The sequence below is a fragment of the Nostoc sp. genome (assembly GCF_041747015.1).
Taxonomy (GTDB): domain Bacteria; phylum Cyanobacteriota; class Cyanobacteriia; order Cyanobacteriales; family Nostocaceae; genus Nostoc.
In genome coordinates this window covers 1-57,671 of the sequence record NZ_JBGTFY010000188.1, presented here as the reverse complement: position 1 = coordinate 57,671, position 57,671 = coordinate 1, and the positions used below count along the sequence as shown (strand labels likewise).

At 41.5% G+C, this 57,671-nt stretch carries 54 protein-coding genes and 3 pseudogenes; 31 read left to right on the top strand and 26 right to left on the bottom strand.

Features of this window, described 5'->3' with window-relative positions; all coding sequences use genetic code 11:
* Positions 1-43 precede the first annotated feature (43 nt).
* The 7 genes from ACEW80_RS15975 (at position 44) to ACEW80_RS15945 (ending at position 6,306) form a co-directional block, all read left to right on the top strand.
* Positions 44-499, top strand: a complete 456-nt coding sequence (locus tag ACEW80_RS15975) for a phage tail protein (protein WP_373527533.1) — start codon at positions 44-46, stop codon at positions 497-499.
* A 22-nt stretch (positions 500-521) separates the two neighbouring features.
* A complete protein-coding gene (locus ACEW80_RS15970; RefSeq protein ID WP_373527532.1) occupies positions 522-1,016 on the top strand; it encodes a phage tail protein in 495 nt (164 codons plus the stop codon).
* 11 nt (positions 1,017-1,027) lie between these two features.
* Positions 1,028-1,375, top strand: a complete 348-nt coding sequence (locus tag ACEW80_RS15965) for a hypothetical protein (protein ID WP_373527531.1) — start codon at positions 1,028-1,030, stop codon at positions 1,373-1,375.
* Between the two features lie 166 nt (positions 1,376-1,541).
* Positions 1,542-1,925: a phage tail assembly protein gene (locus tag ACEW80_RS15960; protein WP_373527530.1), complete on the top strand. Its 384-nt coding sequence runs from the start codon at positions 1,542-1,544 to the stop codon at positions 1,923-1,925.
* The gene (locus ACEW80_RS15955; protein WP_373527565.1) at positions 1,889-2,071 is read left to right on the top strand and encodes a DUF6760 family protein; all 183 of its coding nucleotides are present in this window, start codon (positions 1,889-1,891) and stop codon (positions 2,069-2,071) included. Before ACEW80_RS15960 ends, ACEW80_RS15955 begins: the two co-directional genes overlap by 37 nt.
* Positions 2,068-3,969 carry an FHA domain-containing protein gene (locus tag ACEW80_RS15950; protein WP_373527529.1) on the top strand — a complete coding sequence of 634 codons (1,902 nt, stop codon included), beginning with the start codon at positions 2,068-2,070 and terminating at the stop codon, positions 3,967-3,969. Before ACEW80_RS15955 ends, ACEW80_RS15950 begins: the two co-directional genes overlap by 4 nt.
* A gap of 156 nt (positions 3,970-4,125) precedes the next feature.
* Positions 4,126-6,306 (top strand): CHASE2 domain-containing protein, encoded by a 2,181-nt coding sequence (locus ACEW80_RS15945; RefSeq protein WP_373527528.1) that lies wholly within the window; start codon positions 4,126-4,128, stop codon positions 6,304-6,306.
* Between the two features lie 334 nt (positions 6,307-6,640).
* On the opposite strand, the gene ACEW80_RS15940 is transcribed toward ACEW80_RS15945, so the two are convergent.
* Positions 6,641-7,795: a glycosyltransferase family 4 protein gene (locus ACEW80_RS15940; protein ID WP_373527527.1), complete on the bottom strand. Its 1,155-nt coding sequence runs from the start codon at positions 7,793-7,795 to the stop codon at positions 6,641-6,643.
* 66 nt (positions 7,796-7,861) lie between these two features.
* On the bottom strand, positions 7,862-9,034 hold the full coding sequence (locus ACEW80_RS15935; RefSeq protein WP_373527526.1) for a glycosyltransferase family 4 protein: 1,173 nt from the start codon (positions 9,032-9,034) through the stop codon (positions 7,862-7,864).
* A 605-nt stretch (positions 9,035-9,639) separates the two neighbouring features.
* Here ACEW80_RS15935 and ACEW80_RS15930 point away from each other — a divergent pair.
* Together ACEW80_RS15930 and ACEW80_RS15925 are read left to right on the top strand one after the other, a co-directional pair.
* Positions 9,640-11,853, top strand: a complete 2,214-nt coding sequence (locus tag ACEW80_RS15930; protein WP_373527525.1) for a hypothetical protein — start codon at positions 9,640-9,642, stop codon at positions 11,851-11,853.
* A gap of 14 nt (positions 11,854-11,867) precedes the next feature.
* Positions 11,868-12,230 (top strand): annotated as a pseudogene (locus ACEW80_RS15925) (Uma2 family endonuclease); the annotation flags it as partial.
* On the opposite strand, the pseudogene ACEW80_RS15920 reads toward ACEW80_RS15925, so the two are convergent.
* From ACEW80_RS15920 to ACEW80_RS15905, 4 genes and pseudogenes are all read right to left on the bottom strand, one after another.
* Positions 12,219-12,323 (bottom strand): annotated as a pseudogene (locus ACEW80_RS15920) (tetratricopeptide repeat protein); the annotation flags it as partial. The pseudogenes ACEW80_RS15925 and ACEW80_RS15920 overlap by 12 nt on opposite strands.
* A 12-nt stretch (positions 12,324-12,335) precedes the next feature.
* Complete coding sequence (locus ACEW80_RS15915) at positions 12,336-12,575, bottom strand: tetratricopeptide repeat protein (protein ID WP_373527564.1); 240 nt, start codon at positions 12,573-12,575, stop codon at positions 12,336-12,338.
* Positions 12,576-12,671: 96 nt separating this feature from the next.
* Positions 12,672-13,115: a retroviral-like aspartic protease family protein gene (locus tag ACEW80_RS15910; protein WP_373527524.1), complete on the bottom strand. Its 444-nt coding sequence runs from the start codon at positions 13,113-13,115 to the stop codon at positions 12,672-12,674.
* A gap of 495 nt (positions 13,116-13,610) precedes the next feature.
* Positions 13,611-13,973, bottom strand: coding sequence for a hypothetical protein (locus ACEW80_RS15905; RefSeq protein WP_373527523.1), 363 nt, complete (start codon positions 13,971-13,973; stop codon positions 13,611-13,613).
* 856 nt (positions 13,974-14,829) lie between these two features.
* Here ACEW80_RS15905 and ACEW80_RS15900 point away from each other — a divergent pair.
* Both ACEW80_RS15900 and ACEW80_RS15895 read left to right on the top strand, forming a co-directional pair.
* Positions 14,830-15,684, top strand: coding sequence for a DUF72 domain-containing protein (locus tag ACEW80_RS15900; protein ID WP_373527522.1), 855 nt, complete (start codon positions 14,830-14,832; stop codon positions 15,682-15,684).
* Between the two features lie 892 nt (positions 15,685-16,576).
* The gene (locus ACEW80_RS15895) at positions 16,577-17,623 is read left to right on the top strand and encodes an SGNH/GDSL hydrolase family protein (RefSeq protein ID WP_373527521.1); all 1,047 of its coding nucleotides are present in this window, start codon (positions 16,577-16,579) and stop codon (positions 17,621-17,623) included.
* A gap of 290 nt (positions 17,624-17,913) precedes the next feature.
* Here ACEW80_RS15895 and larE read toward each other — a convergent pair whose 3' ends face one another.
* Together larE and hrmK are read right to left on the bottom strand one after the other, a co-directional pair.
* Entirely contained in the window at positions 17,914-18,741 is an 828-nt protein-coding gene (gene larE, locus ACEW80_RS15890) for an ATP-dependent sacrificial sulfur transferase LarE (RefSeq protein ID WP_373527563.1), read from the bottom strand.
* A 78-nt stretch (positions 18,742-18,819) separates the two neighbouring features.
* On the bottom strand, positions 18,820-20,652 hold the full coding sequence (gene hrmK, locus ACEW80_RS15885; protein WP_373527520.1) for a hybrid histidine kinase/response regulator HrmK: 1,833 nt from the start codon (positions 20,650-20,652) through the stop codon (positions 18,820-18,822).
* A 204-nt stretch (positions 20,653-20,856) separates the two neighbouring features.
* On the opposite strand from hrmK, the gene ACEW80_RS15880 reads away from it, so the two are divergent.
* The gene (locus ACEW80_RS15880; RefSeq protein ID WP_373527519.1) at positions 20,857-21,723 is read left to right on the top strand and encodes a branched-chain amino acid ABC transporter permease; all 867 of its coding nucleotides are present in this window, start codon (positions 20,857-20,859) and stop codon (positions 21,721-21,723) included.
* A 24-nt stretch (positions 21,724-21,747) separates the two neighbouring features.
* Here the strand turns inward: ACEW80_RS15880 and ACEW80_RS15875 are convergent, their stop codons facing one another.
* Entirely contained in the window at positions 21,748-21,885 is a 138-nt protein-coding gene (locus ACEW80_RS15875; RefSeq protein WP_373527518.1) for a photosystem I protein PsaX, read from the bottom strand.
* 143 nt (positions 21,886-22,028) lie between these two features.
* Positions 22,029-22,949, bottom strand: coding sequence for a lipoyl synthase (lipA, locus tag ACEW80_RS15870; RefSeq protein WP_373527562.1), 921 nt, complete (start codon positions 22,947-22,949; stop codon positions 22,029-22,031).
* Between the two features lie 343 nt (positions 22,950-23,292).
* Here lipA and ACEW80_RS15865 point away from each other — a divergent pair, with 343 nt between their 5' ends.
* The gene (locus ACEW80_RS15865) at positions 23,293-24,015 is read left to right on the top strand and encodes a PleD family two-component system response regulator (protein ID WP_373527517.1); all 723 of its coding nucleotides are present in this window, start codon (positions 23,293-23,295) and stop codon (positions 24,013-24,015) included.
* Between the two features lie 489 nt (positions 24,016-24,504).
* On the opposite strand, the gene ACEW80_RS15860 is transcribed toward ACEW80_RS15865, so the two are convergent.
* Positions 24,505-26,109 carry an NAD(P)H-quinone oxidoreductase subunit N gene (locus tag ACEW80_RS15860; protein WP_373527516.1) on the bottom strand — a complete coding sequence of 535 codons (1,605 nt, stop codon included), beginning with the start codon at positions 26,107-26,109 and terminating at the stop codon, positions 24,505-24,507.
* Between the two features lie 276 nt (positions 26,110-26,385).
* Between ACEW80_RS15860 and ACEW80_RS15855 the strand changes: the two are divergent.
* Positions 26,386-26,736 (top strand): annotated as a pseudogene (locus tag ACEW80_RS15855) (hypothetical protein); the annotation flags it as partial.
* Positions 26,737-26,787: 51 nt separating this feature from the next.
* On the opposite strand, the gene miaA reads toward ACEW80_RS15855, so the two are convergent.
* Positions 26,788-27,693 (bottom strand): tRNA (adenosine(37)-N6)-dimethylallyltransferase MiaA, encoded by a 906-nt coding sequence (gene miaA / locus ACEW80_RS15850; RefSeq protein ID WP_373527515.1) that lies wholly within the window; start codon positions 27,691-27,693, stop codon positions 26,788-26,790.
* A 252-nt stretch (positions 27,694-27,945) separates the two neighbouring features.
* Between miaA and gyrB the strand changes: the two genes are divergently transcribed.
* Positions 27,946-29,883 carry a DNA topoisomerase (ATP-hydrolyzing) subunit B gene (gene gyrB / locus ACEW80_RS15845; protein WP_373527514.1) on the top strand — a complete coding sequence of 646 codons (1,938 nt, stop codon included), beginning with the start codon at positions 27,946-27,948 and terminating at the stop codon, positions 29,881-29,883.
* Positions 29,884-31,652: 1,769 nt separating this feature from the next.
* Complete coding sequence (gene rpoD / locus ACEW80_RS15840) at positions 31,653-32,822, top strand: RNA polymerase sigma factor RpoD (protein ID WP_373527513.1); 1,170 nt, start codon at positions 31,653-31,655, stop codon at positions 32,820-32,822.
* 139 nt (positions 32,823-32,961) lie between these two features.
* Here rpoD and ACEW80_RS15835 read toward each other — a convergent pair whose 3' ends face one another.
* Both ACEW80_RS15835 and gyrA read right to left on the bottom strand, forming a co-directional pair.
* Entirely contained in the window at positions 32,962-33,147 is a 186-nt protein-coding gene (locus tag ACEW80_RS15835) for a chlorophyll a/b-binding protein (RefSeq protein WP_373527512.1), read from the bottom strand.
* 271 nt (positions 33,148-33,418) lie between these two features.
* The gene (gene gyrA, locus ACEW80_RS15830; protein ID WP_373527511.1) at positions 33,419-35,986 is read right to left on the bottom strand and encodes a DNA topoisomerase (ATP-hydrolyzing) subunit A; all 2,568 of its coding nucleotides are present in this window, start codon (positions 35,984-35,986) and stop codon (positions 33,419-33,421) included.
* A 284-nt stretch (positions 35,987-36,270) separates the two neighbouring features.
* Between gyrA and ACEW80_RS15825 the strand changes: the two genes are divergently transcribed.
* A complete protein-coding gene (locus ACEW80_RS15825) occupies positions 36,271-36,675 on the top strand; it encodes a response regulator (RefSeq protein WP_373527510.1) in 405 nt (134 codons plus the stop codon).
* A 266-nt stretch (positions 36,676-36,941) separates the two neighbouring features.
* On the opposite strand, the gene ACEW80_RS15820 is transcribed toward ACEW80_RS15825, so the two are convergent.
* Positions 36,942-37,817 carry a tetratricopeptide repeat protein gene (locus tag ACEW80_RS15820; protein ID WP_373527509.1) on the bottom strand — a complete coding sequence of 292 codons (876 nt, stop codon included), beginning with the start codon at positions 37,815-37,817 and terminating at the stop codon, positions 36,942-36,944.
* A gap of 336 nt (positions 37,818-38,153) precedes the next feature.
* On the opposite strand from ACEW80_RS15820, the gene ACEW80_RS15815 reads away from it, so the two are divergent.
* The 5 genes from ACEW80_RS15815 to ACEW80_RS15795 all read left to right on the top strand — a co-directional run bounded on the left by ACEW80_RS15815 (position 38,154) and on the right by ACEW80_RS15795 (position 42,924).
* A complete protein-coding gene (locus ACEW80_RS15815; protein WP_373527508.1) occupies positions 38,154-38,624 on the top strand; it encodes a hypothetical protein in 471 nt (156 codons plus the stop codon).
* Positions 38,625-38,725: 101 nt separating this feature from the next.
* Complete coding sequence (locus ACEW80_RS15810; protein ID WP_373527507.1) at positions 38,726-40,291, top strand: efflux RND transporter periplasmic adaptor subunit; 1,566 nt, start codon at positions 38,726-38,728, stop codon at positions 40,289-40,291.
* A 24-nt stretch (positions 40,292-40,315) separates the two neighbouring features.
* A complete protein-coding gene (locus ACEW80_RS15805) occupies positions 40,316-41,596 on the top strand; it encodes an ABC transporter permease (protein ID WP_373527506.1) in 1,281 nt (426 codons plus the stop codon).
* Between the two features lie 97 nt (positions 41,597-41,693).
* Complete coding sequence (locus tag ACEW80_RS15800) at positions 41,694-42,092, top strand: four helix bundle protein (RefSeq protein WP_373527505.1); 399 nt, start codon at positions 41,694-41,696, stop codon at positions 42,090-42,092.
* A 160-nt stretch (positions 42,093-42,252) separates the two neighbouring features.
* Complete coding sequence (locus ACEW80_RS15795) at positions 42,253-42,924, top strand: ABC transporter ATP-binding protein (protein WP_373527504.1); 672 nt, start codon at positions 42,253-42,255, stop codon at positions 42,922-42,924.
* 11 nt (positions 42,925-42,935) lie between these two features.
* Here the strand turns inward: ACEW80_RS15795 and ACEW80_RS15790 are convergent, their stop codons facing one another.
* On the bottom strand, positions 42,936-44,282 hold the full coding sequence (locus ACEW80_RS15790) for an ABC transporter substrate-binding protein (protein ID WP_373527503.1): 1,347 nt from the start codon (positions 44,280-44,282) through the stop codon (positions 42,936-42,938).
* Between the two features lie 148 nt (positions 44,283-44,430).
* Between ACEW80_RS15790 and ACEW80_RS15785 the strand changes: the two genes are divergently transcribed.
* The 5 genes from ACEW80_RS15785 to ACEW80_RS15765 all read left to right on the top strand — a co-directional run bounded on the left by ACEW80_RS15785 (position 44,431) and on the right by ACEW80_RS15765 (position 46,624).
* Positions 44,431-45,189, top strand: a complete 759-nt coding sequence (locus ACEW80_RS15785; protein WP_373527502.1) for a YebC/PmpR family DNA-binding transcriptional regulator — start codon at positions 44,431-44,433, stop codon at positions 45,187-45,189.
* 63 nt (positions 45,190-45,252) lie between these two features.
* On the top strand, positions 45,253-45,459 hold the full coding sequence (locus ACEW80_RS15780; RefSeq protein WP_373527501.1) for a type II toxin-antitoxin system HicB family antitoxin: 207 nt from the start codon (positions 45,253-45,255) through the stop codon (positions 45,457-45,459).
* A 432-nt stretch (positions 45,460-45,891) separates the two neighbouring features.
* Positions 45,892-46,068 carry a hypothetical protein gene (locus ACEW80_RS15775; RefSeq protein ID WP_373527500.1) on the top strand — a complete coding sequence of 59 codons (177 nt, stop codon included), beginning with the start codon at positions 45,892-45,894 and terminating at the stop codon, positions 46,066-46,068.
* A gap of 12 nt (positions 46,069-46,080) precedes the next feature.
* The gene (locus tag ACEW80_RS15770) at positions 46,081-46,413 is read left to right on the top strand and encodes a DUF4258 domain-containing protein (RefSeq protein WP_373527499.1); all 333 of its coding nucleotides are present in this window, start codon (positions 46,081-46,083) and stop codon (positions 46,411-46,413) included.
* Complete coding sequence (locus ACEW80_RS15765; RefSeq protein ID WP_373527498.1) at positions 46,400-46,624, top strand: hypothetical protein; 225 nt, start codon at positions 46,400-46,402, stop codon at positions 46,622-46,624. Before ACEW80_RS15770 ends, ACEW80_RS15765 begins: the two co-directional genes overlap by 14 nt.
* Before the next feature lie 129 nt (positions 46,625-46,753).
* On the opposite strand, the gene ACEW80_RS15760 is transcribed toward ACEW80_RS15765, so the two are convergent.
* The 5 genes from ACEW80_RS15760 to uvrB all read right to left on the bottom strand — a co-directional run bounded on the left by ACEW80_RS15760 (position 46,754) and on the right by uvrB (position 50,725).
* Complete coding sequence (locus ACEW80_RS15760) at positions 46,754-47,374, bottom strand: hypothetical protein (protein ID WP_373527497.1); 621 nt, start codon at positions 47,372-47,374, stop codon at positions 46,754-46,756.
* 58 nt (positions 47,375-47,432) lie between these two features.
* Positions 47,433-47,588, bottom strand: a complete 156-nt coding sequence (locus ACEW80_RS15755; RefSeq protein WP_373527496.1) for a hypothetical protein — start codon at positions 47,586-47,588, stop codon at positions 47,433-47,435.
* Positions 47,589-47,893: 305 nt separating this feature from the next.
* The gene (locus tag ACEW80_RS15750) at positions 47,894-48,289 is read right to left on the bottom strand and encodes an ACP S-malonyltransferase (RefSeq protein ID WP_373527495.1); all 396 of its coding nucleotides are present in this window, start codon (positions 48,287-48,289) and stop codon (positions 47,894-47,896) included.
* Positions 48,286-48,660, bottom strand: a complete 375-nt coding sequence (locus ACEW80_RS15745; protein WP_373527494.1) for a DUF433 domain-containing protein — start codon at positions 48,658-48,660, stop codon at positions 48,286-48,288. Before ACEW80_RS15745 ends, ACEW80_RS15750 begins: the two co-directional genes overlap by 4 nt.
* A 67-nt stretch (positions 48,661-48,727) precedes the next feature.
* Positions 48,728-50,725 carry an excinuclease ABC subunit UvrB gene (uvrB, locus tag ACEW80_RS15740; RefSeq protein WP_373527493.1) on the bottom strand — a complete coding sequence of 666 codons (1,998 nt, stop codon included), beginning with the start codon at positions 50,723-50,725 and terminating at the stop codon, positions 48,728-48,730.
* Positions 50,726-50,978: 253 nt separating this feature from the next.
* Here uvrB and ACEW80_RS15735 point away from each other — a divergent pair, with 253 nt between their 5' ends.
* From ACEW80_RS15735 to ACEW80_RS15725, 3 genes are all read left to right on the top strand, one after another.
* Complete coding sequence (locus ACEW80_RS15735; protein WP_373527492.1) at positions 50,979-51,446, top strand: hypothetical protein; 468 nt, start codon at positions 50,979-50,981, stop codon at positions 51,444-51,446.
* A 431-nt stretch (positions 51,447-51,877) separates the two neighbouring features.
* Positions 51,878-52,060: a CsbD family protein gene (locus ACEW80_RS15730; RefSeq protein WP_373527561.1), complete on the top strand. Its 183-nt coding sequence runs from the start codon at positions 51,878-51,880 to the stop codon at positions 52,058-52,060.
* 419 nt (positions 52,061-52,479) lie between these two features.
* Positions 52,480-53,118, top strand: a complete 639-nt coding sequence (locus tag ACEW80_RS15725; protein ID WP_373527491.1) for a histidine phosphatase family protein — start codon at positions 52,480-52,482, stop codon at positions 53,116-53,118.
* A gap of 81 nt (positions 53,119-53,199) precedes the next feature.
* On the opposite strand, the gene ACEW80_RS15720 is transcribed toward ACEW80_RS15725, so the two are convergent.
* Genes ACEW80_RS15720 through ACEW80_RS15710 form a run of 3 tightly spaced genes read right to left on the bottom strand, consistent with a single transcriptional unit; the run spans position 53,200 to position 54,232 of the window.
* Entirely contained in the window at positions 53,200-53,619 is a 420-nt protein-coding gene (locus ACEW80_RS15720) for a type II toxin-antitoxin system VapC family toxin (RefSeq protein ID WP_373527490.1), read from the bottom strand.
* Positions 53,616-53,900, bottom strand: a complete 285-nt coding sequence (locus ACEW80_RS15715) for a hypothetical protein (protein WP_373527489.1) — start codon at positions 53,898-53,900, stop codon at positions 53,616-53,618. The genes ACEW80_RS15720 and ACEW80_RS15715 overlap by 4 nt, the downstream gene beginning before the upstream one ends.
* Positions 53,901-53,947: 47 nt before the next feature.
* Positions 53,948-54,232: a hypothetical protein gene (locus ACEW80_RS15710; RefSeq protein ID WP_373527488.1), complete on the bottom strand. Its 285-nt coding sequence runs from the start codon at positions 54,230-54,232 to the stop codon at positions 53,948-53,950.
* Between the two features lie 312 nt (positions 54,233-54,544).
* Here ACEW80_RS15710 and ACEW80_RS15705 point away from each other — a divergent pair, with 312 nt between their 5' ends.
* The gene (locus ACEW80_RS15705; RefSeq protein ID WP_373527487.1) at positions 54,545-55,672 is read left to right on the top strand and encodes a succinylglutamate desuccinylase/aspartoacylase family protein; all 1,128 of its coding nucleotides are present in this window, start codon (positions 54,545-54,547) and stop codon (positions 55,670-55,672) included.
* Positions 55,673-55,969: 297 nt separating this feature from the next.
* On the opposite strand, the gene ACEW80_RS15700 is transcribed toward ACEW80_RS15705, so the two are convergent.
* Together ACEW80_RS15700 and ACEW80_RS15695 are read right to left on the bottom strand one after the other, a co-directional pair.
* Positions 55,970-56,842 (bottom strand): MBL fold metallo-hydrolase, encoded by an 873-nt coding sequence (locus ACEW80_RS15700; protein ID WP_373527486.1) that lies wholly within the window; start codon positions 56,840-56,842, stop codon positions 55,970-55,972.
* 141 nt (positions 56,843-56,983) lie between these two features.
* Positions 56,984-57,664: a phosphatase PAP2 family protein gene (locus tag ACEW80_RS15695; RefSeq protein WP_373527485.1), complete on the bottom strand. Its 681-nt coding sequence runs from the start codon at positions 57,662-57,664 to the stop codon at positions 56,984-56,986.
* Positions 57,665-57,671: the final 7 nt, after the last annotated feature.

Below are 57,671 nucleotides of genomic sequence, written 5' to 3'. Positions count from 1 at the left end.
TATTCCCCAAATTAATCACACACAAACAAAGGAGTCTAAAAGTATGGCAGGCGAATATTTAACCTCTTGTAAATTCTACTTTGAGGCTGATGGAATTACGGATAAATTCATCAAAGAAATTAGTGGATTAGGCGTTGAGAATACCCCAGCGCAAGAAGTCCACGGCTCATCTAAAGGCGCTAAAATAATGCGCCAAGCTACACCAACTGTTGTTAAATTTACCAACATCACAGTAAAAGTAATCGCCACTGATGATATAGACCTTTATACTTGGTATCAAAAGTGTAACGAAGACATGGGTGATCCTCGTCAGTGGGCACAGAATCGTAAGACTGGTTCGGTGGTTGCTTATAACCAACAAAACATTGAAACAGCACGGTGGAACATTGTCAATTGTTATCCATGTAAATACACTGGCCCTACCTTAACTGCTTCTGGTGGTGATATGGCAAATGAAACAGTTGAGTTGGTTCACGAAGGAATTAAACGGATCAAATAATTAGCATTTGTAGTAATCAACAGTGGTACAATCCGCAAGCACAATTCCAGAAGTTCTTACAGCCCATCGGTTCTATTTGGAACTGACACTAGAAGGTCAAAACGATGCCAATTGTTTCTTTTTGGAGTGTCAAGGTTTCAAAAGAACACAAGAGGTAATTGAAATTTCTGAAGTCACTTCTCAAACCTGGGGTATAAAAGGGCAGTCAAAAGGTCAGGTGGTGAGAACTAAGCTTCCTAGCAATGCCAAGAGTGGTAATCTCATTCTGCGTAGAGGTACTACCAAATCGATGGATTTTTGGAAGTGGTTTGAAAAAGTCCAACAGGGTAATTGGTCTGAGCAACGTAGACTTGTTGCTTTGTCTATTTATAATCAAGCAAGTCAAGAAGTAGCTAGATTTGAATTAGCTGGTGCTTGGCCTGCAAGTTATAAAATTTCTGATGTTAATGCCCGCAGCCATGATATTGAAATTGAGGAGGTGGAGGTTGCTTTTGAGGAATTTAAACGTGTGAAATAATCAGGAGAAATATGTTTCCAACAGAGTTTGAATTTATACTGCCAAAGGGCTATCTAGACTCTGAAGGCAATCTCCACCGCAAGGGTGTAATGCGGTTGTCAACAGCAATAGACGAGATTGCACCCTTGCGTGACCCACGCGTTAAAGCTAATCCGGTTTATGCCACAATTATTATCTTGGCGCGAGTGATTACCCATTTAGGTGCTTTATCTGAAATAAATCCGGCAATAGTGGAAAACTTTTTTTCCCAAGATTTAAATTATCTCCAAGATTTTTACCGTCGAATCAATGGATTGGAAGGCGAAACTTCCATAAAAGAAGAGACAGTAAATTCTCCCGAAGCACTGCTTCATAATTGAACTGGGCATGGGGCATGGGGCATTGGGCATGGGGGAGCAGGAGAGTAGAAAAAAACTCATTAATGGAGTTCAAAGATTCATTAACGAGTTTTAAAGACTCATCCCCTATTCTCAATTCTCAATTCTCAATGCCCAATGCCCAATGCCCAATGCCCAAATTTAACCTATGCGACGTAAAAAGGATGCTCTCTGCACAGAATTTGCCTTCACTCTTCCTAGAGGATTGAGTGATGGTGAACACCGAGTACATCGTCATGGGGTGATGCGTTTAGCCACCGCCAAAGATGAAATTTTGGTGCAACAAGAGCGCAGAGTTCAGCAAAATCAGGCTTACGGCGTTTTAGTAATGCTTGCACACGTCATTACTCGCTTGGGCAGTTTCAACTCTGTTAGCCCTGACTTACTCGAAGGACTGCTCCTACATGACATTGCTTATCTGCGAGAATTTTATAATCGAATCAACCAGCTAGGCAATGTCCACATTCCGACACAATGCCCCCACTGCAATACTGAATTTTCAGTGGAGCTAGAACTCGCGGGGGAGTCGTAAGCTACCCCTCCAATACTTTATATGAGGAGGTAGCTTTTATTGCTTATCATTTCCATTGGTCACAAGATGATATTTTAAATTTAGAACACACTACCCGTCAGCGCTGGGTAGCCGAAATTAATAAAATTAACCAAAAATTAATATGAAAGTAAAAGTTAGCTACTCACCAACTTTAAGTGAAGTCAATGAAGTTGACCTTACCACAGAAACTACAACTAGAGGAGAATGGGTAATAGGTCGTTCTCCTGATTCTGATTTAATCTTAGAAAGTCCTGATATCAGTCGGATACACGCTAAGTTTTTTGTTAAAGGTGGAAATTACTACTTCTGTGATCTTGGTAGTAGAAATGGCTCAATATTTAATGGGAAACAGGCTGAAAAAGATCGACAATATGCTTTGAGCGATGGAGACGTTATTCGGATTGCAGATTACGTTTTGATATTGGAAGGAGTTGCTGCCGCCTATGAGCAAGCAGAGACTGTCTTTAGGATTATAGATCCTTCACTGTTTTCTCGATCGCGATCGCCTGAAAATGTCAGCCCTGCCAATGTTGCTAATCCAGCCCCAGAAGTAGTTAACGAAGTAGAAACACCTGAAATTAATGCTGCTTCCCTAGAAATCAGCGAAATATCAGCAGTTGCTTCTACTCAAACTGATGATGTCATCCCGGTTGTTGAGGTAATCGTCTCTGAAAATATAATTCAGCCACTAGAAGCAGTCAACGAAGTTCCAGTCGCTATTAGTGATGAAGTTACAGATTTGGATATACCAGTTGCAGCAGAAGTCAACACAGATGTTGAGGAAGTAGAAGTTCCAGAAATCACTGAATCCTCAGAAGTTTATTTCGCTGAGGTTGACGATGCGATGCCTACGCCGGCAAGCAACGCAATACCTGAAAATATAATTGACACTCCTGAAGAAGAAAGTGTTCTTCTAGAAACCACTCACGATCCGGTTGGAGACTTAGAAGCAGAAGATACCTTCGTACAGCAGCGTGATACACAGAGTGCCATTATAGAAGTTACCTACGATGAAGATGCAGAGTTGGAGGCAGCACTGATAGCAGAAGTCACCTTTGTACAGCCGCGTGATATATTCAACGAACTTCCTACACAGGAGAGCGCTGTTCCAGAAGCTACCCACGATGAAGTTGTCAATTTGGATATAGTAATTGTCGAAAAAAGCAGTGTAGATACTGATGAGCTTTTCAGTGATGTTACCCCAGAAGTTAGCGAAGTTGCTGAAGACGCATTAAACCAAGTTCCACAGGATGTTAGTGATAAAGTTGTAGATTTGGATACATCATTGACAACAGAAGATAGCGCAAATGTTGAGGAAGTGGAACCTGTGGAGGTTGTAAATTCTGCTGCTGCTTCGGAAGCATTGACTGCACCTAATGATGGCGTTTCGCAAGTTTTCAATAATGAATACATTGATTTGAATGACACAAATGCAGAAGAAGTTACTGTAGATGTTGATGATATTTCTGCACAAGTAGGTGAAATTTCTGACTCAGCGAATATTCAATCTTTGGAAACAACAGAAAGTGAAGCTCCTGAAATCATTAGTCAACCGATTGAAGAAATTTCGGAAGCAGAAGTAATTAAATCTGATACAATCCCCGAAGAAACAAATGTAAGTGAGCCTCCGCAAATTATCGTTGAAAGAAACATAGTACTCATTGCTCACGAAAGCAAGAAATCAGAACTTGCTGAATTTGTTTCTCAACATCAGGAGTTTTTCTCACAAAGCTTTACAATTACGTGGCCATCTGTTAGCGAAGCCTTACATCAACAGGCAGGGATAACTATTAGTCAACAAACCCCCGCACCAACTTCTGGAGGATATCAAACAATTGCTTCATTAGTTGGAGCCGGAGAAATTTCAGCAGTTATTTTCCTGAGAGATTTGCTGCAACCTCAGCCTGGCCAAGCAAATGAAGAAGCACTGCTGAGGTTATGCAATATTAATCAAGTTTTACTTGCAACTAATTTACCAACAGCAAAGGCGATCGTCTATTATCTTAAAGCGAGAGGAGAGTAGCACTAAATTATTCGTGAACAACAAGATCCCCGACTTCTTAAAGAAGTCGGGGATCTGCGTATTTCGAGAAAAATTGCAAATTGCATAGAATAATTGCAATATTAAAAATTAATCTAAAAATATATGTATATTTTAAAGCAAAACTTATTTAAAGAAATGTTTGCAAACTTAAAAACTTTATTTAGACAGCCAGTTATTTTTTCAAGTGCGATCGCTACAATTTTGTTAGTAGGCATTCAAAAAATTGGGGTTTTCGAGCCTCTAGAAATGAAGGTTTACGACCAGATGACGCAATTACGTGGCGATCCCAGCCCAGACAATCGTCTATTGATTGTTGCTTTAACTGAAAAAGATATCCAAAAATTGAATTGGCCTCTATCTGGTGAACTTCTAGAGCAACTATTAGGCAAACTTGAAGAATATGAACCGCGAGCTATTGGTCTAGATATTTTTCGTGATTTACCAGTACAACCCGGCCATGACAAGCTACTGCAACGCATACAACAGAGCGATATCATCATTCCTATTTGCAAACATTCTGGTTCTAACAATCCGGGAATAGCACCTCCAGAAGGCGTTGAAGCAGAGCGAGTCGGATTTAATGATGTTGTAGAAGATACTGATGCCACAATTCGCCGCAACCTATTATTCGTAAGTGCAGAGGAGTCTGATTCTTGTCAAAGTACCTATTCCTTTGGCTTACAACTAGCACTCAAATACTTAGAAGTTGGAGGCATCCAACCAGAATTTACCCCAAAAAAGGAACTACGACTTCGAGATACTGTATTCAAACCCCTGCAAAGTAACGCTGGCGGTTATCAGAAAGCAGATACAAATGGCTACCAAATCCTGCTTAACTACCGTTCTGGTTATCAGGTAGCCCAGATAGTAACTATTACGGAGGTACTTTCAGGTCAAGTTAAAGCAGACTTGGTGAAAGACCGCATCGTTTTAATTGGTTCAACAGCCAATAGTTTAAATGATATTTTTAATACGCCATTTGCTACTGGTAAGTCAGATAATTCTGGCAAAATGGCAGGAATTGAAATTCATGCCCACAGCGTTAGTCAAATTCTCAGTGCTGTTCTCAACAAACAGCCTCTATTTTGGTTTTTGCCTGAGTGGGGTAAAGTCTTTTGGATATGGGGATGGACTGTAGTTGGTGGGTTGCTAGTATGGCGCATTCAGCACCCGCTAGGCTTAGGATTAGCAGTAGCAACAGCCCTTACAGCGTTATTTGGAGCCAATTTTGTCATTTTTACCCAAGCTGGATGGTTTCCAGTCATACCTCCAGCATTAGGGCTAGTATTTACCGCCGGGAGTGTCCTGGCTTATAGTGCTTATCAAACCAAGCAAGAGCAACAAGAAATTACCCAACGAGTTCAAGAACATCAACAATTAATTGGGGAATTGCAAGCCCTTTTACGACAGCGTGGTAACGCATCAGATGCAGCATCAACGCTAATTATGGATTCCATCGGCCAAGAAATGGCAATAGGGACAGTACTAAACAACCGCTATAAAATTACTGAACGCTTGGGTTCTGGAGGATTTAGCAATACTTATGTGGCTGACGATATCCAGCGTCCTGGTAATCCGCAGTGTGTGGTTAAACAGTTGCGACCTCCCCGCCAAGATGCAGAATATTTAAATGTTGTTAGACGCTTATTCGACGCTGAAGCAGAAATTTTAGAAACTTTGGGTAAGCACCCACAAATTCCCCAACTGCTAGCTTTTTTTGAAGAAAATCAGCAATTTTCCCTAGTGCAAGAATTGGTTCAAGGACACGCTATGGACAAAGAATTAGCCCCTAATAAGCTACTAAAACAAGCTGAAGTTGTGGAGATGCTCAAAGAAGTTTTACACGTACTTGTTTTCGTTCACAGCTATGGTGTAATCCATCGAGATATCAAACCTAGTAACTTGATTAGGCGAGAATCAGATCAGCACATTGTTTTAATTGACTTTGGTGCTGTTAAGCAGATTCATCCTCAGCAACAAGAAGCTCAGACTATTTCAATTGGTACTCCTGGTTATGCACCTTCTGAGCAAATGAGCGGGTTGCCAAAATTAAACAGCGATATTTATGCGTTGGGAATTATGGGAATACAAGGTTTAATTGGAGTAGATCCCAGAGAATTTCGTAGAGACACAAATATTGGTGAAGTTATTATCCAAAGTCAAGCTAATGCCAATCAACAGATTTGGCATCATTGGCGCGAACTAACTGACGCAACAGACGAGTTAGTTATTATCTTAAATAGAATGGTACATTTTGACTTTACTCAACGATATCAGTCAGCGGCAGAGGTGCTGAAAACTCTCGAAAGTTTGTAAGAGGTTGGTGTTTGGAAACTACTCCACCTTATGTCAATACGGTTCGGTTAAGCTCAAAAAATAAAAATGTGTAGGTTGGGTTGAGGAACGAAACCCAACATTTTGCGGCGTTTGTTGGGTTTTGCAAAGCTTCAACCCAACCTACAAAATAAATCTGCTGTTGAAAGGGATAGTTTAATACCTAAAAACCCCAGATTTGAATCTGGGGTTATTTACAGGACTTACGCAAACAATAGCCAAAAAGAATGATTTTTAGGTAGGGGCAATTCATGAATTGCCCCTACAGCGTGTAGTTTTGCGTAAGTCCTAATCTCAATAAAATATGAAATGGCAGTTAATTAGATAGCTGTTGTATTCTTTGGGACAGCAGTTGAGCAATTTGCTGATTAATAATTGCAACATCAAAACGCTCACTAGCAGTAATCCTAGCATTATTGGCGATGGTTGCAGTTATTTCCGTCTCCTGAAGACAGGTAGTAATCACTTGTGCAAGTTCCTGGGGTTCTCCTGGTGTCACTAGAAAACCATTAAGTCCGTGTTCTACTAATTCCATTGCACCTCCAGCTTTTGCTGCAACTACAGTTTTTCCACATAGCATTGCTTCAACAATCACTCTACCAAAGGGTTCTGGGGAAGTGGAGGTATGTGCTACCAAGTCACAAGCTGTCATTAATTGGGGAATATCGGAACGAAATCCTAAAAATTTGACGCGGTTTTCTAGTCTAAGTTTGGCAACTTGTTGGTGTAATTGTTGGACATAATCTTGTTCGCCAAACAGGGCATCACCGACTAAAATGGCTGTTACCTGGGGTGGGCATTTGGCAAGGGCATCAATTAAAATATGCTGCCCTTTCCAAGGTGCAAGTCGGCTAAAGTGTCCGACTACAAATTTTCTCTCCAATCCTAAATCTTGCTGCAACTTTTTGATGTCGAACTCATCAGTTTGATAATTTTTCACTTCAAAGCCGTTATAGACAACTTCGATGATGTCTTGGCGTCCTCCTGCTTGCACAAAAGCTGTTTGACTAGCTTGGGAGTTGGCGATTACTAATGATGCAAAACGATTCGCTAAGTTAACAGCAATGCGAAGATTAGTTTGGCTAAAATGTTCTTTGGAAAGAATATCATGTAAATGATAGACTAGAGGACGGCGACTGAAAAAACTTGCTATTGCTCCTACAACTAATGCCTTTTGAGTGTTGGCGTAGATTAAATCGTATTCACGCGCTTTTTGGACTACTTTAGTAATTAAAGGTGCAAGTTGTGCCAAACTATTTAATCCTTGTACCAAGCTGCTTTCTTTGCGAACTTGGATTGCTTGAGTTGCGAGAACTTCTACTGGGATATGATTTTGCTGTAGTAAATCTTTAAATGATCCATCTGCAAATAAACCTACCAAAGCGTGATTGCAATAGGGTTTAGCAATATCTATTAAACACAATTCTGCACCGCCTGGTTTACCACTTTGGTCTAAGAAAAAAATTCTCATAAAGCCTCTGCTTTCTCAGTTAGTTTAACCCACGCAGCACCCTTGATATCGATTACATTCACTTGTTTAAGCTAATAAAATATTTCGTACTTGCTGGGCGATTTGATTCCAGTCGTAGTGTGTGGTGGCGTACTGGCGACAGGCTTCTGGTGAAGGTAAAGCGATATTTCCCAGTAGGACCTGTTCTAATTTTTCAGCAATAGCTGATGCTTCTGTTGAGATAGTAATTAAATCGGGTGAAAATTCTGATAAAATTTCTGGCATTCCCCCAACTGGAGTACATAAAACAGGAGTACCACAGGCTAGAGATTCAACTATTACTAATCCAAATCCTTCAAAAGATTGACTAGGCATAATAGTTAATTCAGCAGCTTGGTAAGCAATAGGTAATTGCTCATCAGGTAGAAAACCTAAAAATTTTACGTTGTCGTCTAGTCCTAGTTCTGTAGCCTGTTGTTGTAGTGCAGCTTGGATGTGTCCACGACCTGCGATCGCTAGCCAAACATCTGGTATTCTGGGTTTAATTATAGCTAGTGCCTGCAATAATTTGTCAACCCCCGTTCGATGTACTAAGCGGCGTGATGTAAATATAATCCGGCGATTATTTGGCCAGCCTAGCTGTTTACGAGCCTCTTGGGGCGATAAATTTGCTTGAAACCAATTAATATCAACTCCACCAGGAATAACATTAATTTTGCTCCACGGTATTTGATACTTTTCATGTAAGATATTACCAAATGCTTTGCTCAAAACAATAAAGCGATCGCACCGATTATAAGTGTTTTTTTCTATTAGCCAGTGCTTGATTAAAAGACTGAGGTTTTTATTAACTACTTCTTGCTGACTCTCAGAAGCCCAAGGTCCATGAAAGTTAAAAGTAACTGGTACACCCTTTGGCAAAATATCTAAAATAGGAAAGCTATATAATGCAAAGTGCAAATTAATAGCATCTGGTTTGCTTGTTCTTGTTTTCTGAAAGTTAGTGCGAATCGACCATAATCTTTGCCAAATAGCACTATCAACAGAAGCCAAATTAGTCAGCTTAATCGGCGAATTTAGTTCGGTTTCTGGTAAACCGACTCCGCATAACTCAACTTGATCTTGATTTGCTGCTAATTTATGAGTTAGTTCATAAATATACCTTTCTAATCCTCCGGGACTTTTGGGAAACCAGCCTAATCCGAGGGTGACAATCGATGCTGATCCTGAACCAAAACTTCTTTCTTTATTACTTTCCATTCATGTGTCTCCTATAAATATATTTGAAACAGTAGAGGCAGGGCTATTTCATTCTCATCTAGCCCGCCTCAGAATGAATTCTGAGTCTAATAGCACTCATTCGTCTAAAGACGACTGAGACTCATGTTATAGTCCGTTTTAACGGACTTTAGCTATAAGAAAAGGAACTTTAGTTCTGGGCGGTTTATGCCTAGAATGAAATAGCCCTGCAGTAGGGGCAATTCATGAATTGCCCCTACTGCGTGTTATATCCCAACCTGAATTACTAGAATTTACGAATATACATTATCAATAAGAGTTTTTTGTAGAACACCAATTTATAAACTATTTATATGTCAACGTCAATAATGAATTTAAACCTGTGTTTTTTGTAACTAAAGAACATCGATTATTATATATGTGATATTTACCAGTCAACAAGCTGAGTAGTAGACAGGGAAAGGGAAAAAGCACTATTAATTAATCGATAAACAAACAATTTTGTATTGATATTTACAATTTATTTTTAACAGGTAAATATTAATACATTGAAAAAAATAGTTATATTTTTCTGCGGATTATACAAACAACGATTGTATATAAATAATTAAAAGCTTAGAAATTATATGAAAAATAAATTACTGGCGCAGTTAGTAAAACTCCGTCACCAACTCAATCAGCACATCAAAAAACTATCTAAACCTAGATATTTGCAAAGAAGTAAAACTTTCAACTTTTTACTCAGTCTGACTCTTGGAGTTATTGTTACTACCATTGGAATTACAACGGATTGGGCGACAACCGGCACACCCACACTTACTTACAAAACATCGTGGATAGGTAATACTTTTGGCAGTGGAAATCTGCGGGTGCAAAATAATATTGAGGCAATGTATGTTACCTCTGATGGTAAAGTTTATACTAACAGTCATTGGGACGAAGCTGGAACAGAGGCAGCAATATATAAAGATGGTAAAGTTATTGGTGCCCTTGGGGATACTCACGGCTGGAGTCGTGGAGGTGGCAAAGCGGTAACAGCAAATAGTAAATATGTTTACATTGCCATGACTCAAGGTTCGAGGGGCAATACAAAAGAAGATTACCCACCAGAAGGAACAACTTGGCATTGCGTTAGACGTTATGATTTGTCGGGAAAACCTGCGCCGTTTACTGAAGGGCGTGGCTGGGATAAAAGTATGTTAATTACCAGTACTAAAAGTGAAGTTACTGGATTAGCAACTGTGGGAAACGAGTTGTATGTGAGTGATTTTGCTGCTAACCGCATTCGTGTCTATGATACTGATACGATGAAGGAACTCCGCAGCTTTACCGTTGCTAATCCGGGAGGAATAACTATTGATCCACAAAAAAATCTCTGGATTATTCAAAGCAAAAATGGTAGTAAGCCTGCCAAAATTGTACATTATTCCCCAAGGGGAAAGCAATTGCCCCAACAGATTGCAGATATCGTCGAACCAACTGCGATCGCAATTAATCATCAAGGTAAGCTGTTAGTGGCAGAAAATGGCTCACGTCAGCAAATGTTGATTTATGACATTAAAAGCAATCCGGTGCAGTTAGGTAGTTTCGGCTGTAAAGGTGGTATCTATGCAGGCGTTCCTGGTGAAGTTCGAGATTTGAAACTTTATGGACTTACCGGAGTTGGTACAGATGCTTCAGGTAATATCTATATAAATAGCAATGGTTTCAACAAATCAGGAACAGATTTGCGGAAGTTTTCGCCATCGGGAAAACTAATGTGGCGATCGCTGGGATTGATATTCGTCGATAATGCAGATGCCGATCCTAAAACTGATGGTGTAGATTTATTCACCAAACAAGAACATTATCTGATGGATTACAGCAAGCCTGCTGGTAAGCAATGGACTTATAAAGATTACACCTTAAATGCTTTCAAATATCCTCAAGATCCGCGTCTGCATACATCGCCAGATGGAACCTTTGTTCGCCGCATCCAAGGGAAGCCGTTTTTGTTCCTCACGGATATGTATAGCAGCTTTCTGCAAATATATCGTTTTAATCCAGCCACCGATGGTAAAATTGCCATCCCAGCCGGAATGTTTGTTGCTACCAATGGCGATAAAAAATCAATCGCGGGAAATTGGCCACCGCAGCAGCCAGAAAAAGGAGAGTGGATCTGGCGCGATCGCAACGGTAATGGCACATTTGAAAAGAACGAATACGATACCAGCAAAGATTATCCTTATATCGGCGGGTGGTGGGTAGATAGCAAAGGAGATGTTTGGAAAGCTTTGCGAACACAAGACGGCATTCGACATTATCCTTTACAGGGAATAGATGCTAAAGGCAACCCCATCTACAGCTATAGTTCGATGGAAAAGCAAGCTATTCCTAGCATATTTAACGACTTGCGGCGGCTCGAATATTTCCCCCAAACAGATACCATGTATTTGTCAGGTTTTACGGTAGATCATCCCGCATTCGGCGACGATGCTGGAGTTGCTGGATCTGAGATTGCCCGTTTTGACAATTGGAGTCAAGGAAATCGTACTCCTCGCTGGCGGGTTGTGATTCCTTACGACAGCACCGGCAAACGCGAAGTGTCTACAGCTGCAATTAGTGTGGCAAAAGATTATGTTTTCGCTGTGACAGTTAAAACCGCAGAGGTATATGTCTACAATGCCACGACGGGAGTGCAAGTACAACAGTTAAAACCAGGCACAGAAGTTGGAGGCGAAAGTGGCTGGATTGATATACCCTACGGTATCCGCGCTTTTCGGCGTTCAAATGGTGAGTATCTGGTATTTGTGGAAGAAAATTGGAAAGGAAAGGTGATTATGTATCGACTAGCAGGGTAAGCATTTCATTAACCTCGATTATGCCAAGGCTAATCTTTTCAGACTCCGATAATGTGGCTCCCGATGTGGCGTGGGTGAGTTATGAGCGGTTGGCGCAAATTCAGGATGAAGCGGGGCATTTTCGAGGAGCACCGGAATTGGTAGTAGAAGTGCTTTCTTTGGGAAAAGCAAATGAAGATCGAGATCGATTAGCCAAGTTGAAACTGTATTCAGTTCAGGGAGTGCAGGAGTATTGGATTGTCGATCGCATTGCTCAACGAATCGAAGTCTATCGACGAGACAATGCTCAGTTAATGCTGGTTGATGATGTGATTACGTCGCCCTTGCTGCCCAATTTTGCCTGTGAAGTAGCGCGTCTTTTCGTGTCACGGAGCTAAACGTCCCAAATTCTCCAGCGCAATCCCTCGGTAGTTCCAAGCCCAATCGAAGTCTGGTTTAATTTTCAGTGCTTGGTTGTAAGATGCGATCGCTTCTTCATAGCGTTATAATTCATTTAATGCAATTCCTCTACCTTGCCAGTCTTCTAAATCTTGGGGGGTAAGTGCGATCGCTTGCTCAAAATCTGCTTCTGCTTGCTGCGCTTGGTCATTTTTTTGACAAGCCAATCCTCGCCATACTAGCGCCAAAATGTACTTTGGCTTAATTCTCAAAGCTTGGTTCAGGTATTCAATGGACTCGTGGTATTGTTCCAGATGATAACAAGTTAGACCCAACCCATAAATTATTTGGGATAATTATTACAAGAATGATAATGTCTATTACTAAAATCACCAAACAAAGCAATTAGAAAGCGTTACTGTCAATCTGTACGATTTCCATTACAAAACCATTAAATAAGTATCTTTTCCTTCCACTGGCAAAACTCGCAATTTCTGATTTTGTAAATCGGGTTCTAATCCTAAATCTTCTAAAGGTATTAATCCCAATAACGGATCTGAACCTTCTGGTAATTCAATACAATTGAATGTCCCTTCTCTCCCCTCAACTGAAAGATTCAACATCTTAAAAACCCGAGCTTTTTGTACTCCTGTAGCTATTTTTACATCTACTTCTCCTTGCAGAGGCAATCCCAAATCAAGAATAATATTTTTAGGCAAGCACAGCCTTGTTGCACCTGTGTCAACTAAAACATCATGTAAAGTAATTGAGCGTATTTGTTCTGTGGGAATAAATCCTCTTTCTGCGAGAGTTTGGTCAATTTGGTTAGTAATAGTGATTGTGGTAGTTACTTTGCCCATTTTTTCACTTTTGCTATTTGTCATATCATTTTCCTATAAATTAATCTGACTTTTGCCATTAAGTCGTGAAACAACAAAATAGCAAGGGTTTCAGACCATCTTTTATTGAGAATAAATTAATATTAATGACAATAAATCAGGATAAAACAGGGCTTTGGGCTAGGAGTAGAGTAAGTGTAGGCGTAGCCCGCACTTCTCTACGAGAGGCTGCGCCCTAAGCGTAGCTATGCCGCAGGCTTTACGACAAAGCTCAGTGACCATCGTAGACATCGCTGAATTAAGGAGATAACGGGAAAAGTCAGATAAATTAATGAGGTCGATTAGGGTTACTCTAGACTCTTGACTAGCTTCTACAAAAAGAAGTGCAACTTATAGGCGCATTATAGCGGTTCTTGTTTCCATGAGTTATACCCGTAGGGGCACGGTACTGCCATGTCCTTACACTTGGCGATATAATTTTGTACCGCATCTGAATGGGAACCGCTATAGCAAAATATTCCACATCAAACAGCGTCCTTATCAAACAACAGCCCTTTGTTTAGGCTGACGCACCGGACGCTTGCGCTCGCTTCGACGAACGCCTCCTGCCATTTTGTACTCAACGCTATTCTTGCCATACTTTGCAGCTACACTGAGTAACATATGTTCTGTTAGTTCCATCAGCGACTTTTCGGCAACTTCTAAGGCTCCCTGAGTCAGATCCACGGTGGAGAGGGTTGAGTTATAAGCTTCCAACTTATCTTGCGTTGTTTTGATGATGACTGCAAAGGAGTCAATAGTTACCCCATTGCCTAAGTCTAAGGTAGGACTGATCGATTTCAAAGCCGCAATTCGACGCTGTGCTCTATCAAGTACTTTAGACCCGCGTTTTGGACGTGACATAAATCACTTTCCTGTTATTAATAATGCGCCAGGACAAAAACTGAGTTCTACCCTGAACTGTACAGCACTAGAATAGACAAAATTAGGGTTACTTGACACCCGCATTATTCAGTATAAATTGACTTATTTATCACAAATATATTGAATGGCTTTATGTAAATTCTTGGAGGTTGCCCGAATTCAGTAAACGATTGTCCAAATTCAGTAAACAACTGCCCAAATTCAGTAAACAACTGTCCAAATTCAGTAAACAACTGCCCAAATTCAGTAAACAACTGCCCAAATTCAGTAAACAACTGCCCAAATTCAGTAAACAACTGCCCGAATTCAGTAAACAACTGCCCGAATTCAATCAACAACTGCCCGAATTTAATATGGGAACTTAGCAAACTTGCTTTTATTAAACACAAAAGCGATGTCTACGATGGTCACTGAGCTTTAGCTTTGTCGTAAAGCCTGCGGCATAGCTACGCTTAGGGCGCAGCCTCTCGTAGAGAAGTGCGGGACGCCTACGCAAGAATTGAACTGATACAAAGCGTAGACGCAAAGGGGCTTGTCGTCAGACATCGCACGATAGGATTTCTCACCGCTAGCGTCTCTTGTTGGTAAAATTGCTACTGTAGTTACTTCTAGCCTAAAGTTGCTGCCTAAATTCTAGCTTTATGCGACACTTTACCTGATAGCAAATAAATTGCGATTGCGATCGCAAATGCCTCTGGGCTATCAATGCTGAACTCCAACAGGTAATTTTCCGACTATCGATCAAGAAAAATGGACTTCTATAGAAATTGCAACCTCAGCAATCGCTAGAACCTATCGTAAAATTGAATAATGACCATCAAGACTTTTAGGCACTGTGAACTTTTTTATTGGTTGCGCTGTTTGGGCATACAAAGGTTGGGTGGGCGAACTCTATCCCCAAGGAACTCGCACAAGCGATTTTCTCAATCTCTACAGTCGTCGCTTCACCACTGTAGAAGGTAACACCACTTTCTATGCCGTGCCTAACCAAGAAACTGTAACTCGTTGGGCTGCCGAAACACCAGAGGGTTTTGAATTTTGCTTGAAATTACCGCGAGATATTACCCATCAAGGATTACTACAACCATATATACCTGCTGCTTTAAAATTTCTGGAAGGGATGCGCCCTTTAGGTAAGCATCTTGGCCCAATATTTGCCCAACTACCACCTAGTTATGCACCTGCATTGCTTGACGATTTAACTGACTTTTTGTCAGCTTGGCCGCGCACAGATGCACCTCTAGCGCTAGAAGTTCGGCATCCCGACTGGTTTAAAGAACCCCATGCGAGTAATTTGACAGCGCTTTTAGAGAAGCTAGGCGTGGGACGAGTGCTGTTAGATTCACGACCCATCTACACTGGAGATGATGATCCCCAATTACAATCGGAACGGCGCAAACCCAAATTACCTCTGCAATTGAGTGTAACAGCACCTTTTACTCTGATTCGGTTTATTTCTCATCCGAATTTATCAGTGAATCAGCCGTTTATGGAAGAGTGGGTGAGACAGATTCAGCAATGGTTGCAGATGGGAGTGCGAATTTATTTCTTTGTTCATTGTCCAATAGAAGAGCAATCGCCTAACACAGCGCGTCACCTCCAAAAGCTATTGGAACAGAGTGATACATCAGTACCCCCTTTACCTTGGAATCAACTTGAGCATCCCCCTAATCAGCTCAGTTTGTGGTAAATACGAAAGTAGTTGAGAGTTAAAAATGGAAAATATTTCTCAACTTAAATGTGTTTAAATTTATATTTCCATGAGCAAACATAAAAAACATAAATTTTAAATTCTATAAAGAACAACGGCTATAAGCACAGCGTCTTGTTCTGCTACTGGAGAATTTACATCAAACTCTCAATCATGACATCAAATGTAAAAGGCAAGTTTTGGATGAAAATAAATTTAAATTTTCTCAATTCAAAATAATGGGTATAATGTCTGACATAGATGTAGATGATTCCAGATAACTAACCTTATGCTTGCTTATTGAAGGCACACCGTCGTATAGTATTAACATCCTCTCCCTTGTGCTAGTTCTCAAATCCTTAATCTGACTAATCCCAACATTTGATAACTGATGCATTTGCACCACTCAACTTTTTTAGATGAGAAATTAAAAAACCTATATGTGTTCGCGGAGCGTTTGTTAGAGAAGCGGCTTGTCGTCAAACATCACCTCCCGCTCTTGCAAATTATCATGCGATCGCCACAATTAACTGAAATCTGGAAATCTAAAATCAAATTATTATTTACCATAACTAGCAACATCAAAAGCAAAAACCTCTGTCATAAGAGTTTAAAGACACTTGCAATATTTGTGACAACTAAGCCAGAGAAAATAGTCGGCTGATGAAAACAATCCTTTCAGTAAAAATATCTTCACAAATAAGACTTGTATCCCACCTGTAAAACCGTACTTTAAAGAGATTGTAAATTATCAAATATAATCTTGTAAATACGCTTTACAGAACTACACAGTGTGAATAAGAATAATAACTTAACCAAAGTAAAATTTTCCTGAATACAGTCAAATAATGCTGTCATAGGGAAAAGCAGTGAATAAAGGAGAGACTAAGCGATGAAGGACCCTTATCTGTTGGCAGCAGGCTTGTTAACAGGATTGGCAATACCAGCATCGGCTCTTCCACATCTGTCGATTGTCCTGCCAGAAAATTCTAGATTCCTGTGGGATTTAAAACAAGGTTCGCAGACAATAGTCAGTACAGAAGTTATCAAGAGCGTTGATCTCTCCTTAGCAGAACTCAGCGCCCAAGCGTGGCAACCCCTAAAAAGTTCGCAGCCAACAGTAGAGAAAAACGTCCATAGCGTACCAGAATTCAGTAGTCAGGCATTACCAGCTCCAACAGAGTCATTAGTTAACGCCAGCGCCAAAACAGCTAGTCTCTCACTGACATCTGGCAATCATCTTTACTACCAAAGATTGGCGGCTCTGAAAACAGGTCAGATTTATACACGCGTAGATAGTGATAATTTAAAATCATTGTGGGAGTCGATTAAGAAACGTCAACTAACTTATGACGACTGGAAAAGTTTACTAGCTTTAGAAGCTAGAGCGATCGCTCAAGGTCAAGGTGTAAATCATCTAAGTATCTTAGTTGGTGATTCTTTGAGTATGTGGTTTCCTAGAGAAAAACTACCTGCTGGTAAATTATGGCTGAATCAAGGCATATCTGGAGATACTTCCAGTGGCGTTTTAAAAAGATTGGGAGCGTTTTCAGCAACGCGGCCAAATGTGATTTACGTTATGGCTGGGATTAACGACTTACGAAAAGGCGCTAGCGATCAAGCAATTTGGCGTAATTATCGCCGAATTCTCCGCCGCTTACGCCAGACTCATCCACAAGCTCAAATCATTGTCCAATCAATTTTGCCTACTCGCCTACCAAAACTTTCCAATAGCCGCATTCGTCATATCAACACAGAACTAACCCTGATTGCCAAGCAAGAAGGCGCTAATTATCTAAATATCTATAGCTGGTTTACGGATATGGAAGGTAATTTGCGCCCAGAGTTGACTACAGATGGCTTGCACCTGTCTCAAGAAGGATATGATGTGTGGCGATCGGCACTACAGCAAATAGAATACAAGCTCAGTCAGCGCTAGAATTAAGCGATCGCTTCTGTGCAAGACGCTACCCCTATCACCAGAAGTTCTGTAATTGTGTGAATTACTAATAAATAGTAGTTGTAAATATAAATATTTGTAAATTAAACGATAAATTTTCGCAAGTTCCTCAGAGAGCGCTACCCCTATTTTCGAGAAATTTGCCAACGCGCTGATCAGGAGGTAACAGCACCTGCCGATTACGGATTGGTATGAAACACTGATGCGGTTGGCGAAGACAAGTGAGGAAAGCGAAAATAAAATAACCGTGTCTCCCGGACAGGAAAATGCTATGGTTTAACGCTCAATACTTCCCGATTCAAAACCTGATTCAACTTACCGCTGCGATAACCTTCTAAATCTAGAGTTACGTAGATAAATCCGAAATCTTGAAATGCGGAAACTAATTTTTGTAAGTCTGTAGTCAATACAAACTCTTTGATTTGTTCTGGTGGCAATTCAATACGTGCTGTATCGCCTTCTGAACGCACACGCAAATTCTGCCAACTAAGCTTTCGCAGGAAAATTTCTGCTCTGCCAACTCGTTGTAACTTATCTACAGTAATCTCTTCACCGTAAGGAAACCGAGAACTAAGGCAAGGTTGAGCAGGTTTATCCCACCAATGTAAACTCAGTTGTTGCGAAAGTTGTCGGACTTCAGCTTTAGTCATACCAACTTCTGCCAAAGGCGATCGCGCACCTCTTTCTTTCGCCGCCTGAATTCCTGGGCGATAATCATGCAAATCATCGGCATTCACCCCATCCACTACATAGGGATAACCCAACTGCAAAGCCAGAGGTTTGAGAGTGTCGTGCAATTCACTTTTACAAAAATAACAACGGTTGACAGGGTTAGAGGTGTAATTGGGATTTTCCATCTCGTAAGTCTGGACGATTTTATGAGAAATCCCAATTGTTGCGGCTTGAACTTTGGCATCTTCCAACTCTTCCGGCAACAGCGAAGGAGAAACAGCCGTGACAGCCAAAGCGCGATCGCCCAATACATCATAAGCAATTTTGGCAACCAAAGTGCTATCAACGCCCCCAGAGTAGGCAATCAACGCCTGCTCCATTTCTTTAAATAAGCCTTGCAATTGCTCAAATTTTTCTGTCAACATCATTTCCCAATCCTGCCAAAACCCATTGCACCCAACAATTTCTATTGTAGTCATTAGTCATTTGTCATTGGGCATTGGTTATTTTTTCTTCCCCCACTCCCCATTAACTTCAGTTGGCGCTTTGCTGTACTTGGCTACAAGACTGGCTAAAAGTGGTAAATCAATCGGTTTAGAAATATAGTCATTTACTCCAGCTGCTAGACAAATTTCGCGATCGCCTTTCATTGCCATTGCTGTTTGAACAATTATCGGAATCGCCCCATATTGCCGATTTTCTCGCAGTTGTTGCACCAAATTAAGACCATTTCCATCTGCCAGACAAACATCCATTAAAATCACCGCTGGCTTTAACTGTGTTAGAGCTTCCCACATTTCGGCAGCATTCTTAACCCAAGTCACCTGATATTCCAATTCACGTAAATAAATTTGCATCAAATGAGCGTTGGGTAAGTCATTTTCTACCAGCAAAATATCTACACAAGAACTAGGGGTGAAAGGCAGAGGAGATAAGGAAAATTTTGCTTCCACTGCTGCCTCATCTCCTGCATCTTGCTTAAGGGGAAGTATGAGGGTAAAACGGGAGCCGTGATCTACTTCCGATTCCACTTTCACTGAACCACCGTGAATTTGGGCGAGTTTCTGAGTCACTGATAAACCCAAACCAGTACCTTCAACACCACCAGACACGGCTTTGGCAATTTGAAAATAGGGTTGAAACAGTTTAACTTGGTCTTCTTGGGAAATGCCAGTGCCAGTATCCCAAACTGTGAAATGTATAAATACACCTTTGAGGGCAACCTGTAAGCCAACACTTCCTTTACTGGTAAACTTTAGGGCGTTGAAAAGTAAATTCACCAGCATTTGCTTGAGTCGTAAGGAGTCAGCTACTAAAGTTGTAATATCAGGGTCAATTTCTAGACACAGTTTCAAACCCTTATTAGTGGCTTTCTCTTTCACCAGCGCCAAAACATTGGTACACAACAGTTCCACATCTACTGTTTCCCACTGCACATCCAGTTGATTGGCTTCAATTTTAGAGAGATCCAAAATATCACCAATTAGAGCTAGTAAGTGCTTGCCGCTAGACTGAATTATATTTAAATAGTCTTGCCGGCGTTCTCTAGTTGGTTTGTACTCTGGGGCTAAAAGCAGGTCGCTAGAAAAGATTATAGAACTAAGCGGTGTGCGAATTTCGTGACTGGTATTTGCCAGAAACTGATTTTTCAGTTGATTGGTACACTGCAATTCTTGATTAGAGTTACTTAACTGTTGATACCGTTGCTGCGAATATAGGATGTGTTTAAGTTGTAACCATGCTGTAGTACAGTACTTAGCTGACCTTGCCATCAATTGTGATCTAACTTGAGCTTGTGATTCTATGAGCGACTCATGATCAGAGCTTAGGGGCGCTGCGGCGATAATTAGCCAGCCGATGACGTTGCCAGAATCATCAGCTAACTGCCAAGCACTCGGTGGTTGTTGATTCTCAAGGTGTTGCAAATCTTCGACTTCTATAACCTCTTGCAATCTCAACAGCAGCTTTTTTTCTGCTGTCAGTACTTCTAGAAGTGAGTTGGTGGATGGAGAATGACAAACATAGCAAACTGTTGCAACAGTTTCTTGTGGTTGAAACAGAGCAATGCCTACGGTACAATCTGTCAGCGCCAGATTACTGTTGTGAACAGCACTGTTAATTTCGTTAACCATAGTTTGAAAAACTTGCGCTTGTGCGGTTCCTGCCTGGGGGACAGTATTACAAGCAGAAAGCAGGTAATCATTAAGGCGACTTTGCAACTGGTTCAAGCTGCTCTCCAGCCACACCTGCGTCCGAAGTTGCTCAATTGTTGTCAAAAGTTTTGGCGTTGCATCTATCGGTGAGTTTTGTTCTGGTAAGCTTGAATACTGCTGCATGGTCAATTAGACCGTTGAACAAGTTTAGCTTGGCACAAAAATCCCAATAGGATTTTATGTATATTAAGGGACAATTCTTTTTTATTTATAAACCACAGCCTATGTTGTTATAAACCATAACTTATGTTGTCGGGTTTAGCATCTCTACCAAAAAATTATTGTATAAATCACTGACCTAAAATTTTTTAAAGCAACTTAAGACTTATGGATACAGAATTCATCCAACTAATCGTTAATGGGATTGCAGTGGGGAGCATTATTGCTCTCGCCGCAGTCGGGCTTACTCTTACCTATGGAATTTTACGGTTATCTAACTTTGCTCATGGTGACTTTCTAACTTTAGGAGCCTATGTGACTTGGCTGATAAACACTATTGGAGTCAATATTTGGCTGTCGATGATTCTGGCGGCGGCGGGAACAGTTGCAGCAATGCTGTTATCGGAAAAGTTACTGTGGTCAAGGATGCGCTCTATCCGTGCTACTTCCACGACGCTGATTATTATTTCGATCGGACTTGCCTTATTTATTCGCAATGGGATTATTTTTATCTGGGGTGGCAAAAACCAAAATTACAATTTACCTGTTACCCCAGCTTTAGATATCTTTGGTTTAAAGGTGCCGCAAAATCAATTATTGGTATTGGGGTTGGCGGTGCTAGCAATTTTGGCGCTGCATTACCTACTGCAAAATACCAAAATTGGTAAAGCGATGCGGGCAGTTGCCGATGATCTGGACTTAGCCAGGGTTTCAGGTATCAATGTTGACCGAGTAATTTTTTGGACTTGGGTAATTGCTGGCACTCTTACATCATTGGGCGGAAGTATGTATGGATTGATTACAGCCGTGCGCCCGAATATGGGATGGTTCTTAATTTTACCATTATTTGCCTCAGTGATTCTGGGTGGAATTGGCAACCCTTATGGTGCGATCGCCGCAGCTTTTATAATTGGCATCGTTCAAGAAGTCAGCACCCCTTGGCTGGGTTCACAGTATAAACAGGGCGTAGCACTGTTGATCATGATTTTGGTGCTGCTCATTCGTCCCAAGGGTTTATTCAAAAGCACGATTTGAGCAGCACCACTCCACTTCTTCTAACTATTGAATAATGTGGAAGTAGTAGGCTGCTACCACGAAATTGATAGCTAACAATAACAGTGCCCAGCTTGTGCGAAAGGCGTAGGGAGGTTTAGCTCCACTATCGGCAACTGGGGAAATCTTAGCTTTAGCGGTCATAATCCGGTTCTCCTAATGTCACGACTTTTTAAGAAATACCAAACTGGTGTACCAAATATCCAAATTCTTTAAGAATATTTGTGTGAAGTTGGGAATTGGGCATTGGGAACTGGTTATTTTTTCTTTCTCTGCCCCTCTGCCCCCTACTCCCTATTCCCCACTCCCTCGTCTCCAGCATGATAGGAACTGCGAACCAGAGGCGCAGAACGGACGTGGTTGAATCCCATTTCCCATGCTAATCTGCCGAGTTGATCAAATTCCTCTGGAGTCCAATATTTTTGGACTGGCAGATGTTCTAGAGAAGGACGCATATACTGCCCAATAGTCAAGCGATCGCACCCCACAGCCCTGAGATCAGCCATTGCTTCAATTACTTCCTCAATGGTTTCTCCGTGTCCCAGCATCAAACCTGATTTGGTGGGAATTGTCGAATCGATTTGTTTGACTACAGCCAGTACTGAGAGCGAGCGAGCGTACTTGGCTCCCCGGCGCACTGGCCCAGTTAACCGTCGCACTGTCTCGATATTGTGATTGAAACAAGCTGGTTTGGCTTTTACAATCATGGCTATCCGCTGGCGTTGACCTGATTCTCCCACACCAGCACCACCCCAAAAATCTGGGGTCAGCACTTCAATTTGAGTCTCTGGGTTCAATTGGCGAATAGTGGCGATCGTCTTCACAAAATGCGCTGCGCCCTGATCTGGCAAGTCATCACGGGCTACAGAAGTCAGCACCACATAACGCAATCCCAAAAGCTGCACTGCCTCAGCTACTTTTTGGGGTTCCTCTAAATCCAGAGGCATTGGTACATGACCTTTATCTACTTGACAGAAGGCACAAGAGCGTGTGCAGGTAGGCCCCATTAGGAGGAAAGTTGCAGTTTTTTGGGCATAGCACTCTCCCCGGTTGGGACAGCGGCCTTCTTCGCAAATTGTGTGAATTTGGCGCTGCTTAATAATGCGTTGTACGGTAGAGATTTCGCTGGCTTTGCCAATAGAGCGACGTAACCAGCTAGGCATTGCCCTAATTTCAGACTGTAGTTCAGCCTGTTGTGACGAAATTATAGACATATAAGCAAGATGCGGATATAGAGTAATGGTCTGTCAATTAACAAATGATCGATAAGAATAGACGTAGGAAGCGAGAGACGCAGCGACGCTTTTAATGAAGTCACCATGTCTCTGTGTCCCTTATGCCCTAGATCAAGGCTAAAGCTTTAAATATCACCATTACACAAATTGAAAAGAGCGCCAGCAAAAGTTTTGCAAAACACCTCTAACAATGTCATTTATACCGAAATATACTATCCCCCAATTAATAGAAATTTTGTATATAGTGGGAGAATTCTCAAGGACAATCGGCAAAGTCGGTATTTACACTTAAAGTTTCTGTTAGAGAAAACCAGTCGTGGCAAGCAACAAAATTTTAGTTATCGATGACACTACAGTTGTCAGGGTAAAAGTACGGGAAATGTTGCCTCCGGGCAATTTTGAGGTACTAGAAGCAAAAGACGGTGTGGAAGGACTAAATTTCATCCTTCAGGAAAAACTCAGCCTGATTATGCTGGATTTCCTGTTGCCTAAAATGAGTGGCTGGGAAGTTTTCCAGCAAGTTCAAGCCCACCCAGAGTTAAGGAAAATTCCTTTGGTGATCATGTCTGGTCGCAAGGAAGAGGTAACTGAGAAAATCACAGAACCATTTGAACATTTTGAATTTCTGGGCAAGCCTTTTGATCAGAAGCAACTAATTAGCGCAATTAAGTTAGCTATGACCAAGGCGAAATTACCACGCCCAGAGCTAGTCTCAGTCGGAGCGGTTGCTGTCAAAAATGGCACAGTTGCAACTTCTAGTGTCGCCAATGGTACGATGCCTACGGCGGCAAGCAACGCAGTCCCTAGTGCTGCAAATACTGCGATGCCTACGGCGGCAAGCAACGCAACCCCTATTGCCGCCAACGCTGCTGCTGCGATGCCTACGGCGGCAAGCAACGCGACCCTTATTGCCGCAGGAGCGTCCGACGCAGAAATTAATGCGTTGAATGAGAAAATGGTCAAAATGCAAGTAGAAATTGATGCTTTGAAGAAACAGCTAACTCAGGTTGTGACTTTTATTAAACAAAAAATCAAGTAGCATTTGTACTCGTTATTCTTATCGCAGCCGAAAATACCCCGTCTCTAATAACGGGGATTCGGTTAAAAGCGGTTAAAAATATCTAGTTCAAAAACATTTATGTTTACAAATCATCGTTGACAACAAAATTCAAAAACAGGAAAGACTAGCGATAATCTGCGCTTTTATAATTTTTGAATTTTAAATTTCCCGTTTGCGTAGCGTCTAGGCAGGAGAAGGGTTCAACTCAGTTGGTAGTCTAGCAAAGCAGCCCAATACCCACTAAACCTGCCGCCGTGTGCTCTGAAGCTAAGGACAACGGCAGGCTTTTATTATTTGGTCTATACTAAATACAAAATCTGTGTCTAAGCGTGATAGCTAGTCTACAGATTGACAGCAGCATATAAGTTGTCAATTTGATTTTAAGTTAAGAGATATCGAAAAACGCCTGCCTGCTTGTTAGCAAACAGGCGTGTCTTTTAGCACAAAGTTTTATCGAGATTCGGGTTATTAAATCTTAGCAGTAGAATCAACTGAGGGTTGAGACTGACTTACCGAATCTAACTTTGGCAAAAGCAGTAGATTTTGTGCTTTTACATTACTGTTGAGTGTTGCTTGCAAAATTTGGGTATTGGAGATGGAATTATTAGCCAATGTAAACAGGGGATTTGACAAAATCCCTGCTATGGTAGTGGCTATTAATGTTACCAACAACCCGACCTGCAAAGGTCTTAGCCCAGGCAAATCCCAACGTACTTCTGGATAATTCTTCACCGCGTCGGACATTTCATGGGGTTCTTTAACTACCATCATCTTGACTACGCGAATGTAGTAGTAGATGGAGACAACACTAGTAACTAAGCCTAGCAAGACTAACCAATAAAGTCCTGCTTGCCAACCAGCCCAGAATAAGTAAATCTTGCCGAAAAACCCAGCGAATGGTGGAATACCGCCTAAAGAAAGTAGGGAGATACTCAACCCCAATGTTAGGAGTGGGTCTTTTTGATATAAGCCAGAGTATTCAGCAATCTGATCGGTTCCTGTGCGTAGTGAGAACAGAATGATGCAGGTAAAGCCGCACAGGTTCATGAACAGGTAAACCATCAGGTAAAATATCATACTGGCATACCCTGCCTGTGTACCAGCAATCAAGCCAATCATCACAAACCCAGCTTGGGCAATGGATGAATAAGCTAGCATTCGTTTCATGCTGGTTTGGGCTAGGGCGACTACGTTACCCAAGATCATACTGAGAACCGCCAGAGCAGTGAAAACAAACCTCCATTCGTCAGCAACTAGGGGGAAGGCTGTTGTCAACAAGCGGATGGCTAGGGCAAACCCAGCTGCTTTGGAACCGACAGATAAAAAGGCGATTACTGGGGTGGGAGCGCCTTCGTAAACGTCTGGTGTCCACTGGTGAAAGGGTGCAGCTGAGATTTTGAAGCCAATACCTGCGATCGCAAAAACCAAGGCAATGACCAAACCTAAAGATTGACCGACTTTCGCTGTGGCAATGCCATTAGCGATCGCACTTAGTTCTGTTTGTCCTCCAGATAGTCCATACAGCAGTGATACACCGTACAAAAAGATTGCTGTACTGGAAGCTCCAATTAACAGGTATTTCAACGCCGCTTCATTGGAGCGGGGGTCACGCTTGGTATAACCTGCCAACAAGTAAGAGGAAATACTCAGGGTTTCTAGGGAGATGAAAATCATCACCAATTCACTAGCCCCGGATAAAAACATCCCTCCTAAAGTAGCACTCAGCAAAATAGCGATGAATTCGGCTAAAGGGGTGCCACTCTGCTCAACGTAGCGAATTGACATCAATATAGTGGCGATCGCAGACAAGGCAATAATACCGCGAAAGATGATACTGAGGTCGTCACCGTTAAAGCTACCGGTAAAAGCGATGGGATTAGGAGAGTCCCATTGAAAATATAGAGCGAGAATGGAAGCAAATAAACCTGCGATCGCTAGATATCCAATCCAGCGTGCGGATGTACGCCCCAAGATCAAATCAACTATCAAAACCCCCAAGAGGGTGAGAATAACAATCCCCTCTGGTAAAATCGTTCCAGCGTTCAACTGGGATGCAATATTAGCAAAATCCATGAGATGTATAGGTTTTGGCGATTAGACATTAAGGCTAACTCTGTTCACTCTAGCAAGTTTTCTAATTAAGAAACTAGCTCTTTTAACAAGAGCTTAACAGCTTGGGTGCAGATGGCGATCGCACTTATCTTCAGCTAGCATCAAGTTCTGCAAGCCAATGGTGTCCGGGGTGACACACTTCTTCAGAATTTTTCAGTATTAAACATTGAGTCAATGCACCCTCCCATCCCCAATCAACTAACCTAGAAATAACGCTCTTAAATACTGGATAAAATCATGGCTCAAGAAGTTCTAATCAATGATGATTACTATGTGCCAGATGCCAACCAGCTAATCACTGAAGATGATACACCTGTGGACAATTTTGCCTCTGCCAAAGAACAAACACCTGTAGATAATTTTGCATCTTTCAAACAACAACGTCTTTTAGTGAGTTCTCTACAAAGCCAGACTTTTTTAGCTGAGGCTAATGTGGGTATTTACTATACAGACCTTCAGCCCCCCATTGTACCGGATGTCTTTCTCAGCTTAGATGTCCAAGTGCCTAAAAATTGTTATCTGGTTTGGCATTTTGGCAAACCTCCAGAAGTCGTCCTCGAAATTGTCTCTAATAAAGAAGGTACAGATGACGACACTTTACAAACATACTGTCCATTCTCGTCAGCTTCCACATTAATCTCACGAACTTGTACAAATTATAAACTTATTTATCCGATACCAAACCTTCTCTAATAAATCAGGATCATCGGCATCAAACCATTCTATTTGTGGATATGCGCGAAACCAAGTACGTTGTCGCTTGGCAAATTGCCGTGTATGCAAAATCGTTAATTCTTCCGCTTTATTTAAGGAAATATCCCCAGCCAAATATTGCTTGATTTCTTGATATCCCAAAGTATTTAACAAAGACAAATCAGTGCCGTATTTTTGACAAAGATATTCTACCTCAGCAACCATTCCATCTGCGATCATTTGCTCAGTTCGCTGTTTAATCCGAGCGTCCAACTTTTCAACATCGCAATCCAAACCAATTTGCAAAATCGGATAATTCGGTGGATTCTCCCCTTGCTGTTCCGAAATTGGATGACCAGTGACATAATATACCTCTAAAGCTCGTAAAGTTCGCACTGAGTCATTGGCATGGATCTTTTGTGCGGCAACTGGATCAACTTGTTGTAACATAGCGTAGAGTTGATGTTGTCCAAGAAATTCAAGCTGCGATCGCAATTCTGTTTGCGGTGCAACTCTAGGGATTTTCATGCCTTGGACAATAGAACGGATGTATAAACCAGTGCCACCGACTAGCAACAGTGGCGTAACACCAAGAGAAGCAATTAGTGCTTGTGCTTGCTGCTGGTAGTCTGCTACTGTCATCGTGTCTGTCGGAGCGCAGATATCTATTAAGTAGTGCAGCACCAATTTTTGTTCAGCTACACTTGGTTTTGCAGTACCAATATCAAACTCACGGTAAACTTGACGAGAATCAGCACTGAGAATTACAGAAACCAACCGCATCGCCAAAGCCAAAGCCAAACCCGATTTACCTGTTGCCGTCGCCCCACAAATTACAATCAATTTAGTCATTAGTCATTTGTCATTAGGCATTTGTCATTAGGCATTAGTCATTAGTCATTAGTCATTTGTCATTAGGCATTAGGCATTAGGCATTTGTCATTTGTCCCCCCCTGCCTCCTTGAATAGTACTGCAACCCCAGTATAAACTTCTCTTGAAAATGCCCTACAGACGCCAGCAAGGCTTTTGTGTTACAATTTTGGAGTGTTTTTACTTTTGTTTGCCTTTCGGCGACTTCAACCCCACGCATCAGGAGAGTTTACATGACGAGCAGTTACAGTGCCGATCAGATTCAAGTTCTGGAAGGTCTGGAAGCCGTCCGCAAACGACCAGGAATGTACATCGGTACCACTGGGCCGCGAGGACTCCACCATTTAGTTTACGAGGTGGTGGACAATTCAATTGATGAGGCTTTAGCGGGTTATTGCACTCATATAGAGGTGGATATCAACGCTGATGGTTCCGTGACTGTAACAGATGATGGTCGCGGTATTCCCGTCGATACTCACTCGCGTACCGGGAAATCGGCTTTGGAAACCGTGATGACGGTACTACACGCTGGTGGTAAGTTTGGCGGCGGTGGTTACAAAGTTTCTGGAGGATTACACGGGGTTGGTATTTCGGTTGTTAATGCCCTGTCTGATATGGTGGAAGTTACAGTTTGGCGAGATAAAAAGGTTCATATTCAGCGCTATGAACGGGGTATCCCAGTTACTGAATTAGAAACCAAACCTTACAAAGAAGCTAGAACCGGAACTTCTGTTACTTTTAAACCAGATACCCAAATATTCACTGTTAGCATTGAGTTTGATTACATCACTTTATCCGGTCGCCTACGGGAGTTGGCGTATTTGAATGCTGGTGTCAAAATTACCTTTACCGACCACCGTCTAGAACTACTAAAAAGCGATACACCTAAGGTAGAATCTTACGATTATAAGGGCGGCATTAAAGAATATATTGCCTACATGAACCGTGAGAAGCAACCGCTGCATGAAGAAGTTATCTATGTGCAGGGGGAACGCAATAACGTCCAAGTGGAAGTTTCTTTGCAGTGGTGTACTGATGCTTACACGGATAATGTGCTAGGTTTTGCTAACAATATTCGTACCGTTGATGGTGGTACGCACTTAGAAGGGTTGAAGGCGGTTCTGACTCGGACACTAAATACGATCGCTCGCAAGCGCAATAAAATTAAAGAGAATGAGCCTAACCTCAGTGGCGAACACGTCCGCGAAGGGCTAACTGCGGTTATTTCCGTTAAAGTTCCAGATCCAGAATTTGAAGGACAAACCAAAACTAAACTTGGTAACACCGAAGTTCGGGGAATTGTCGATTCTCTCGTTGGGGAAGTCCTCACCGAGTACTTAGAATTTCATCCCGCCATAGCAGACTCAATTTTAGATAAAGCTATCCAAGCTTTCAAAGCCGCAGAAGCAGCCCGTCACGCACGGGAATTAGTTCGACGCAAATCGGTACTAGAATCTTCACCATTACCTGGTAAATTAGCCGATTGTAGTTCTCGTGACCCCAGCGAATCTGAGATATTCATCGTGGAAGGGGACTCAGCCGGCGGAAGTGCCAAACAAGGACGCGATCGCCGCACTCAAGCAATCTTACCTCTACGTGGTAAAATTCTCAACATTGAAAAAACCGACGATGCTAAAATCTATAAAAATAACGAAGTTCAATCGTTAATTGCAGCCCTCGGTTTAGGTGTCAAAGGAGATGAATTCGATTCTACCCAGCTGCGCTATCACCGGATAGTCATCATGACTGACGCTGACGTAGATGGGGCGCACATCAGGACTTTGTTGTTAACATTCTTCTATCGATATCAGCGAGCGCTGATCGAACAGGGCTTTATTTATATTGCTTGTCCGCCACTGTTTAAAGTAGAACGGGGACGTAATCATGAGTACTGCTATAGCGATCGCGAAAAAAATCAAGCGATCGCCAAATTTCCTGCTAACGCCAACTATACCATCCAACGCTTCAAAGGTTTGGGTGAAATGATGCCGCAACAACTCTGGGACACCACCATGAACCCAGAAAGTCGTAAAATGAAGCAAGTCGAAATTGAGGATGCTGCCGAAGCTGATCGCATCTTCACAATTTTAATGGGCGATCGCGTCGCACCCAGACGAGAGTTTATCGAAACTTATGGTTCTAAACTTAACTTCACGGATCTAGATATTTAATACTCTAATAATTTGTGAAGTAGGTAATGGGTAATGAGTGAAAACTTATTACCCATTAGTTTTTTAATAGTTTCTACATCCTACTAATGCATCCCAATAGAAAATCAGTATTAAAATTTATGGATACTTTTTATACTACAAACTATGTCGTTAGATAAGTGACTAGACTATAAAAGTCTTTAACTATTGTTAATAATTCCCTATTTAACTTAACAATAAATTAAAAAGTTAGGTTGGCTTAACACTCAATACGGTTCGGTTAAGCTCAAAAAATAAAAATATTGTAGGTTGGGTTGAGGAACGAAACCCAACCTACAATATTTTTAACCGAACCGTATTGGCTTAACATTTATATGGTATGAGGCACTACATAACTACAAAAATTCTAAATTTCTCAGTGAATAGATACTCATTTAATTTGCTTATTGTCAAGATTTTCAAAAAAATCAATGTTCGAGTGTTAATAATACCAATTTTGTTGGAATGTTGTTGAGATAATACTCGTTGCTCTGACTTGCTGATTAATTTCGCCCACCAGCTAGAAACGCATTAGTTATGCTCATCAACCATAACTAATTATTATCTATCAAGCAGCAGTTAATCAGTATGTTGAGGATTTCTAATTATTAGATGACAAAAACTTACCGAACTAGAAGTATTAGATTAACCTTTTATATACGTAAGTAAGCTTTGTAAGCAAGTTATAATACAATCTTCTGATTTCTTTTTGTTCGAGGTGATAGTTACTGGAAGCACACACCATCTGGCTAAAAACTTGTTAATATCTTCATGTAGTGCCGTGGCGATCGCTATTGTGTCTTATGTATCTAATGTACTTTTACCCTAAATAGACCAATATTGATCAGATGGCAGGGCAATTGTTTTTGAATTGATTAAAATATCATTGTGTACAATAAGAAGAGTTTGTCAAGTTTCATAGGGCTGAAATCGCCGCAGTGCGCTAACGTGTGAATAAGACTGAATTAGTTCAACCTAAATTGATCTACATCAGCTCGATTCTGCCACACCCTCAACTCCTCAGTTAAGGTAATTAGTACGCAGAAGGTTAACTGCCTTAAGGAAAACACTACTAGCCTTGTTGTATTTACCCAAAGTCAAGAGCCGCTTTGATCTAAAGAATGCGTAATTTATGAAGGAAATGTAAAAATGGGCAGATTAAGACTTGTTGTCTGACTTAACATACGATGCACTTTTTCTAAGTAATTAATGTTGTGTAAAATACATGAAGTTGGGCATGAGCAAGTGTACTTACTTTTTAATGTCAAAAGAGTACCACTACAATTGCGAAAAGTGAAGAAAAATTTCCGGGTATAACTACCGTTTTTAATATCTTTTTGATAAAGGTGGCCAACACTTGCTTAATGAGTTCATGATCAATACACAAAAAAAGTGCAATTTCTGTGAAACAGGCTACAATCGGAAGAGTCTTTGTAGGAAAATCTGCCAACAGTCTGAATTCGTTTGTATGGGATGGCAAATTTTTTAATAAAGGCGAGTCTTTTTTTTGACCAGTTAGTTAAGAGCAGTGTGTGATAGCAGCGCACATAAAATTTACTAAGGTGATCAAGTTACTTTTAGTAATTGCTTAAACTAAAGTAAAAAAACCTCCGACTGGAGGTGCAAAACGTCCGAAAATATTGCTGGCAATCTGCCAACTTCGCTTATTTTCGGTTGAGAACTAGCTCGTTTAAAAGAGCAGTGAACACATCTTGGGTAATTGATTCTGCAAGGAGCATGAGGAACGCGGCATGAACCAGGCTAACAACGTACTCGAAAGCATATATCAGCCTGAACTAGAAATAATGAATCAGCCTGAGCTCGAGTTAGAAGAACTCTTAATAGACGAAGAAGAGGACTTGCTGATCGTCGATGAAGGCGAAGATGAATTTTTAGAGCCTCAGACTGATGAGGACGACGCAAAGTCTGGAAAAGCCGCGAAATCGCGTCGTCGGACACAAAGCAAGAAAAAGCACTACACCGAAGATTCGATTCGGCTTTACTTGCAAGAAATCGGTAGAATTCGTCTGGGGCGGGCAGACGAAGAAATTGAATTGGCTCGAAAAATAGCTGATTTGCTGGAATTAGAGCGGGTGCGGGAAAGACTCTCAGAACAGTTAGATCGCGATCCTCGTGATAGTGAATGGGCAGAAGCCGTGCAACTACCACTACCAGCTTTTCGTTATCGCCTTCATGTTGGCCGTAGGGCGAAAGACAAGATGGTGCAATCTAACTTGCGTCTTGTGGTTTCAATTGCCAAAAAGTACATGAATCGTGGTTTGTCGTTCCAAGACTTAATTCAGGAAGGCAGTCTCGGTTTGATTCGTGCCGCTGAAAAGTTTGACCACGAAAAAGGTTATAAGTTTTCTACTTATGCTACATGGTGGATTCGTCAAGCAATTACCCGCGCGATCGCAGATCAATCCCGCACTATTCGTCTTCCAGTTCACCTTTACGAAACCATCTCTCGGATTAAGAAGACTACCAAACTTCTCTCCCAAGAAATGGGTCGCAAACCCACTGAAGAAGAAATCGCTACTCGTATGGAAATGACCATCGAGAAGTTGCGGTTTATTGCTAAATCTGCCCAGTTACCAATTTCATTAGAAACGCCTATTGGGAAAGAAGAAGATTCTCGGTTAGGCGATTTTATTGAATCCGATGGTGAAACACCAGAAGACCAAGTTTCCAAAAATCTGCTGCGCGAAGACCTCGAAAAAGTTCTCGACAGCCTCAGTCCCCGTGAACGGGATGTACTCAGACTGCGTTACGGCTTGGATGACGGTCGGATGAAAACACTTGAGGAAATCGGACAGATTTTTAACGTCACCCGCGAACGGATTCGTCAAATTGAGGCCAAGGCACTCCGCAAGTTACGCCACCCAAATCGTAATAGTGTTCTCAAGGAATATATTCGCTAGTCATTGGTCATTGGTCATTAGTCATTAGTAAATAAACAAAGGACAAAGGACAACTGACTAATGACAAAACAATAAAAAACCTGGTAGTGAATTAGCACTCCAGGTTTTTTTATTTATAGGTCATCTTGGATATTAAAACTTATAGGATGCCCCAAAAATGTAGGAAGCCTTGACCAGAGAAAAACTCAACCAAAATGGCTGCTGAAAAGCCGATCATTGCCAAGCGACCGTTCCAAATTTCTGCTTGTGGGGTAAAGCCCCAACGCCAAGCATTGCGATCTTCCATTACGGGAGTAGTAACTTTTGTTGTGGTTGCATTTGTCATGATTGGCACTCCAAACTGTTTTGCGAAGCTTTATTGCTCTATGTAAACTAATATAACAAATATTTTCATAAATGCAACATAAATGCAACGTTTTTTATACTTTTGTTTCGATAACTTGACATAAATAGCAATAACTATTTGTACAGATTAAAACATCAGCCTTCAGTTAGATTTACTAATGTCGCAGCATCACGTAAAAGTTCGAGACGCAGTGGGAGCAGCGGCTCAAACTCCTACAAGTTGGCTTGTCGCCAATTGAATATCACCTTGATTAAGTTCGCACTTCGGCGACGGTGATAATTTTTTCATCGCGGTTGAGTTGGAGAACGCTTTCACCTTTGACATCCTTGCCCAAGATCGGCACTATTTCCACAGGTATCCGCACTACCCGGTCTTTGTTCGTTACTAAAGCTACTTCACCAGAGGCGTTGGCGTAGCCCGCCGTACCACTTCGTGGAAGCAAGCTACGCGTAGCGTCTCCAAGAGTTGGCATCACCATGACCATACCAGCTAAGTTGTCAGTTTTGCTGGCAAATTTCAGGGCTTGCGTGCCTAAATCGCCGCGATTAGCCGCTCTTAACTGACTCGCAGGCATCCGCTTGGCATATCCTTCTTGAGTAATTAGCAGCAGTTGATCATCTTTACCGACAGTGACACAGCCAACCATTTGCTGATTTTTCAATAACCGAAATGCTTGTAAACCCATCGCTGTGCGACCCATGACGGGTAATTGTTCATCATTGACTGCAAAGCGCAACAATCTTCCACCTGAACTAGCTAAAATCAGATGCTCCCCTGTACTAGTGAACTGGGTAAATGACAATTCATCATCGTCCTTAAGCTTCAAAATCGTGATTCCGCGCCGAGTCAGGTTGGTAAATTCTTCTAAAGACAAACGTTTAATTCGTCCCTGTTTTGTCAGAAGAACCATCTGGGTAGTTTCGAGATTTTCCGGCAGCAAAAAGCGTCTGACCACATCTTCTTGAGCGCCTTGAGCAGTACTACTGAGCATGGTAATTAATGGTTTTCCCCGTGGAGAACGCCCAGTAGTTGGAGGAATTTCTCCCACATTTACAGGGTAGACTTTACCACCACTGGTTAGTACCAGCAACTCTTTGTCTGTGTCGGTCAACACACTTTGAATAATAAAGTCATTCTCATGCAGACCATTTTCAGCTTTCGACTTTTTCCCAGATGGCTGGGTACGACGCACATAACCACGTTGGGTAAACTCTAGAACCGCTGACTCTGCTGGCTGTTCTAATTTGGGATTTTCCTGATCATCCTCTACTCCTTGTCTCTTTGTCCCCTTGTCCTCTTGGATCTTTGTGTCGCTGCTGATGGTTGCTAACTTGGTACGCCGAGGATCGCTGTACTTGCGCTTGAACGATCGCAAGTCTTTTTTCAGCGCCTTGAGTAATTCGCGGCGATCGCTTAGTAAACTTTGTAATAAGTCAATTTGTTCACTTAGTTGCTCAAATTCTTGCTGCAAGTTCTGCTGTTCTAAACTGGTGAGGCGGCGCAATGGCATGGCCAGAATTGCATCTCCTTGCACCTCGCTCAAATCCAGTTGGCTACAAAGATTTATCTTTGCCGTACTTCCATCGGGAGCTTGCCGCAAAATTGCAATTACCTCATCCAAATTCGACAGTGCTTTCAGCAAACCTTCTACCAAATGCACCCGACTTTGGGCTTTTCCCAACTCGTAATTGTAGCGACGGTTGAGCGTCTCTTCTCGAAAACTTAAAAACTCCTGCAACAGTTGACGCAAACTTAACTGGCGGGGTTGTCCATCAACTATCGCTAGGAGAATTGCCCCAAAAGTCATTTGTAAAGCAGTTTGGTGATATAAATGCTGGAGAACTTCTTGGGGATTGATATCGCGTTTGAGTTCAATTACCACCCGCATTCCATCGCGATCGCTCTCATCCCGAAGATCAGAAATTCCTTGCAAGCGTCCTTGATTCACTAAGTCCGCGACTTTCTCAATCCAGCCTGCTTTATTCACTTGATAAGGCAATTCTATGATGATAATTGCCGTCCGTCGTTTACTTCCCCTGGCGGCTGGAATTTCCTCTAGGACGGCAACTCCCCGCAGCAGAATCCCGCCCTTACCTGTAGTATATGCCTCCCGAATTCCCACCTCACCAACTATTTCTCCACCAGTGGGAAAGTCTGGCGCTGGAATTAGCTCGAATAATTTTTCATCTGACAAATCTGGATTGTCGATCAAAGCAATTAAGCCATCGATAATTTCCCCCAAATTGTGCGGTGGAATATTTGTCGCCATCCCTACGGCAATTCCAGAACAGCCATTGAGCAATAGGAATGGCAATTGAGCAGGTAGCACCGTTGGTTCTTGCTGGGAATTATCGAAGTTACCGACAAATTCCACAGTTTCTTCACCAATTTCTGTCAGCATTCCCTCATGGCTGATGGGCGCGAGGCGCGTTTCTGTGTAGCGCATCGCTGCTGGCGGGTCATTATCGACGCTACCAAAGTTACCATGTCCTGCTAGTAAAGGATAACGGCTAGAAAAATCCTGCACCAGCCTGACTAAGGCATCGTAAACTGATTGGTCGCCGTGAGGATGGTATTTACCCAACACATCACCCACTACCCGGGCACATTTCCGATAGGGTCTATCTGGTACTAAACCGAGTTCGTGCATTGCATACAGAATGCGTCGGTGCACTGGTTTTAAGCCATCACGCACGTCTGGTAGCGCTCGCCCGACAATCACGCTCATGGCATATTCTAGATAAGACCGTTGCATCTCAGTGTGCAGGGCTGTTGTAATTACCTGTCCCTTTGAGAGAAGGTTTAACTGTTTTGCCATGAGTTTTTTCCCTGAAATTTAATTACACAAAGTCCGATACAACTCAACACCGCAGCAACCACAGCATAACGGATGAAATTGGATTCCTAACAAAATCTTGATAGTCACAGAATAAAAAGCAGTAGTATCATCCTTGATGACGAAGATGTACATTAACTACTAAAAAGGATGCAGACGACTATAATCTACATAAACTTAGTAGCAATGATATTTACCATGATTGCATTTCTTAATTTTGAATTCTTGAATTCTTGAATCTTCTCACCTCTATAACTAAAATTCTCATGAAAACTGTTTTAATTGTCGAAGACGATCTAATTAATGCTCGTGTTTTTTCCAAAATTTTGTCCAAGCGTGGCGGCTTGGGTGTGAAACACACTGAAAATGTCGAAGAAGTCATAAAAATTGCCCAATCTGGAGAAGCCGACCTGATTTTGATGGATGTTTCTCTGTCTAGAAGTGTTTATCAAGGTAAGTCTGTTGATGGAATCAAAATTACACAAATGTTAAAATCTGATCCAAAAACAGCAAACTTACCGATTATTTTGGTGACGGCACACGCTATGGAAGGCGATCGCGAGAAGTTTCTCAAGCAAAGCGGTGCTGATGGCTACATTTCTAAGCCAGTTGTTGACCATCAACAGTTTGTTGACCAAATCATCGCACTTCTACCCATAGACGAACACTAAGAATTAACGACTTATTTCAGGAATACTCGTCCGCCAATGTTTTTGGACGACTATTTCCTGTCTTTAGTTAGTATATATGTACTACAAAAAGGTACTGTTAGGCAAGTGGTAACAGGTAAAGTTATGAGTGAAGAGTTAAAATATTTGACTCCCAACTCATAACTCAGCACTCATCACGGGCTAAACGCCCCGCTAGCGCTAACACAACTCACCATTCCTAACTCAGCACTCAGCACTCAGCACTCAGCACTCACAACTCAGCACTCCTATTGTTTGGGGCTTGATGATGAGTTTTCCCGTTGCTGTGGGACTGCTTGAATCCGAGGTAATTCTAGGAATTTTTTCGTATCAGCCAGTAAGCGATCGCCCCAAAGATTTTCTTTGAGAAAATCTAAGTTACCATAGCGCTGATCCATGCGGAGTGCAGCTTCTCCCAAGGTTATTCCTTGTTGGCTATCGCCTTTAGTATACAGCGCCACTGCTAAGGCTAATAAAGGCTCTGCGGCTTGTTTATCAAGGGTTACAGCAGATTGCCATCGTTTAATCGCTTCGGCGATATCACCCTGTTCGTAGTTGATTAAGCCAATATTGTTGAGCGCCGGCCAGAATTTTTTATCTTGGGAGACAGCTTGATTGTACTGGGCGATCGCATCTGGCAATCGACCCAGCAAATAGTAAGCATTACCCAAATCAAACAACCCTTCTGGATCATTGGGTTTTAACTTCAAACCCTCTTGGTAATTGACAACAGATGCCTCGTACTTTTGCTGGCGAAAATTCGCTGAACCTAAAGCAAACAGAACATCAGCATTTTTAGGGTTGATAGATTGTGCTTTTTTCAGGCTAGCGATCGCTGCGTCAAACTCTTTGGTTTGCAACTGCAATCCACCTAACAGCAACCATACTTTATCATTTTTAGGAGCCAGTTGAGTCGCCAGCCGCGCTCGTGGCAAAGCTAAATCAATCTGTTGAAACTGAGCTAGTTGAGCCGCCTCTTGTGCCAGACTCAACCCTTGCTTCTCTAACTTTGCTGCATCTAGTTGCAGTGTATGGGGTAATAATGCCTGCGCGTCAGCAGCTTTTGGCATACTCCACAAACTACAGACCATTAAAAGAGAAATTAAACGAACATATTTCGGCACACTACCGCCTCTAAGCCACTAATCAAAGAATCTTTCAGCTAGCTTAAACGATCTCAGCTCTTGACGGCAGTAAAATCTGATTAATCTTGGCGAAAGGGGACGCGGGAGACAAGGAGAATAACCCATGTCCAATGTCCATTAAAAATATTGGTGACTTTCGTCATACATCAGTTTGGAATGATTAATGACTTTCGTCACACGTCAGTTTGAACTTTTTGATCGATAATTGTTATGTATGAATTTATACGATGAGGTAAATATTTAAAGACCTGTCTAAGATTGCTTAATCGAAACCTCAGCAAAATAGAACTTTAATGTAAATAAGGAGTCAATTCGATGTTAAAACCAAACCATGTATCAATAGTCTTAGTTGCTGCTGCCCTAATCATAGTTCCCACTCTCTTGACTGCGCCTGCAAGTGCCCAGACGAAAGTCTACGTTGTCGGTGAACGCGATCAAGATCGGGATCGTGACGGCAGAAACGCTGAAAATAGGGGTAATTGGAACCGCGATCGCAGATCCTATCCTGTAGAAGTCAGAAACCCTAGAGATCAGGGTAATTGGAACCGCGACAACGAACCTAATAGCAGGGTATCCAGACTTCGCAATGGTGACATCAGATATCCCAATGGGCAAATTATTCCTGCTAGATCCATAGTTAGACTGCGTAATCAAGGTTACTGGAGACTTCCTAACGGAGATATTCTTCTTCCCAATCAGGAAATTGTTCCCGCTAGGAGATTAGTAAGAGTGCGTGATGATTACTTCAGACTTCCTAATGGATTGGTACTGGAAATAAACCTTTAAAACACTAAAAACTCAAAATCATTGTCAGTGTAGGGCTACCAGGCTATAGTTTTAGCTGTGAAAAACCAGATCGGTAGCCGTTCTTTATAGACAAAGTGGATATGAAAATTGATACATCAAAACCAGTAGATTCATCAGTTTTAGTTCCAGAGGTAAAGAAAAAAAAGGGCAGACGTAATTGGCTCTCTTGGCTAATTGCTCTTTGCCTTTTGGGTGGAATTGGCTATGCAGTTTATTACCAAGTAGCAATTGGTTCTCGTCAAGAAGCTAGACGCCGGGTGCTGACAAAGCCTGTAGAAAGGCAGAGTTTAACAATTACAGTTTCAGCGAACGGAACGGTGAAACCTGAGCGGTCAATCAACCTCAGCCCGAAAAATTCCGGCATCCTGAAAAGCCTGTTGGTGAAGGAAGGGGATCTCGTCAAACAAGGACAGATTGTAGCTTACATGGATGATTCCAACCTGCGGGGGCAACTCACTTCTGCTCAAGGACAATTGGCACAAGCCCAGGCGAATTTGCAAAAAGCGATCGCAGGTAATCGCCCTCAAGATATTGCTCAAGCACAGGGAGTATTAGACGAAGCCCAGGCGAATTTGCAAAAGGTGCAAGCAGGTAATCGCTCTCAAGATATTGCCCAAGCACAGGCCCGATTACAAAGCGCTCAAGCCGCCCTTCGCAGAGCAGAAGATGATTTTCGTCGGAATCAGCAACTTTACAAGGCGGGAGCTATTTCCCTTCAGACTGTAAACCAAATCCGTGCCGATCGCGACAGCGCCCAAGCCAGTGTAAATGAAGTACAGCAAGCACTAGCTTTGCAAAAAGCCGGGTCACGTCCAGAAGATATCGAGCAAGCACGAGCTGTAGTAAAGCAGAGACAGCAAGCTCTGGCACTCTTAAAAGCAGGAACACGCCGAGAAGATATTGACGTAGCTACTGCCCAGGTAACTTCGGCTCGTGGCTCACTGCAAAACATCCAAGCCCAAATCAACGACACGATAATTCGCGCTCCTTTTGAGGGTCTGATGACGAAGAAGTACGCCGATCCAGGTGCTTTTGTGACTCCCACAACTGCTGGTAGTGATGTATCTTCTGCGACATCTTCTTCAATCTTGTCTCTAGCTTCAACAAATGAGGTTGTCACAAATTTAGCCGAGACAAATATTTCCAAAATCCGCCTTGGTCAAAAAGTCGCCATTAGGGCGGATGCCTACTCAGAAAAAACCTTTGAAGGTAAAGTGAGTCAAATCGCTGCCCAATCTGTAGTGACACAAAACGTCACCAGTTTTGAAGTGAGAGTATCACTTTTAGACCCTCAAAGGCTACTGCGGTCTGGGATGAATGTAGAAGCAGATTTTCAAGTTGGTGAAGTAGAAAATACCCTAGTTGTGCCGACAGCCTCAGTTGTGCGTCGAGAAAATGCCACAGGCGTATTTGTGGCTGGAGCGGATGACAAACCTGTATTTACTCCCATCGAAACTGGCGTTAGCGTGAATAACTTTACTGAAGTTAAGTCTGGATTGACAGGAAACGAGAGAGTATTGCTCAGTTTCCCACCAGGGTCACGACCGCAATCAACGCCACGAGGAGGGGTTTTTCCTGGTCTAGGCGCAGGAGGTGGAGGCGGAGGTCGTTCAGGTGGTGGTCGTCAAGGCAGTGGTTCCCCTTAAAGTGAGTTTTAAATAAAACACCTTATGTTTAAGATATTTAAGGGCTTTTACAAAGTTAAGAATACCCGCACAGTGCCGTTGCTGGAAATCTTGTCAATGGCAGTAGAAACACTGTGGAATAATAAATTACGCACAGGACTAACTATGCTGGGCGTGATTATTGGGATTTCCTCAGTCATTGCCATTACTTCTGTCGGTCAAGGAGTGCAAAAAAATGTTGAGCAAGAGATACAAGCATTGGGTACAGATGTTATCCAAATCTTAGCGGGTGCGGCAAGAAGCGGGAATGTCCGTCAAGGAATAGGTTCTAGTAGCACCTTGACTTGGGAAGATGCAAAGGCGATCGCTACACAAGCGCCATCTGCTCAGATGGTTTCTGCTTACCTACAAAGGAATGCACAGGTTGTTTATGCAGGACAGAACACCTCAACAACTATTTATGGCACAGATTTGAACTACCCAGAAGTCAGAAATACCCACACTCAGCAAGGGAGATATTTTACTCAGTCAGAATTAGATGATGCTGCACAGCTTGCCATTATTGGACCCACAGTCCAAAAGACACTTTTTGCACAGGGTGCTAATGTGATTGGCGAGAGAATTCGCATTCAGAGAGAGGCTTATGAAGTGATTGGGGTGATGGAACCTAAAGGCGCTCAAGGACCGATGGATCGAGATGACCAGATTTTCATTCCTCTAACTACAATGTCAGGGAGACTTGTTGGAAACAATGCGTTAGTAGGTGTTTCTGTAAGTGGAATTTTAGTCAAAGGCGCTAATCCAGAGCAGTTAGAAGCCGCTCAGTTTCAAGTTACTAATCTTTTACGGCTACGTCATAACATTTATCCGCCGCAAGCCGATGATTTTCGGCTGACTAACCAAGCCGATATTGTCAGCACCTTTACTAATGTTGTGGGTTTATTTACAGTTATGGTAGTGGCGATCGCTGGAATTTCCTTAGTAGTTGGTGGAATTGGTATTGCCAATATTATGCTAGTTTCCGTTGTTGAGCGGACGCGAGAGATCGGGATTCGTAAAGCCGTAGGAGCCACGAATTCTGCAATACTTAATCAATTTTTAGCCGAAGCGATCGTGATTTCCATTGTCGGTGGAGGCATTGGTGTGGGGACTGGCATTTTAATAGCTTTTGTCTCTGCAAGCATTTTTAAGTTTCCGTTTATTATTTCTTTCTTGTCGATTATTGCTGGGTTTGGACTCTCGTTAACCGTTGGCTTACTTGCTGGGGTAATTCCAGCCCGAAACGCATCCAAATTAGATCCAATTACCGCTTTACGAAGCGACTAAGCTTGAGAGTGCTGAGTAGTGAGTGCTGAGTAATGAGTGCTGAGTGCTGAGTAGTGAGTAATGAGTAATGAGTAATGAGTAATGAGTAGTGAGTAGAATGAGTAAAGTTGAGCGTTTTGAAGATTTAATTGCTTGGCAAAAAGCCAGAATCCTTACTAAAGATATTTATCAGGTTACTCAGCAGGGTGCGTTTGCTAGAGATTTTGGGTTATCGGGACAAATACAAAGGGCAGCAGTGTCTATTATGTCTAACATTGCTGAGGGTTTTGAAAGAACTTATTTAGGAGAATTTCATCAGTTTCTTTCCATAGCAAAGTCATCTTGTGCAGAAGTGCGTTCTCAACTTTATATAGCTTTAGATGTTGGCTACATTGATCAAATTAAATTTAACAAACTTTTAAATCAGGCAGAAGAAGTTGCCAAAATTATTGGCGGTCTTCGTATCTCAGTTAACAAACAAAAACATCAAAATAACTCCGCACCCAGCACTAAATAAACTTACTACTCATTACTCATTACTCATTACTCACTACTCACTACTTATTACTCACTACTTATTACTCACTACTTATTACTCACTACTTATTACTCACTACTCACTACTCATTACTCATTACTCAGCACTCAGCACTCAGCACTCATTTCAGCACTCACTTATGACAACTATGATTTGGATGGAATCTATTACTAAAACCTACTACTTGGGAGAAGTTAGTGTTCCCATACTTAAGGGAATTGAACTCTCTATTGAAGAAGGGGAATATGTCTCTATTATGGGTGCGTCAGGTTCGGGTAAATCCACGCTCATGAATATTTTGGGATGTCTGGATCGTCCGACAACTGGAGACTATATTTTTGAAGGCAGAAACTTGACAACTTTTGATGATGATGAATTAGCCTATATTCGCAACCAACGGATAGGTTTTGTTTTCCAACAATTTAACTTATTAGCGCGGGCGACAGCACTCGAAAACGTTATGTTGCCAATGGTTTATGCTAACTTACCCAAGCCAAAACGCCGTCAAAGGGCATTAGAAGCCTTGGAAAAGGTAGGACTAGCTGGACGCATTTCTAATCGTCCCAATCAACTCTCTGGCGGACAACAACAACGGGTAGCGATCGCTCGCGCTTTGGTCAATCGACCTGCATTGGTTTTGGCCGATGAGCCAACAGGAGCTTTAGATACTGAAACTTCCCATGAGGTGATGAATTTGCTGACAGAACTGAATGACCAAGGAATCACGATTGTAATTGTCACTCATGAGCCAGATATCGCTGCTCAAACTAAAAGGATTATCCGAGTTCAGGATGGCTTGATTGTAGGTTAATTCACTAATAATTACTTGTAAATTAAATCCAGGCGTTGCTGAGTTGCCTTGAGTGAATCTGTTGGTAAACTTTTACCCAATAATACAGATTCAATCGCTCGACCTACACTGTCAGAAATTCGGTTGTAACCAGGGAATATCGGACGCGATCGCCCATATTTTGCTTGATCTAAAAATACTTTTATCTGTGGTATTTTCTGCACAAATTCCTGATATTTTGAACTTTGACGAGACTTCAAATTCACTGGTAAATAGCCAGTCCCTAGTGCTAATTCTGTCTGAAATTCTTCACTCAAAGCATATTCGACAAACTCAAAGGCTGCTCTTTCACGTTTTGGTGTGGTTTTGAAAAAGAAGAGATTTTCACCACCAATCACAGTCGCAGGTTTTTGCCTAACAGGAATAGGAAAAACATCAAAATCGACACCATTCGCTTGAAATTCCCCCAGAATCCAAGGGCCATTTAATTGCATTGCAACTTTACCAGCCAGGAAGTCATCTGTCTCATAACCCCGTTCCGGGGCAGATAAAATAGCGGAACCATCCTTAATTAAATCGCGCCAGAATTGCAAAGCGGCGATCGCACCTTGATTATCTTGCAAATTTACTGCTGCCGCATTCTGGGAATCAGCACTCACCAACTCGCTGCCACCACTCCACATAAACGGCAGCCAGGTGAATACTGTAAATTCTCCCTTTCCCAAAGGCAAAAACATCCCATATTGATCTGTTTGTCCATCGCCATTGGTATCACGAGTTAATTTCTTTGCAACTTGTCTAAACTCCTGCCAAGTGCGGGGTAATTCAGTAATTCCTGCTGCCTTGAATAAACTCGGACGGTAAAAAATACCAACATTATTCGTCGCAAAGGGCACAGACCAAATCTTACCGTTGTATTTCATTGATGTGTACAAAGTGGGGTCAATTTCGGCTTTTATGGGAGATTTATCGAGCATTTCATCCAAAGGTAAAATAGCACCGAGTTCCACCAATTGTCCGGCGATCGTTGGGTTATACCACAATAAATCTGGGGGTGCATTTCCTACCACAGCTGCTAAAATCTTGGGCGTTTGCTGATCTTGTTGCCCGATATAAAGCGACTCTACTTGAATATCTGGGTGCGATCGATTGAATTTGTCTACCAGCTTTTGCAACACATCCCGATTTGGCGGCGGATTTACACCTTGCCATAGGGTTAAATGAATTACTTTATCTTTTTTAACGCCGGGTAGGATATTTTGACATCCAGCTAAAGCTAGTATGCCCACCAATAATATAAGCAGCAAGCTCTTAAAGTAGCGTGATACTTTCTTTCTTTTTCGCTTGGCATGGCGGGAAGGCGAAAAAAAATTGTACATAATCGTTGATTAAAATGATTGGTCAATTCACTTAGTTCTCTCACAACAACTTTGCCACTCTGATGTAACCTTGCACAATTATCTGAAGTCATGGTTTTTGCAAGCGTTTATATCCTAATCTTGAATAGAGTTTTGATAATTTAGGATTATGTCAGGACACAGTAAATGGGCAACTATTAAGCGCCAGAAGGCGGTAGTAGATGCAAGGAAGGGACAAACCTTCACTCAGTTATCCAGGGCGATTATCGTTGCGGCTAGAAGCGGCGTACCAGATCCAGCGCTGAATTTTCAACTTCGCACAGCAATTGATAAGGCAAAGGCTGCGAGTATTCCCAATGATAATATTGAACGAGCGATCGCTAAAGGTGCAGGCACTTTTGGCGGGGATCATGCTATCTTTGAAGCGATTCGCTACGAAGGTTACGGTTCTTGTGGTGTAGCGATTTTAGTCGAAGCCCTCACAGATAATCGCAATCGGACTGCTGCTGACTTGCGTGTAGCTTTTAGTAAAAATGGTGGCAATCTTGGTGAAGTCGGTTGCGTTAGCTGGATGTTTGAGCAAAAAGGCGTTTGTGTGGTGCTGGGTGTAGTTGACGAAGAACGGCTTTTAGAAGCATCCCTCGAAGGTGGTGCCCAGTCTTATGAGATCACTGAAGATGAGATGGCTGAGGTTTTTACTGAGATGGCAAATTTGGAAACCCTCAGCCAGAAACTCAAAGATCAAGGCATTAAAGTAATTGACGCCGAATTTCGCTGGATTCCTAGTAATAGTGTAGAAGTTACTGATCCCGATCAGGCGCGATCGCTTTTCAAGTTAATTGATACTTTAGAAGGCTTAGATGATGTCCAAAATGTCACAGCCAACTTTGAAGTAGCAGATGAATTAATAGCTCTCAGCATTTCTTAATCAAAATTCATACAGACATCACAAGCGATACAGTTATACACATTTATTGTTATCAAGTAGAATATGAGACAGGTAATCGTGTATCGAGATGAAGATGGCTACTGGATTGTAGAGTGTCCTAGCCTAAAAGGTTGTCTTAGCCAGGGTAAGACTAAACATGAAGCCCTTTCCAATATCAAAAAGGCGATCTCAGGCTACGTCGCCGCGTTGGAGGAGGATGGCTTGCCTGTTCCAGAAGAGAACTTTGAAACTTTTCTGGTACTTCTGTGAGCAAAGTACCGAGCATTTCAGGAAGAGGATGCTGATTTAAGCATAGAGGAATTTATTGCATTGCTATAGGGCTGGACTAGCTGAGGCGATCGCCAAAAAGCATCTGCGAGATAAAATACTATGGGAAAGTTTGTGAGAATTTGCATGATATAATTTGCGATGTTTTCCTTAAAGTGCGTTATCGAACTGCTCTACAGAGATATGCGATCGCATATCTCTTTCACCTCCTTTATCTCAGTTGACTGAGAAATTTCAAGAGCCATATTTGTAGAATTCCCGAAAAACCTATTGAAGTAACAGTTTCAGATTCCAAATCAGTGATTAGTTCAGATAGATTCTGATCATCTCAGCCTCATCCACTGTAATAGAGAAGAGGGAAAGCGAATTCTGACAAGGCTGGCAGGCGTTGAAGGGCTTAAAGTTGCAGTGATTGTGATTACCTACCAAGAGCAAGTCAGAGTTCAGCTCAATATTCTATCTAGGGCAAAAACGCTAGATGAACAAATCCTTGATATGCAAGGATTACAGCAACTTGCTGGGGACTATCAATCGCCAGAAGTGCAACATAAAATGCAAGCCAACAATATGCCCTACAGCCGATGGATGTGAGAAAATAGTCCCATGACTTCACTTATCGAAGAAATTCGTCAGAAAGTTGCTGATGAACAATTTGAGTTTTCCAAGCACGCCGTTGATCAATCAATCTTGCGGCAAATTCAGGTTCAAGAAGTCAGGGAGGCGATCGCAAATGGACAGGTGATTGAGGACTATCCAAATGATAAATACGGTGCAAGTTGTCTCATTGGTGGTTTGACGCCAGCCCAACGAGTCATTCATATTCAATGCAGTTATCCTTCTCGCCCCCTGCTTAAAATTATTACCCTGTACGAGCCTGAACCTCAGCGATGGAATAACAACTTTACTCAAAGGAGGAACCGCAATGATCAGCAATGAGCTAGAAACGCTAGTTGAACAACGAGTAACGTACACACTCCAACTCAATGGACAAGTCTACATGATCGAGAACGTGCCTGCTCGTGTCAATCCAGAAACAGGAGAACAGTTTTTTTCTCCATCAGCTGTAGAACAGTTGCAGCAAATCATTCTCTCTGGACAAGAACCAGATCACTTTGTTGAGGTTCCTGTATATCACTATGTAGCATGATCCGAATAGACATAGGAGTAAAAATGACGTAGGCACAATTCATGTAGCTTTAGCTTCCCGCAGGGTATTGTGCCTACTAAGGATTTCGGCCAACGCATAATTAATTTCTGGAGATGTCTATTGAGCAAATCAAGACCATCCTCGCATATTTTTATGTACCCGTGCCAGATACCACATATAATCATCAATTTTGTAATTATCAGCAGCTTTAACCATATATTCCTGAGCTAAATCAAGATTATTCTGGGCTTCGTAATATAATCCCAAGTAAAGATGACTGTAAAAATTTCCCTTTATCCCTTCTGATTGACCCACAGTCATAACATCATCTGGTGTACAATTTACTGCATACAAATCATATACGCGCTCCATGATGCGTCGAGGATCATTTTTCACAGTTAGTAAAGAATTACGTGCCTCTTCAACACCTAATAAACGAGCTATGCAGAGATATCGCCATACTGTTTCTTCTACATCTTGAGCATTCACAGTCAAATCTATTTCAAATTGTTGAGCGCCCTCAGCAAATCTTTCTGCATAATAGTACGATAATCCACGTTGCCAGAGGTAGGGTTTAATACGGGCATCCAATTGCTCTGCCATGTCAAAATCTTGAATAGATTCATCAATCTTGGTCAGTTGAAAATTAACCATGCCTCGACGAATGTAAGGGTTAGGATTTTTCGGTTGATTGCGAATGGTTTCATTCCAGCGCTGGAGTTGATTTTCCAGAGAATTTGAAAAAAACATGAGTTTATTGAATTGGAATAAGATGCGGTGAATGGTTTAGGGGTTGCGCTCATCTACATTACGATAAAAGGCGATCGCATTGGACACCTACGAGATGCTCTTGATGTTCTTGAATAAGTTTCTGAATGCGGTTAATCTCTGTGCGAGTAAACCCTTTATTACTAGCGTTATTCAGGATGAAAAATTCCCGTTTCCGCCATTTGGTGATATTCATGAACACTAATTAGGCGAATATTAGTAAGCATAAGATTCACGTTAACGTCCTAACATTTTATCTCGCAGATGTTTAATGCGATGTCTACGACGAGCGTAGTTGTGGCGCACTGTATCAGAATCGCTATTGTAGGCAATTATGCTTGTTAGAAGTGGTATGTGCAATCAAATGTGTAGCAAATTAGGCGATCGCCTCGAAAAGAAAACTTTCCGGTCGTACCTCAACAGATAACCTAAACCGGCTAACGTTCCCATTATGCAGCGTTGCCTACTGATATCAGCGCAATGAACGAATGGTTAACCACATTACGGGATGAAGATTCGCCTTGCACCTCGATAACTATCAATATCAAGCACAATTTCAATCAGACTTTCAACACACCGACTTCGATATTCAGAGTCGTTTAGCAATCGATCAGCATTCCCAATCGTGATTACCGGCAACGATGCTGAGGTATTTTCTTCACGCATGACTTGTTCGAGCGAATCTTTCCCTTTCATACTGCGATTGGCTGTAAGCAAAATCATCTGATTTTCCTGAGCTAATCGCCAAACAACCCTGTCATCACTCTCGATCGATAAATCCATTTCTGCAAAGGTGACAAACCGAATCGGAATGATATCCAGCCAGCCTTGAATGGCGATCGCACCAAAGAAAATTAGGGCATGACCTTTGAGATTGTGATCAATCAAAAAAATCATATCTTAGACTCGCGTTTTGCCTTAGCTGCCCGAAGTTTTTCCCACGCAGCTTCAGTTCCAGGTTTGGGCGGTTGTGCTGCAATTCGGGCAACTAGCTCACGATTTTGCTCTTGGTAATATTGCTGGAGTTCTTCGGCTTCTTTAAGAATTTGCTGATATTCCGCTTCTACCTCTGCACGATTAGTCTTAATGTAAGCCAGAGCAGCGTTAATTTGTTCCTCTGTTAGATCAAATAATCCTTGGATAAACTTAGGCGGATATTGAGCCGTTACATAGTCCATCACGTCGTAGAGGGTGATGCGTGTGCCTGCGATCGTGAGTCCTCGCTCTGTACGAATAATGGAGGACTTCTTATTTGCTCCTAGAGTCATGTCCATCCCCTCCTAAAATCTACCTTTATAATACCTTGTAAAAAGTAGGGTAAGCAGAAGATTCACGTTAACGTCCCAACATTTTATCTCGCAGATGTTTAATGCGATCGCGCAATTTTGCCGCTTCTTCAAATTCCAGTTTCTTCGCCGCCTCTTTCATCTGCGCTTCTAACAGAGTAATCAATTGGGGAATCTGTTCTAGAGGCAGTTCATCTAGATGTTCATCTACTACTTTCAAGTCACTTGCATTCAACCGCCGAGATACATCTAAAAAAGACAAAATTGCATTACTTGATTTTTTTATAATCGGTTGCGGTGTAATTCCATGCAGTCGATTATGTGCCGTTTGAATACCACGCCGCCTGTCTGTTTCATCAATGGCTTTAATCATACTGCCTGTCAAATTATCAGCATACATAATTGCTTGTCCCCGGATGTGACGCGCGGCTCTACCAATAGTTTGAATTAAGGAACGTTCGGTTCGCAAAAAACCTTCTTTATCCGCGTCCATAATTACTACTAGGGAAACTTCGGGTAAATCCAAACCTTCTCGCAGCAAATTTACGCCAACCAATACATCAAATGTACCTTCGCGCAAGTTCTGCAAAATCTCAATGCGCTCAATTGAATTAATCTCGGAATGTAAATACCGCACCCGAATACTGTGGTCTTGCAAATACTCGGTTAAATCTTCCGCCATCCGCTTAGTTAATGTGGTAATTAACACTCGTTCATGGAGGTCAACTCTATCTTTAATTTCTCCCAACAAATCATCAATTTGTCCTTCTGTGGGACGCACAGAAATTCCTGGATCAACTACTCCAGTTGGTCGAATCACTTGTTCAACTACATGGTCTTCAGAAACTTCTAATTCCCAATTTCCTGGAGTTGCTGAAACAAAAATACACTGATTCATCTTTTGCCAGAATTCTTCTGCTTTCAAAGGACGGTTATCAGCAGCACTAGGAAGACGAAATCCATGTTCAATTAAAACTTTTTTTCTAGCTTGGTCGCCATTATACATCCCGCGAATTTGGGGGACGCTAACGTGAGATTCATCGATAACTAATAGCCAATCTTTAGGAAAATAATCAATTAAACACTCTGGCGATTCTCCGGCTTGTCTTCCTGCTAAGTGACGGGAATAATTCTCTACGCCGTTGCAGTAACCTACTTCGCGCAGCATTTCTAGGTCATAACGTGTTCGTTGATCTATGCGTTGCGCTTCTAATAATTTCCCGGCTTGTTCTAAGTCTAGTTTTTGCTGTTTTAATTCTGCGGCGATGTCGTGACAAGCTACTTCTAATCGTTCTTCTGGGGTGACAAAGTGACGTGCAGGGTAGACATTCACCGCTTCCAAACTTTTGATAATTTCACCTGTTACCGGGTCAATGTAGCGAATTGCGTCAATTTCATCACCAAAGAATTCGACGCGAATAATTCGGTCTTCATAAGCTGGGCCAATTTCTAAGACATCACCCCGGACACGAAATTTTCCCCGACCCATTTCTATGTCGTTGCGGCTATATTGAACATTTGCCAAATCTCGTAAAATTTGGCGCTGATTTACTTCCATACCTATCTTGAGGGGGATGGCAGCTTTCAGATATTCTGCTGGCATTCCTAAACCGTAGATGCAACTGATGGATGCAACGACAATGACATCACGGCGTTCAAAAAGCGATCGCGTCGCTGAATGCCGCAACATATCAATTTCATCATTAATCGCCGCTGTTTTTTCAATATAAGTGTCGGTAACGGGAATATACGCTTCTGGCTGATAATAATCGTAGTAACTGACAAAATACTCAACTGCGTTATTGGGAAAGAAATCCCGCAACTCGTTACATAGTTGTGCAGCCAAGGTTTTGTTATGCGCCAGAACTAAGGTAGGCTTGCCAATTTTCTCAATAACTGCTGCTACTGAAAATGTCTTGCCAGTTCCCGTGGCTCCTAGTAAAGTTTGGTAACGATTACCAGATTGGATAGTAGCGGTGAGTTGGGCGATCGCTTCTGGTTGATCGCCTGTGGGACTAAAGGGAGCTTGAAGACAAAATTCTGTCATACAGTTTTGCTGGAAATACCCGATCTTATGGTGACGATTTCATCCTATATTTATTGTAGCTGGCTGATTAGACCAAATAAATAGTAATAATTTTTTACAAAAGTTAATAATTTAATTATACTTATGTCTCAGTTTTAAAGATACTTATATCTATATGAGGTTTTTTAAGGTTAAACTCTAAGATATATGGGAAAAAATTTCATCTTTCCTTAATTATTGTAAAATTCAATTAACAAACCAGAGGTTTTCGTTTATGACTATTAGCAGCACTGGCAAAGCAACCAGTTCTCGGCAAAATAATGCCAAGTCTCCAGGGGAAAATACAGAGAAAGTTGAAAATCAACAAGACCAGAGCTTGAATGCAGATAAAGTCGAGGAAATTACCGAACAGCCAGTGCCGGAATCTTCTGGACCACTTGTCATTGGTGGAGTTCGTCCCATAGGCCCTAGCGACTTAGAAGTTGCTGAAAAACTTTCAATTGCTGGGGTGCGTCCTGTTAGCACCAGTACGTTAGAAGTAGTTGAAACCTTTGACTCAATGGGTATTCGGCCAATTGGCGCTAATACATTTGAAGTTGTTGAAAGTATTAATCTCTCTGGCATTCGTCCAATTGGCTCAAGTTCATTGGTAATTTCTGAAAGCTATTCCACATTTGGGAACCGTCCGATAGCACCAAATGAAGTTGACAATTCTGAAAGCCTGATGGGTTTTCTGGATTAGACAAAAAAATATCTTCATAACACTTTATTAACCCAGTTTTATACAAAAACTGGGTTTTTTAGTCAAAGAGTCAAAAGTAGAGATTGAGTAAGTGGGCGTAAATATTTGAGGTTTTTAACTCGTTTATCTTACTTTACATAGTTTGGTTTTATTCTGCCGACCTACTTACCATATTTACACTTATTCTATGTCTTTTAGCATAGGTAACTAAACTTTGCTGACTTTAGTTTATATTAAAGCAACAGCTAGGATGCCTACTACAATTGCTTTTCTTAATTTTGAGTCTTGAATTTTGAATTTTGAATTTTGAATATGCCTTGTGGTGGAAGGCTTTATCAAAGACCTTAAGTTACTGTATAAAGGTAGTAAAAAACATTTCAAAGTTTATTTATATCTTTGAAATTTACTTACCAAAAAATCAGGAGTATCATATGAGCTTAGAAGATCGCGCTAAAGCAACTGCTAAAAATGTTGAAGGTAAGGCTCAAGAAGCACTAGGAAATATTACTGGAGATCCAGAAGATAAAGCTGAAGGTAAAGCAAAGCAAGCTGAAAGCGAAGTACGTCACGGTATGGAAGACGTAAAAGATAATGTAAAGAAAAAGCTTGACTAAAATTCGTAATTTTTTGCAGAAACTAAAGGGGAATAAATCGAGTATGTCCCATATTTGCGAAAAAAATATGAATCTTTGAATAAGACAAAAAATTAGGTGGCATTGTCCATCTAATTTTTTGCTTTGCCTACTATTTGAATGAATAGCTATATCTAAGATGGTCACTGAGTCCTTCTCTACGAGACGCTGCGCGTAGCAAGATCCCGTTCGCGTAGCGTATCCGACAGGAGAAGGGTACGTAAGCTCAGGGTAAAACTTGCCGAAGTGCAGCCTCTCGTAAAGAACTGTAGGCGTAGCTGCGCCAACTTTGCTCAATCTAAAAGTTATTTAAAATTATAGTAATATAGCACAAGCATTAACTATCATCAACTACATTTGATTGTTAGCGCTTTTCAATTCAAAATCCATGAGAATATACCGTGAGCCTAACTCTTTATTTTCTCCGTCACGGACAAACAGAATCCAGTCGTAACAATTCCTTTTGCGGTTCTTTAGATTCAGAGCTTACCCCAGAAGGCTTAGAGATGGCAAAGGCTTTTGCAGACGCATATAGTTCTACGCCTTGGACAGCAATCTTTTCTAGTCCCATGCGACGAACTGTAGAGACAGCCAAACCTCTATGTGCAGCCATAGGAGTAGAACCACAATTTAGGGATGGTTTGAAGGAAATTAATTATGGCAAGTGGGAAGGCAAAACGCCAGAAATGATTAGCCGTGAATATCACGATGATTATATTCGCTGGTCAGCCGATCCGTCTTGGAATGCGCCTAGTGATGGTGAAATGGGAGTGACAATTGCTTCTCGCGCCTTGCAGGTAATCGAAGAAATCAAGCGTCTTTACAGCAGTGGCAATGTATTAGTACTTTCCCACAAAGCAACTATCAGAATTATTCTGTGTAGTTTGCTAGGAATTGATGTGGGACGCTTCCGTTTTCGTTTGGGATGTCCTGTTGCTTCGGTCAGTATTGTAGAGTTTACCTCACATGGTCCGCTGTTAAAGGTTTTGGCAGACCGGACTCATTTGGATGAGCGTTTGCGAAATTTACCAGGAACCTAAGAGAGTTGGGAGTTGGGAGTTATCAAAACAGAATTCAGGAGTCAGGAGTCAGAATACAGTATCTGACTCCTGAATTCTTCTTCAATGAGTATTTGTTAGTTCCTGAATTAATTGTTCAGGTGTCAGAATTCTGGGAGTAGCAACTGGAAAATCTCCAGGGTTGCGAGTAATAATAGCGTCTAAATGATTAAGTACCGCAGTACTATATTGAATAGCGTCTTCAAAATCTCTAAAGTTAGTGGTTAGTGCCATGTTGATTGTGGCACTGTCTACAGTGACGACTTGGCAAAAGTTGACCAACTGCCTTAAATAAGTAAGTGTCCACTCTCGACCTCTTGCCCTGCGGATGATGTAATATAAATCGCTAAAAGTTGACGCGGAAATATAACCTTCTACGTGTCTTTGCTCAACTAGCACCAACACTTGTTCGCTTGCGTCTAGGAAAGGTTCACGTTCAAGGGCATCATCTACAATGATGTTGGTGTCTAACAAGATTTTCACAGATTATGTTTCTCCTTTAAAGCTTCCCATCGAGCTTCGTCGGGATCAAAGTCTGCTGGTACAGGAGGAGCATTTTCAAATAAACCTTCAAATGCTTTTACTTTAGACTTCCTCCTCGGCTTGTTTGGCTGTGACTTAGTAGAAGTTTCTGTAGAGTTCTCTAAGAATGGAACTGGCTGCAAAATAATGACTTCTACCGTTCCTGGAGCAATATTTAGAGGTTCGTCAATAATCAAATGACCGGATTCATCTATTGTGGCGTTTAGCTTGTAGGCTTGCATACTGGTTTTACTCTCTTATATATAATTAAATGATATTTGAGGCAATTTCACAGATTATGTTTCTCCTTTAAAGCTTCCCATCTGGCTTGGTCTGGGTCAAAATCAGGAGGAGCAGGTTGTGTCTTTTTAAACCAGTCTTGCAAAGCTTTGATTTTTGTTGGTCTCTTCGGCTTTTCTAGCTGTAACTCAATGGTGTTTTCTGTAGAACTTTCTAAGGATCGAACTGGATGCAAAATAATGACTTCCACTTTACCAGGAGCAATATTCAGAGGTTCGTCAATAATTAAATGACCGGATTCATCAATTGTGGCGTTTAGCTTGTAGGCTTGCATACTTCTGCCCTTTTTATTTCTAGGATAGAACACTGCTGCTGTAAATGTTACGATCGCATCGCAGTTCCAAATAACTAACTTGTAGTGGTCAACATTGTAATATTCATAAGTAATGTTGCAATATTCGTCACTAGTGTTACAATATTACTTATCAACATTGCAGCATTCATAAGTAATATTGTAATAGGTATGATTAACATTTGAAGATTATTTATCAATACTGAAATATTCCTCATTAACATTGCAATGTTTATGACAAATGTTTGTGCGATCGCTAGCAATGCTTAAATAAAATCATCACCAAGTTCTGTTATGTTAGCAGTTATTGAAACTATTGCTTTACGTCAAATGGCTTCGGGCGATCGCCTCTATTTACAACTATATAAATTCATTGGCGCTCAACCTGGTAAAAAGGTTTACATTCAATCTAATCTACATGGTGCAGAGATTGCTGGTAATGCCGTTATTCATCAGTTAATTGAGTTTTTACTAACAATAAATGAGCCAAATTTAGCTGGAGAGATTTGGCTTGTTCCTGTTTGTAATCCAATGGGTACAAATGAGCGATCGCATCATTTTTCTCCTGGTAGATATTGCGTTTATGAAGCCAAAGATTGGAATCGGATATTTTGGGACTACGAAAAAGAAGCTGATGATTTAGTAGCTTTTACTAAATCTCAACTTCATCTTGATATAGAGGTCGTTCGACAAAATTATCTAACTATAATTAAGCAACAGTTTGCAACGATTTTAGAAAAAATTAATTCTCCTAGCGGTGTACCCTACACTGAGCTTTTTAGCTATAAACTACAAAATCTGAGTTTAGATGCCGACTATTTAATTGACTTACACACTTCTACAAATCAAGCGTTAGACTATCTTTATTACTTCCAAAATCGAGAAGGCAGTGCAAAACACTTCGGGTTTGATTTCGGAATCTTACTTGATAAATACGATGGTGATGCTTTTGATGAAGCTTTTATTAAACCTTGGTTAGCACTAGAAGCTTGTTTTAAAGAATTTGGTAGAGAAATCAAGTTTGATGTGGAAGCTTGGACACTAGAATTAGGAACAGGAATGCAAATAAACCCTAATTCAGTTGCTAAAGGTGTATGGGGTGTGAAAAATTATTTAGTCCAGAAAGGTGTACTGCAAATTCCTAATTTATCAGATGACACAAAAACCCATGAAATGACTTTTGCATCTAGCAGCAACCGGAAAAAATATTATGCGATCGCAGGTGGCATGATTCAATGGAGAATAGAATTAGGTAGTAAAGTAAAAGCGGGAGAAAAACTCTATCAAATTCTCAGTTTTAATAAAGAAGGTAAGTTACCGAGTGTAATTGATGTCTGCGCTCAAAAAGATGGATTGGTTTATGATGTCGCAACCAATCAAGCCGTAAATGAAGGCGAGTTTGTATTGGGAGTTATTAGTTAGCAACTAAATTTAAAGTTCTGCTTCTACGCCACTGTTTGATTTGTTTTTCGATTCCATAAAGGATCGGTAGAGTCAGTTTTTGGGTAAAATACAATTGGATACTCATCTGCCAGATAGCGACAAATATTATCGTCAGCGAAAAGAATCAGACTATCAAATGGACTCTACAATTTTACGATTGTCTGTCTACTGTAGCAATCGCTTTTCAGTACTTGAACAATAGAGTTCAGAACTCGAAATTTTATCCAGACTATAACTACATACTTAGATCAGCAATTTCCAGCAGCGGCAAATGTACTATACAGATTCCATCAACTCAATACACTTGTGCAGTTGTTGGTGCATAGTTTCCTTATCAGCATGAAACCTCCGTCCATGACCTGGTAGCACCCACTCAAAAGAGTAATTAGCCAAGTTACGCATTGATTTAATCTGTTCTGACCAAGAGTACCAGCAGACACTGTGGAATGCAATCAGTTGGTGCAAGCTTTCAGACCAAGCGAGATGGTCGCCAGTGAACAGAAACTTATTTTTGTAAAGTAAAACAGTTTGTCCCTTGGTGTGACCGGGAACTGGGATAATTAATAAATCTGGAGTTAAAGCAAATGATTCGGAACCAGTTAGCTGTATTTCTACATTGCGAGTATCCGCAGAAATATCATTAACGTGGAGGATGCGATCGCACTGAAAATGCTCGGTAAACTTTTGATGATCTGCCACATCATCTTTGTGAGTCAGGTACATATAACGAATTCCACCCAGTTCTTCTAAACGCTTGACTAAAGGCGGCGTAAAGCGGGGAGAATCCACCAAAATATTACCTTCGGGAAGTTGAATTAAATAGCTAGCAGCACCGTAAGATTTTTCAGAATGATAGCCGCAGTGGTAAACATTTTCCGCTACTAATATGGGAAACTGTTGTTGAGCAACTTTGATATCTTTCGGTTTCTCAACTGTACCAATTGAACTGGTAGGACAAGCTAAAAGTGCTTCCAGGGCTGCTAATCTTTGTGCCTCATTCGTTGGTTGATGATAAACCGCCGACTGTTCATCAACACGAGAAAAGACTTCAGGAGTCATCCAGCGACAGGTATCACAATCAATACAGGTACTATCTACATAAAAATCGCCGTTGACATTTTGGGGACGACGTTGATTTAAATGAGCCATATTAATCCTTTTGCCTTCAGCCACTTACTGGAGAGCGATAAACTCTATATCACTACGCTAGCAAAAGTAACTTAAGATTGTAGACGCCACTAGAAGTAAATCTGCTCATTAATATAATTTAATGGGCCATTTTTTAAAAAATTACTTCAATCTTTGCAATTTAAGCATCGAAATACATATCATCAGCCACAAAAAGCCGACTCCATAACCTGCAATTATGTCTGTGGGCCAATGGACTCCTAAATATAAGCGGCTGATACCAATCACAGCGATTAAAATAACTGTCAAGCTATAAATAATTTTGGCAAAATGAGGATAGCGAATTGCCAACTCGTAAGCAATAAAACCATAAAGCACCATAGATCCTAGTGCATGTCCACTAGGAAAACTAAAAGATTTTTCAGAAATCAAACGATGCCACAATTCAGGGCGAGGTTTAGAAAAAAACAGCTTTAGCCCTGTATTTAAAATTAACCCTCCCAAGCAAGCAAATACAAAAACTTTCGCTTCTTCTTGGTAACGTTGCCACAAAAGTAAGAAGACAGTAACGCCTGCTACTATAACCACTGTGCTAGGATTACCAAGATTAGTAACAAACAGCATTAAATTATCTAAATTTGGATTGGCAAACTGATGTAGCCATAACAGAAAACTAGTATCAAATGCAAAAGCATCTCGCTCCAAAACTTCTTCAGCCAGTTTTGCTAAAACAAAAAGTATGAGCAAACAACTAGCAAGTCCAACAATACCAATTGTGGCAATCAAAGGAGCTAAACGAGAATGTATATGACGTAACCAGAAATTAGAAATTTGTCGAAGCATACTTTAA

Excerpts from the sequence above, each read along its gene's own strand:
- ACEW80_RS15975 (WP_373527533.1), top strand. The coding sequence starts at position 44 with ATGGCAGGCGAATATTTAACCTCTTGTAAATTCTACTTTGAGGCTGAT.
- ACEW80_RS15965 (WP_373527531.1), top strand. The coding sequence starts at position 1,028 with ATGTTTCCAACAGAGTTTGAATTTATACTGCCAAAGGGCTATCTAGAC.
- ACEW80_RS15960 (WP_373527530.1), top strand. The coding sequence starts at position 1,542 with ATGCGACGTAAAAAGGATGCTCTCTGCACAGAATTTGCCTTCACTCTT.
- ACEW80_RS15950 (WP_373527529.1), top strand. The coding sequence starts at position 2,068 with ATGAAAGTAAAAGTTAGCTACTCACCAACTTTAAGTGAAGTCAATGAA.
- ACEW80_RS15945 (WP_373527528.1), top strand. The coding sequence starts at position 4,126 with ATGTTTGCAAACTTAAAAACTTTATTTAGACAGCCAGTTATTTTTTCA.
- ACEW80_RS15940 (WP_373527527.1), bottom strand. The coding sequence starts at position 7,795 with ATGAGAATTTTTTTCTTAGACCAAAGTGGTAAACCAGGCGGTGCAGAA.
- ACEW80_RS15935 (WP_373527526.1), bottom strand. The coding sequence starts at position 9,034 with ATGGAAAGTAATAAAGAAAGAAGTTTTGGTTCAGGATCAGCATCGATT.
- ACEW80_RS15930 (WP_373527525.1), top strand. The coding sequence starts at position 9,640 with ATGAAAAATAAATTACTGGCGCAGTTAGTAAAACTCCGTCACCAACTC.
- ACEW80_RS15910 (WP_373527524.1), bottom strand. The coding sequence starts at position 13,115 with ATGACAAATAGCAAAAGTGAAAAAATGGGCAAAGTAACTACCACAATC.
- ACEW80_RS15905 (WP_373527523.1), bottom strand. The coding sequence starts at position 13,973 with ATGTCACGTCCAAAACGCGGGTCTAAAGTACTTGATAGAGCACAGCGT.
- ACEW80_RS15895 (WP_373527521.1), top strand. The coding sequence starts at position 16,577 with ATGAAGGACCCTTATCTGTTGGCAGCAGGCTTGTTAACAGGATTGGCA.
- larE (WP_373527563.1), bottom strand. The coding sequence starts at position 18,741 with ATGTTGACAGAAAAATTTGAGCAATTGCAAGGCTTATTTAAAGAAATG.
- hrmK (WP_373527520.1), bottom strand. The coding sequence starts at position 20,652 with ATGCAGCAGTATTCAAGCTTACCAGAACAAAACTCACCGATAGATGCA.
- ACEW80_RS15880 (WP_373527519.1), top strand. The coding sequence starts at position 20,857 with ATGGATACAGAATTCATCCAACTAATCGTTAATGGGATTGCAGTGGGG.
- ACEW80_RS15875 (WP_373527518.1), bottom strand. The coding sequence starts at position 21,885 with ATGACCGCTAAAGCTAAGATTTCCCCAGTTGCCGATAGTGGAGCTAAA.
- ACEW80_RS15860 (WP_373527516.1), bottom strand. The coding sequence starts at position 26,109 with ATGGATTTTGCTAATATTGCATCCCAGTTGAACGCTGGAACGATTTTA.
- miaA (WP_373527515.1), bottom strand. The coding sequence starts at position 27,693 with ATGACTAAATTGATTGTAATTTGTGGGGCGACGGCAACAGGTAAATCG.
- gyrB (WP_373527514.1), top strand. The coding sequence starts at position 27,946 with ATGACGAGCAGTTACAGTGCCGATCAGATTCAAGTTCTGGAAGGTCTG.
- rpoD (WP_373527513.1), top strand. The coding sequence starts at position 31,653 with ATGAACCAGGCTAACAACGTACTCGAAAGCATATATCAGCCTGAACTA.
- ACEW80_RS15835 (WP_373527512.1), bottom strand. The coding sequence starts at position 33,147 with ATGACAAATGCAACCACAACAAAAGTTACTACTCCCGTAATGGAAGAT.
- gyrA (WP_373527511.1), bottom strand. The coding sequence starts at position 35,986 with ATGGCAAAACAGTTAAACCTTCTCTCAAAGGGACAGGTAATTACAACA.
- ACEW80_RS15825 (WP_373527510.1), top strand. The coding sequence starts at position 36,271 with ATGAAAACTGTTTTAATTGTCGAAGACGATCTAATTAATGCTCGTGTT.
- ACEW80_RS15815 (WP_373527508.1), top strand. The coding sequence starts at position 38,154 with ATGTTAAAACCAAACCATGTATCAATAGTCTTAGTTGCTGCTGCCCTA.
- ACEW80_RS15810 (WP_373527507.1), top strand. The coding sequence starts at position 38,726 with ATGAAAATTGATACATCAAAACCAGTAGATTCATCAGTTTTAGTTCCA.
- ACEW80_RS15805 (WP_373527506.1), top strand. The coding sequence starts at position 40,316 with ATGTTTAAGATATTTAAGGGCTTTTACAAAGTTAAGAATACCCGCACA.
- ACEW80_RS15800 (WP_373527505.1), top strand. The coding sequence starts at position 41,694 with ATGAGTAAAGTTGAGCGTTTTGAAGATTTAATTGCTTGGCAAAAAGCC.
- ACEW80_RS15795 (WP_373527504.1), top strand. The coding sequence starts at position 42,253 with ATGACAACTATGATTTGGATGGAATCTATTACTAAAACCTACTACTTG.
- ACEW80_RS15790 (WP_373527503.1), bottom strand. The coding sequence starts at position 44,282 with ATGTACAATTTTTTTTCGCCTTCCCGCCATGCCAAGCGAAAAAGAAAG.
- ACEW80_RS15785 (WP_373527502.1), top strand. The coding sequence starts at position 44,431 with ATGTCAGGACACAGTAAATGGGCAACTATTAAGCGCCAGAAGGCGGTA.
- ACEW80_RS15780 (WP_373527501.1), top strand. The coding sequence starts at position 45,253 with ATGAGACAGGTAATCGTGTATCGAGATGAAGATGGCTACTGGATTGTA.
- ACEW80_RS15770 (WP_373527499.1), top strand. The coding sequence starts at position 46,081 with ATGACTTCACTTATCGAAGAAATTCGTCAGAAAGTTGCTGATGAACAA.
- ACEW80_RS15765 (WP_373527498.1), top strand. The coding sequence starts at position 46,400 with ATGATCAGCAATGAGCTAGAAACGCTAGTTGAACAACGAGTAACGTAC.
- ACEW80_RS15760 (WP_373527497.1), bottom strand. The coding sequence starts at position 47,374 with ATGTTTTTTTCAAATTCTCTGGAAAATCAACTCCAGCGCTGGAATGAA.
- ACEW80_RS15755 (WP_373527496.1), bottom strand. The coding sequence starts at position 47,588 with ATGAATATCACCAAATGGCGGAAACGGGAATTTTTCATCCTGAATAAC.
- ACEW80_RS15750 (WP_373527495.1), bottom strand. The coding sequence starts at position 48,289 with ATGATTTTTTTGATTGATCACAATCTCAAAGGTCATGCCCTAATTTTC.
- ACEW80_RS15745 (WP_373527494.1), bottom strand. The coding sequence starts at position 48,660 with ATGACTCTAGGAGCAAATAAGAAGTCCTCCATTATTCGTACAGAGCGA.
- uvrB (WP_373527493.1), bottom strand. The coding sequence starts at position 50,725 with ATGACAGAATTTTGTCTTCAAGCTCCCTTTAGTCCCACAGGCGATCAA.
- ACEW80_RS15735 (WP_373527492.1), top strand. The coding sequence starts at position 50,979 with ATGACTATTAGCAGCACTGGCAAAGCAACCAGTTCTCGGCAAAATAAT.
- ACEW80_RS15730 (WP_373527561.1), top strand. The coding sequence starts at position 51,878 with ATGAGCTTAGAAGATCGCGCTAAAGCAACTGCTAAAAATGTTGAAGGT.
- ACEW80_RS15715 (WP_373527489.1), bottom strand. The coding sequence starts at position 53,900 with ATGCAAGCCTACAAGCTAAACGCCACAATAGATGAATCCGGTCATTTG.
- ACEW80_RS15710 (WP_373527488.1), bottom strand. The coding sequence starts at position 54,232 with ATGCAAGCCTACAAGCTAAACGCCACAATTGATGAATCCGGTCATTTA.
- ACEW80_RS15705 (WP_373527487.1), top strand. The coding sequence starts at position 54,545 with ATGTTAGCAGTTATTGAAACTATTGCTTTACGTCAAATGGCTTCGGGC.
- ACEW80_RS15700 (WP_373527486.1), bottom strand. The coding sequence starts at position 56,842 with ATGGCTCATTTAAATCAACGTCGTCCCCAAAATGTCAACGGCGATTTT.
- ACEW80_RS15695 (WP_373527485.1), bottom strand. The coding sequence starts at position 57,664 with ATGCTTCGACAAATTTCTAATTTCTGGTTACGTCATATACATTCTCGT.